General features: G+C 39.0%; 67 protein-coding genes (2 of these 67 cut by a window edge). 54 read left to right on the top strand and 13 right to left on the bottom strand.

Going from position 1 to position 53,883, the window contains the following annotated elements; translation table 11 throughout:
* From rpsJ to AC6JA8_RS18265, 34 genes are all read left to right on the top strand, one after another.
* On the top strand, positions 1-246 hold the 3' portion of the coding sequence (rpsJ, locus tag AC6JA8_RS18430) for a 30S ribosomal protein S10 (RefSeq protein WP_102245280.1). The gene continues 63 nt to the left of window position 1, outside the view; 246 of the gene's 309 nt are visible here — the last part of the coding sequence; its start codon lies beyond the left edge, outside the window; it ends in the stop codon at positions 244-246.
* Between the two features lie 85 nt (positions 247-331).
* Positions 332-985 (top strand): 50S ribosomal protein L3, encoded by a 654-nt coding sequence (gene rplC, locus AC6JA8_RS18425; RefSeq protein WP_102245279.1) that lies wholly within the window; start codon positions 332-334, stop codon positions 983-985.
* Between the two features lie 17 nt (positions 986-1,002).
* Positions 1,003-1,620: a 50S ribosomal protein L4 gene (rplD, locus tag AC6JA8_RS18420; RefSeq protein WP_102245278.1), complete on the top strand. Its 618-nt coding sequence runs from the start codon at positions 1,003-1,005 to the stop codon at positions 1,618-1,620.
* Positions 1,621-1,622: 2 nt separating this feature from the next.
* Positions 1,623-1,913, top strand: coding sequence for a 50S ribosomal protein L23 (gene rplW / locus AC6JA8_RS18415; RefSeq protein ID WP_102245277.1), 291 nt, complete (start codon positions 1,623-1,625; stop codon positions 1,911-1,913).
* 26 nt (positions 1,914-1,939) lie between these two features.
* Positions 1,940-2,764 carry a 50S ribosomal protein L2 gene (gene rplB / locus AC6JA8_RS18410; RefSeq protein ID WP_102245276.1) on the top strand — a complete coding sequence of 275 codons (825 nt, stop codon included), beginning with the start codon at positions 1,940-1,942 and terminating at the stop codon, positions 2,762-2,764.
* A gap of 13 nt (positions 2,765-2,777) precedes the next feature.
* On the top strand, positions 2,778-3,062 hold the full coding sequence (gene rpsS / locus AC6JA8_RS18405; RefSeq protein WP_102245275.1) for a 30S ribosomal protein S19: 285 nt from the start codon (positions 2,778-2,780) through the stop codon (positions 3,060-3,062).
* Between the two features lie 22 nt (positions 3,063-3,084).
* Positions 3,085-3,420: a 50S ribosomal protein L22 gene (gene rplV, locus AC6JA8_RS18400; protein WP_102245274.1), complete on the top strand. Its 336-nt coding sequence runs from the start codon at positions 3,085-3,087 to the stop codon at positions 3,418-3,420.
* A gap of 11 nt (positions 3,421-3,431) precedes the next feature.
* Complete coding sequence (gene rpsC / locus AC6JA8_RS18395; protein ID WP_102245273.1) at positions 3,432-4,058, top strand: 30S ribosomal protein S3; 627 nt, start codon at positions 3,432-3,434, stop codon at positions 4,056-4,058.
* A 35-nt stretch (positions 4,059-4,093) separates the two neighbouring features.
* Entirely contained in the window at positions 4,094-4,528 is a 435-nt protein-coding gene (gene rplP, locus AC6JA8_RS18390) for a 50S ribosomal protein L16 (RefSeq protein ID WP_102245272.1), read from the top strand.
* Between the two features lie 56 nt (positions 4,529-4,584).
* Complete coding sequence (gene rpmC / locus AC6JA8_RS18385) at positions 4,585-4,776, top strand: 50S ribosomal protein L29 (RefSeq protein ID WP_102245271.1); 192 nt, start codon at positions 4,585-4,587, stop codon at positions 4,774-4,776.
* An 8-nt stretch (positions 4,777-4,784) separates the two neighbouring features.
* Positions 4,785-5,036 carry a 30S ribosomal protein S17 gene (gene rpsQ, locus AC6JA8_RS18380; RefSeq protein WP_102245270.1) on the top strand — a complete coding sequence of 84 codons (252 nt, stop codon included), beginning with the start codon at positions 4,785-4,787 and terminating at the stop codon, positions 5,034-5,036.
* Positions 5,037-5,047: 11 nt separating this feature from the next.
* Entirely contained in the window at positions 5,048-5,416 is a 369-nt protein-coding gene (gene rplN / locus AC6JA8_RS18375) for a 50S ribosomal protein L14 (protein WP_102245269.1), read from the top strand.
* Between the two features lie 28 nt (positions 5,417-5,444).
* Entirely contained in the window at positions 5,445-5,756 is a 312-nt protein-coding gene (gene rplX / locus AC6JA8_RS18370; RefSeq protein WP_102245268.1) for a 50S ribosomal protein L24, read from the top strand.
* Positions 5,757-5,768: 12 nt separating this feature from the next.
* Positions 5,769-6,308: a 50S ribosomal protein L5 gene (gene rplE / locus AC6JA8_RS18365; RefSeq protein WP_102245267.1), complete on the top strand. Its 540-nt coding sequence runs from the start codon at positions 5,769-5,771 to the stop codon at positions 6,306-6,308.
* 11 nt (positions 6,309-6,319) lie between these two features.
* Entirely contained in the window at positions 6,320-6,505 is a 186-nt protein-coding gene (locus tag AC6JA8_RS18360) for a type Z 30S ribosomal protein S14 (RefSeq protein WP_102245266.1), read from the top strand.
* Between the two features lie 21 nt (positions 6,506-6,526).
* A complete protein-coding gene (rpsH, locus tag AC6JA8_RS18355; protein ID WP_102245265.1) occupies positions 6,527-6,910 on the top strand; it encodes a 30S ribosomal protein S8 in 384 nt (127 codons plus the stop codon).
* A gap of 11 nt (positions 6,911-6,921) precedes the next feature.
* Entirely contained in the window at positions 6,922-7,464 is a 543-nt protein-coding gene (gene rplF / locus AC6JA8_RS18350) for a 50S ribosomal protein L6 (RefSeq protein WP_497975097.1), read from the top strand.
* 24 nt (positions 7,465-7,488) lie between these two features.
* Positions 7,489-7,863, top strand: coding sequence for a 50S ribosomal protein L18 (gene rplR / locus AC6JA8_RS18345; protein ID WP_102245263.1), 375 nt, complete (start codon positions 7,489-7,491; stop codon positions 7,861-7,863).
* Positions 7,864-7,871: 8 nt separating this feature from the next.
* Positions 7,872-8,474 (top strand): 30S ribosomal protein S5, encoded by a 603-nt coding sequence (gene rpsE, locus AC6JA8_RS18340; protein WP_102245262.1) that lies wholly within the window; start codon positions 7,872-7,874, stop codon positions 8,472-8,474.
* A gap of 12 nt (positions 8,475-8,486) precedes the next feature.
* Entirely contained in the window at positions 8,487-8,675 is a 189-nt protein-coding gene (rpmD, locus tag AC6JA8_RS18335; RefSeq protein WP_102245261.1) for a 50S ribosomal protein L30, read from the top strand.
* 28 nt (positions 8,676-8,703) lie between these two features.
* A complete protein-coding gene (rplO, locus tag AC6JA8_RS18330) occupies positions 8,704-9,156 on the top strand; it encodes a 50S ribosomal protein L15 (RefSeq protein ID WP_102245260.1) in 453 nt (150 codons plus the stop codon).
* Between the two features lie 13 nt (positions 9,157-9,169).
* The gene (gene secY, locus AC6JA8_RS18325) at positions 9,170-10,480 is read left to right on the top strand and encodes a preprotein translocase subunit SecY (RefSeq protein ID WP_497975096.1); all 1,311 of its coding nucleotides are present in this window, start codon (positions 9,170-9,172) and stop codon (positions 10,478-10,480) included.
* A 2-nt stretch (positions 10,481-10,482) separates the two neighbouring features.
* On the top strand, positions 10,483-11,121 hold the full coding sequence (locus tag AC6JA8_RS18320; protein ID WP_497975095.1) for an adenylate kinase family protein: 639 nt from the start codon (positions 10,483-10,485) through the stop codon (positions 11,119-11,121).
* A gap of 74 nt (positions 11,122-11,195) precedes the next feature.
* On the top strand, positions 11,196-11,414 hold the full coding sequence (infA, locus tag AC6JA8_RS18315; RefSeq protein ID WP_102245257.1) for a translation initiation factor IF-1: 219 nt from the start codon (positions 11,196-11,198) through the stop codon (positions 11,412-11,414).
* 18 nt (positions 11,415-11,432) lie between these two features.
* Positions 11,433-11,549, top strand: a complete 117-nt coding sequence (rpmJ, locus tag AC6JA8_RS18310) for a 50S ribosomal protein L36 (protein WP_102245256.1) — start codon at positions 11,433-11,435, stop codon at positions 11,547-11,549.
* A gap of 13 nt (positions 11,550-11,562) precedes the next feature.
* Positions 11,563-11,946: a 30S ribosomal protein S13 gene (gene rpsM / locus AC6JA8_RS18305; RefSeq protein ID WP_102245255.1), complete on the top strand. Its 384-nt coding sequence runs from the start codon at positions 11,563-11,565 to the stop codon at positions 11,944-11,946.
* A 13-nt stretch (positions 11,947-11,959) separates the two neighbouring features.
* The gene (gene rpsK, locus AC6JA8_RS18300; RefSeq protein WP_102245254.1) at positions 11,960-12,343 is read left to right on the top strand and encodes a 30S ribosomal protein S11; all 384 of its coding nucleotides are present in this window, start codon (positions 11,960-11,962) and stop codon (positions 12,341-12,343) included.
* A gap of 25 nt (positions 12,344-12,368) precedes the next feature.
* On the top strand, positions 12,369-13,397 hold the full coding sequence (locus AC6JA8_RS18295; RefSeq protein ID WP_102245253.1) for a DNA-directed RNA polymerase subunit alpha: 1,029 nt from the start codon (positions 12,369-12,371) through the stop codon (positions 13,395-13,397).
* 15 nt (positions 13,398-13,412) lie between these two features.
* The gene (gene rplQ / locus AC6JA8_RS18290) at positions 13,413-13,769 is read left to right on the top strand and encodes a 50S ribosomal protein L17 (protein ID WP_102245252.1); all 357 of its coding nucleotides are present in this window, start codon (positions 13,413-13,415) and stop codon (positions 13,767-13,769) included.
* Between the two features lie 58 nt (positions 13,770-13,827).
* Positions 13,828-14,424: a TlpA family protein disulfide reductase gene (locus tag AC6JA8_RS18285; RefSeq protein WP_497975094.1), complete on the top strand. Its 597-nt coding sequence runs from the start codon at positions 13,828-13,830 to the stop codon at positions 14,422-14,424.
* Positions 14,425-14,611: 187 nt separating this feature from the next.
* A complete protein-coding gene (locus AC6JA8_RS18280) occupies positions 14,612-16,174 on the top strand; it encodes a sigma-54 interaction domain-containing protein (protein ID WP_497975093.1) in 1,563 nt (520 codons plus the stop codon).
* 59 nt (positions 16,175-16,233) lie between these two features.
* Entirely contained in the window at positions 16,234-16,812 is a 579-nt protein-coding gene (locus AC6JA8_RS18275) for a hypothetical protein (RefSeq protein ID WP_497975092.1), read from the top strand.
* Entirely contained in the window at positions 16,800-17,570 is a 771-nt protein-coding gene (locus AC6JA8_RS18270; RefSeq protein ID WP_497975091.1) for a hypothetical protein, read from the top strand. The genes AC6JA8_RS18275 and AC6JA8_RS18270 overlap by 13 nt, the downstream gene beginning before the upstream one ends.
* Positions 17,567-18,442 (top strand): hypothetical protein, encoded by an 876-nt coding sequence (locus AC6JA8_RS18265; RefSeq protein ID WP_497975090.1) that lies wholly within the window; start codon positions 17,567-17,569, stop codon positions 18,440-18,442. Before AC6JA8_RS18270 ends, AC6JA8_RS18265 begins: the two co-directional genes overlap by 4 nt.
* On the opposite strand, the gene AC6JA8_RS18260 is transcribed toward AC6JA8_RS18265, so the two are convergent.
* Positions 18,408-19,313: a hypothetical protein gene (locus tag AC6JA8_RS18260; protein WP_497975089.1), complete on the bottom strand. Its 906-nt coding sequence runs from the start codon at positions 19,311-19,313 to the stop codon at positions 18,408-18,410. The two genes, AC6JA8_RS18265 and AC6JA8_RS18260, sit on opposite strands and share 35 nt — an antisense overlap.
* Positions 19,314-19,326: 13 nt before the next feature.
* Between AC6JA8_RS18260 and AC6JA8_RS18255 the strand changes: the two genes are divergently transcribed.
* The 8 genes from AC6JA8_RS18255 to AC6JA8_RS18220 all read left to right on the top strand — a co-directional run bounded on the left by AC6JA8_RS18255 (position 19,327) and on the right by AC6JA8_RS18220 (position 28,216).
* Positions 19,327-21,348, top strand: coding sequence for an alkaline phosphatase family protein (locus AC6JA8_RS18255; protein ID WP_497975088.1), 2,022 nt, complete (start codon positions 19,327-19,329; stop codon positions 21,346-21,348).
* Positions 21,345-22,319, top strand: coding sequence for an ABC transporter substrate-binding protein (locus tag AC6JA8_RS18250; protein WP_497975087.1), 975 nt, complete (start codon positions 21,345-21,347; stop codon positions 22,317-22,319). Before AC6JA8_RS18255 ends, AC6JA8_RS18250 begins: the two co-directional genes overlap by 4 nt.
* On the top strand, positions 22,319-22,927 hold the full coding sequence (locus AC6JA8_RS18245) for an ABC transporter permease (protein WP_497975086.1): 609 nt from the start codon (positions 22,319-22,321) through the stop codon (positions 22,925-22,927). The genes AC6JA8_RS18250 and AC6JA8_RS18245 overlap by 1 nt, the downstream gene beginning before the upstream one ends.
* Positions 22,918-23,526, top strand: coding sequence for an ATP-binding cassette domain-containing protein (locus AC6JA8_RS18240; protein WP_497975085.1), 609 nt, complete (start codon positions 22,918-22,920; stop codon positions 23,524-23,526). The genes AC6JA8_RS18245 and AC6JA8_RS18240 overlap by 10 nt, the downstream gene beginning before the upstream one ends.
* Position 23,527: 1 nt before the next feature.
* Positions 23,528-24,574: a hypothetical protein gene (locus AC6JA8_RS18235; protein WP_497975084.1), complete on the top strand. Its 1,047-nt coding sequence runs from the start codon at positions 23,528-23,530 to the stop codon at positions 24,572-24,574.
* Positions 24,575-24,684: 110 nt separating this feature from the next.
* Complete coding sequence (locus AC6JA8_RS18230) at positions 24,685-26,250, top strand: acyl-CoA carboxylase subunit beta (RefSeq protein WP_497975083.1); 1,566 nt, start codon at positions 24,685-24,687, stop codon at positions 26,248-26,250.
* Positions 26,247-27,704, top strand: a complete 1,458-nt coding sequence (locus AC6JA8_RS18225; RefSeq protein ID WP_497975082.1) for an acetyl-CoA carboxylase biotin carboxylase subunit — start codon at positions 26,247-26,249, stop codon at positions 27,702-27,704. The genes AC6JA8_RS18230 and AC6JA8_RS18225 overlap by 4 nt, the downstream gene beginning before the upstream one ends.
* Positions 27,704-28,216, top strand: coding sequence for a biotin/lipoyl-containing protein (locus tag AC6JA8_RS18220; RefSeq protein ID WP_497975081.1), 513 nt, complete (start codon positions 27,704-27,706; stop codon positions 28,214-28,216). The genes AC6JA8_RS18225 and AC6JA8_RS18220 overlap by 1 nt, the downstream gene beginning before the upstream one ends.
* A gap of 49 nt (positions 28,217-28,265) precedes the next feature.
* On the opposite strand, the gene AC6JA8_RS18215 is transcribed toward AC6JA8_RS18220, so the two are convergent.
* The 4 genes from AC6JA8_RS18215 to AC6JA8_RS18200 all read right to left on the bottom strand — a co-directional run bounded on the left by AC6JA8_RS18215 (position 28,266) and on the right by AC6JA8_RS18200 (position 33,387).
* Positions 28,266-29,483 carry a twitch domain-containing radical SAM protein gene (locus AC6JA8_RS18215; RefSeq protein ID WP_497975080.1) on the bottom strand — a complete coding sequence of 406 codons (1,218 nt, stop codon included), beginning with the start codon at positions 29,481-29,483 and terminating at the stop codon, positions 28,266-28,268.
* A complete protein-coding gene (meaB, locus tag AC6JA8_RS18210; RefSeq protein WP_497975079.1) occupies positions 29,480-30,442 on the bottom strand; it encodes a methylmalonyl Co-A mutase-associated GTPase MeaB in 963 nt (320 codons plus the stop codon). The genes AC6JA8_RS18215 and meaB overlap by 4 nt, the downstream gene beginning before the upstream one ends.
* Entirely contained in the window at positions 30,442-32,568 is a 2,127-nt protein-coding gene (gene scpA / locus AC6JA8_RS18205; RefSeq protein ID WP_497975078.1) for a methylmalonyl-CoA mutase, read from the bottom strand. The genes meaB and scpA overlap by 1 nt, the downstream gene beginning before the upstream one ends.
* Before the next feature lie 84 nt (positions 32,569-32,652).
* Positions 32,653-33,387 carry a radical SAM/SPASM domain-containing protein gene (locus AC6JA8_RS18200; RefSeq protein WP_497975077.1) on the bottom strand — a complete coding sequence of 245 codons (735 nt, stop codon included), beginning with the start codon at positions 33,385-33,387 and terminating at the stop codon, positions 32,653-32,655.
* Between the two features lie 104 nt (positions 33,388-33,491).
* Here AC6JA8_RS18200 and AC6JA8_RS18195 point away from each other — a divergent pair, with 104 nt between their 5' ends.
* Positions 33,492-33,767 carry a PqqD family protein gene (locus tag AC6JA8_RS18195; protein WP_497975076.1) on the top strand — a complete coding sequence of 92 codons (276 nt, stop codon included), beginning with the start codon at positions 33,492-33,494 and terminating at the stop codon, positions 33,765-33,767.
* Here the strand turns inward: AC6JA8_RS18195 and AC6JA8_RS18190 are convergent.
* The 3 genes from AC6JA8_RS18190 to AC6JA8_RS18180 are packed head-to-tail and all read right to left on the bottom strand — an operon-like array spanning position 33,764 to position 37,741.
* Entirely contained in the window at positions 33,764-35,419 is a 1,656-nt protein-coding gene (locus tag AC6JA8_RS18190; RefSeq protein WP_497975075.1) for a carbamoyltransferase C-terminal domain-containing protein, read from the bottom strand. The genes AC6JA8_RS18195 and AC6JA8_RS18190 overlap by 4 nt on opposite strands.
* The gene (locus AC6JA8_RS18185; RefSeq protein ID WP_497975074.1) at positions 35,416-36,639 is read right to left on the bottom strand and encodes a glycosyltransferase; all 1,224 of its coding nucleotides are present in this window, start codon (positions 36,637-36,639) and stop codon (positions 35,416-35,418) included. Before AC6JA8_RS18185 ends, AC6JA8_RS18190 begins: the two co-directional genes overlap by 4 nt.
* Positions 36,632-37,741 (bottom strand): aminotransferase class I/II-fold pyridoxal phosphate-dependent enzyme, encoded by a 1,110-nt coding sequence (locus AC6JA8_RS18180; protein ID WP_497975073.1) that lies wholly within the window; start codon positions 37,739-37,741, stop codon positions 36,632-36,634. Before AC6JA8_RS18180 ends, AC6JA8_RS18185 begins: the two co-directional genes overlap by 8 nt.
* A 173-nt stretch (positions 37,742-37,914) precedes the next feature.
* On the opposite strand from AC6JA8_RS18180, the gene AC6JA8_RS18175 reads away from it, so the two are divergent.
* Genes AC6JA8_RS18175 through AC6JA8_RS18165 form a run of 3 tightly spaced genes read left to right on the top strand, consistent with a single transcriptional unit; the run spans position 37,915 to position 39,404 of the window.
* Positions 37,915-38,346: a tail fiber domain-containing protein gene (locus tag AC6JA8_RS18175; RefSeq protein WP_497975072.1), complete on the top strand. Its 432-nt coding sequence runs from the start codon at positions 37,915-37,917 to the stop codon at positions 38,344-38,346.
* A gap of 27 nt (positions 38,347-38,373) precedes the next feature.
* Entirely contained in the window at positions 38,374-38,571 is a 198-nt protein-coding gene (locus AC6JA8_RS18170; RefSeq protein WP_133566658.1) for a hypothetical protein, read from the top strand.
* The gene (locus AC6JA8_RS18165) at positions 38,568-39,404 is read left to right on the top strand and encodes a DUF7411 family protein (protein ID WP_497975071.1); all 837 of its coding nucleotides are present in this window, start codon (positions 38,568-38,570) and stop codon (positions 39,402-39,404) included. The genes AC6JA8_RS18170 and AC6JA8_RS18165 overlap by 4 nt, the downstream gene beginning before the upstream one ends.
* Here the strand turns inward: AC6JA8_RS18165 and AC6JA8_RS18160 are convergent.
* Positions 39,401-39,718: a hypothetical protein gene (locus AC6JA8_RS18160; protein WP_497975070.1), complete on the bottom strand. Its 318-nt coding sequence runs from the start codon at positions 39,716-39,718 to the stop codon at positions 39,401-39,403. The two genes, AC6JA8_RS18165 and AC6JA8_RS18160, sit on opposite strands and share 4 nt — an antisense overlap.
* Positions 39,719-39,772: 54 nt before the next feature.
* Between AC6JA8_RS18160 and AC6JA8_RS18155 the strand changes: the two genes are divergently transcribed.
* Genes AC6JA8_RS18155 through AC6JA8_RS18135 form a run of 5 tightly spaced genes read left to right on the top strand, consistent with a single transcriptional unit; the run spans position 39,773 to position 44,816 of the window.
* Positions 39,773-40,996 carry an aminotransferase class V-fold PLP-dependent enzyme gene (locus AC6JA8_RS18155; RefSeq protein WP_497975069.1) on the top strand — a complete coding sequence of 408 codons (1,224 nt, stop codon included), beginning with the start codon at positions 39,773-39,775 and terminating at the stop codon, positions 40,994-40,996.
* Between the two features lie 9 nt (positions 40,997-41,005).
* Positions 41,006-42,292: an SPL family radical SAM protein gene (locus AC6JA8_RS18150; RefSeq protein ID WP_497975068.1), complete on the top strand. Its 1,287-nt coding sequence runs from the start codon at positions 41,006-41,008 to the stop codon at positions 42,290-42,292.
* Entirely contained in the window at positions 42,283-43,260 is a 978-nt protein-coding gene (locus AC6JA8_RS18145; RefSeq protein WP_497975067.1) for an SxtJ family membrane protein, read from the top strand. The genes AC6JA8_RS18150 and AC6JA8_RS18145 overlap by 10 nt, the downstream gene beginning before the upstream one ends.
* Positions 43,261-43,299: 39 nt before the next feature.
* Complete coding sequence (locus tag AC6JA8_RS18140) at positions 43,300-43,722, top strand: sugar 3,4-ketoisomerase (protein ID WP_497975066.1); 423 nt, start codon at positions 43,300-43,302, stop codon at positions 43,720-43,722.
* Positions 43,719-44,816 (top strand): DegT/DnrJ/EryC1/StrS family aminotransferase, encoded by a 1,098-nt coding sequence (locus tag AC6JA8_RS18135; RefSeq protein ID WP_497975065.1) that lies wholly within the window; start codon positions 43,719-43,721, stop codon positions 44,814-44,816. The genes AC6JA8_RS18140 and AC6JA8_RS18135 overlap by 4 nt, the downstream gene beginning before the upstream one ends.
* Here the strand turns inward: AC6JA8_RS18135 and AC6JA8_RS18130 are convergent.
* A complete protein-coding gene (locus AC6JA8_RS18130) occupies positions 44,813-45,817 on the bottom strand; it encodes a radical SAM/SPASM domain-containing protein (RefSeq protein ID WP_497975064.1) in 1,005 nt (334 codons plus the stop codon). The genes AC6JA8_RS18135 and AC6JA8_RS18130 overlap by 4 nt on opposite strands.
* A gap of 296 nt (positions 45,818-46,113) precedes the next feature.
* Between AC6JA8_RS18130 and AC6JA8_RS18125 the strand changes: the two genes are divergently transcribed.
* The 3 genes from AC6JA8_RS18125 to AC6JA8_RS18115 are packed head-to-tail and all read left to right on the top strand — an operon-like array spanning position 46,114 to position 50,367.
* Positions 46,114-47,754 (top strand): hypothetical protein, encoded by a 1,641-nt coding sequence (locus AC6JA8_RS18125; RefSeq protein ID WP_497975063.1) that lies wholly within the window; start codon positions 46,114-46,116, stop codon positions 47,752-47,754.
* Positions 47,755-47,797: 43 nt separating this feature from the next.
* The gene (locus AC6JA8_RS18120) at positions 47,798-48,694 is read left to right on the top strand and encodes a glycosyltransferase family 2 protein (protein ID WP_497975062.1); all 897 of its coding nucleotides are present in this window, start codon (positions 47,798-47,800) and stop codon (positions 48,692-48,694) included.
* Between the two features lie 2 nt (positions 48,695-48,696).
* Positions 48,697-50,367: a protein O-mannosyl-transferase family gene (locus AC6JA8_RS18115; RefSeq protein ID WP_497975061.1), complete on the top strand. Its 1,671-nt coding sequence runs from the start codon at positions 48,697-48,699 to the stop codon at positions 50,365-50,367.
* Here the strand turns inward: AC6JA8_RS18115 and AC6JA8_RS18110 are convergent.
* The 3 genes in view from AC6JA8_RS18110 to AC6JA8_RS18100 are tightly spaced (each overlapping or abutting the next) and all read right to left on the bottom strand, a layout consistent with a single transcriptional unit that may run on beyond the window.
* The gene (locus AC6JA8_RS18110) at positions 50,364-51,689 is read right to left on the bottom strand and encodes a DegT/DnrJ/EryC1/StrS family aminotransferase (protein ID WP_497975060.1); all 1,326 of its coding nucleotides are present in this window, start codon (positions 51,687-51,689) and stop codon (positions 50,364-50,366) included. The genes AC6JA8_RS18115 and AC6JA8_RS18110 overlap by 4 nt on opposite strands.
* Positions 51,652-52,947: a DegT/DnrJ/EryC1/StrS family aminotransferase gene (locus tag AC6JA8_RS18105; RefSeq protein WP_497975059.1), complete on the bottom strand. Its 1,296-nt coding sequence runs from the start codon at positions 52,945-52,947 to the stop codon at positions 51,652-51,654. The genes AC6JA8_RS18110 and AC6JA8_RS18105 overlap by 38 nt, the downstream gene beginning before the upstream one ends.
* On the bottom strand, positions 52,947-53,883 hold the 3' portion of the coding sequence (locus AC6JA8_RS18100) for a radical SAM protein (protein WP_497975058.1). It continues 182 nt past the right edge of the window; the window shows 937 of its 1,119 coding nt (coding positions 183-1,119); its start codon lies beyond the right edge, outside the window; it ends in the stop codon at positions 52,947-52,949. The genes AC6JA8_RS18105 and AC6JA8_RS18100 overlap by 1 nt, the downstream gene beginning before the upstream one ends.

Here is a 53,883-nt window from a genome sequence, read left to right as displayed (position 1 = left end):
GTTAACGAAATCGTTCAAACTGCTAAAGAAACTGGTGCAAGAGTAGCGGGACCAATCCCTCTACCAACTGAAATCAACAAGTTTACTGTTCTTCGTTCACCTCACATCGACAAAAAGTCGCGCGAGCAGTTCGAAATGAGAACTCATAAGCGTCTAGTGGACATCATCGAACCAACTCAACAGACAATCGACCAACTAATGAAGTTGGACCTGTCTTCTGGGGTTGACGTAGAGATCAAGTACTAGTAAAACAATAAAACTTTTTTGAACTAACAATTAATAAAAACCATGAACGCATCCCTTAGACTAGGGTGATGCTGTGGAGGAAAAAATGTCTGACGCAAAGATCGCTTTAGACGCTTTTTATGGCGTTAAAGCAGGAATGACTAGAGTTTTCGATGAAAACGGGAACCACATTCCAGTTACAGTTATCAAACTTATCCCTAACCTAATCACACAAGTTAAAACTGCTGATAAAGACGGTTACACTGCTTACCAAATCGGTTACGGTGAAAAACGTGAAGCACTTCTTAACAAGCCTAATAAAGGAATCCTAGCGAAAGCTGGTGTTTCTCAAAACGTTACACGTTTTTCTGAAATTAAGGCAGATGCAGTAGATGCAGCTAACCTTGGTAAAGAAATCGAAACAACTGCTTTCGCAGCTGGTTCATACGTAGACGTTACAGGTGAATCTAAAGGTAAAGGTTTTGCCGGAGTTATGAAACGTTATAACTTCCGTGGTGGACCTGCATCTCACGGTTCTCACTTCCACAGAAGAGTGGGATCTATCGGTAACAGAGCAACTCCAGGACGTGTATTCCGCGGTAAAAAAATGCCAGGACACATGGGGACAGATACAAAGACAGTACAAAACATTGTAGTTGTCGAAGTAAATCCAGCAAAAGGTTACTTACTACTAAAGGGTTCAGTTCCAGGTGGTAAAGAAGGATTTATTAAAATCTCTAAAGCTCTTAAAAAAGCGTAATTAGGTAGAGGTCTAAAATGACAGAATTAAACGTATTAAACAATAAATTTGAAAGCAAAGAAAAAATCAAGGTAAACCTTGAGTTCACTCCAGATGCTATCAATGTTCCAGTTGTTCACCAAGTTGTTAAAGCTATCCTAGCTGGTAGAAGACAAGGTACAGCTAAGACAAAGGTAAAGTCTGAAGTATCTGGTGGTGGTAAGAAGCCATTCAAGCAAAAAGGTACAGGTAACGCTCGTCAAGGGTCTACTCGTTCACCTCTAATGCCTGGTGGGGGGACAGTTTTTGGACCAGTACCAAGATCATATGAGCAAAAAGTAAACAAAAAAGTTATGATTGGTGCTCTAAGATCAGTAATCGTAGATAAGCAATTGGCCGGAAAACTAATCATCGTAGACGCTCTTACTTCAACAGGTAAGACGAAAGAGATGGCTAAGCTTCTAGGGTCTAAGAACCTACTAAATGCTTTAGTGGTAACTACAGACTCAAACAGCCTTGCAATCAGAGCTACAAATAACCTTAAAACTGCTAAAGGCCTTGGTGTAGATAACCTAAGTGTTTACGAAGCAGTTAAATATGAAAATTTAATTATTGAAAAGCAAGCTTTCGAAAAGCTAGCTAACAAGTTGGTGTAATCATGGCTGCAATTAATGACGTAATCGTAAAACCTCTTATCACAGAAAAGATTTCAGCTGATTCTGAAGCGAACAATCGCTACGGATTCGTTGTAAACCTTAAAGCAAATAAAAACCAAATCAAGAATGCTGTAGAAGCTTTTTATGATGTAAAGGTAGTGGCAATCAGAACTGCTGTTATCCCAGGCAAAACAAAAAGAACTGCAAAAGCTTATAAGAAGACATCTTCTTACAAGAAAGCCCTTGTGCAATTAGCAGAAGGTCAGAAGATTGAGTTTTTTAAAGGAATCTAATTTTAAAGGATTGTTAAGGAATATTTATGGGAATTACAAAATTTAAGCCGGTCACACCGACACTTAGAAAAAAGCAAGTAATGAACAGCAAGGATCTTACAAAAGACGTTGTTGTTCCAAATAACCTTCTTGCTCCAAAAAAATCAAAAGCAGGTAGAAACAATGCCGGCCGTATTACAACTCGTCACCATGGTGGCGGTGTAAAACAAAAATACAGAATCATCGATTTCAAAAGAAATAAAATCGATGTTCCTGCAACTGTTAAAGCTATCGCGTACGATCCAAACCGTACATGTAACATCGCTTTAATCGTTTATGCTGACGGAGCTACAACTTTTATCCTTGCACCACTTGGATTAAACGTTGGTGACACTGTTGTGTCTTCTTCTGGCGCCGACATTAAAGTTGGAAATGCTAAGCTTCTAAGCGAAATGCCAATCGGTACTCTAGTTCACAACGTTGAGCTAAGCCCAGGAGCAGGCGGACAAATCGCACGTTCAGCTGGTTCTTACGTTCAAGTTATGGCGAAAGAAGAAGATTCAGTTCTTCTAAGAATGCCATCTGGCGAGTTAAGAAAAGTAAAAGCTAACTGTCGCGCTACAATCGGACAAGTTGGTAACCTTGACCATGAAAAAGTAAATCGCGGTAAAGCTGGTATCACAAGAAAACTTGGTATCAGACCAACTGTACGTGGTGTTTCTATGAACCCTGTCGACCACCCATTGGGAGGGGGAGAAGGTAGAACATCTGGTGGACGTCACCCAGTGACTCCATGGGGATTACCTACTCGTGGATACAAGACTCGTAAGAACAAGAGAACTGATAAATTTATCGTTAAGAGAAGAAAGTAATTAGGGAGAATATATGGCTCGTTCATTAAAGAAGGGACCTTTCGTTGATACACATTTGCTTAAAAAAGTTATCGCTATCGCTAACGATGCTAACAAAGCAAGTAAAGTTATTAAGACATGGTCACGTCGTTCAACAGTATTGCCTGAATTTATCGGGATCACATTTGCTGTACACAACGGGAAGAAATTCATTCCTGTTTACGTAACAGACAACATGATTGGCCATAAACTTGGAGAATTTTCTATTACTAGAACTTTCCACGGTCACGGCGCTGATAAAAAAGTAGTTAAGAAATAAAATTAATTAGAGAGAGGGGCTTATGGCCATTAAAGTAAAGTTAAGTAACGTAGGAATCGCACCAAGAAAAGTTAGACAGGTTTGCGACCTAGTAAGAAACAAGAAAGCTTCAGACGCAATCAAAATCTTAAGATTTTGTGAGAAGAAAGAAATCGCTATCGCTCTTACTAAGTTAATCAACAGTGGTCTAGCGATTGCTAACGAAGCAAATAAATACGATCTTGATAATCTTGTTGTAGGGACAATCTTCGCTGACGAAGGTGCTATGCAGAAGAGAATTATGCCAAGAGCACAAGGTCGCGCTTACAAAATCAGAAAAAGATCAAGCCACGTAACTGTGGTTTTAAAAGAAGCATAGGTAGGAAATAAATGGGACAAAAAGTACATCCTTACGGTTTTAGACTAGGGTATATCAAAGGTTGGCACTCAAGCTGGTATGCAAAAGATAGATATGCTGAGCTTCTTCATGAAGATATCAAGATGAGAGCTTATATCGAAAAAACTATGAAAGCTGCTGCTGTAGCAAGCATCGATATCTCTAGAACATCTGACCAAGTAAAAGTAACAGTAAATACTGCTAAGCCAGGAATTGCTATTGGTAAGAAAGGTACAGGAATCGAAAAGATCAGAAACGATCTTAAAAAGATGACTACTGGAACTTTAATTTTCAACATCGCTGAAGTTAAGAGACCAGATGCAGACGCGAAACTTATCGCTGAAAACATCGCTCAACAGCTTGAAAAACGCGTTGCTTTCAGAAGAGCAATGAAAAAAGTGATGCAATCTGCTTTCAGAGCAGGTGTTAAAGGGATCAAAGTAAGAACTGCTGGCCGTCTTGGTGGTGCTGAAATGGCAAGAACTGAAGGGTATGCTGAAAGAAAAGTTCCTCTTCATACTTTAAGAGCAGATATTGATTACAACACAGCTGAAGCTAGTACAACTTATGGAATCATTGGTGTAAAAGTTTGGGTTTATAAGGGCGAGATCTATAAATAGGATTTATAGATTTTTAAATAAGGTAGAGGTTTCTCATGTTAAGTCCTAAAAGAGTTAGATTTAGAAAACAACAGAAAGGTAGAATGGCCGGAGCTGCTAACCGTGGTAACACACTGGTTTTCGGTGAGTACGGTCTTCAAGCTACTGGATGTGGATATATTACAAACAGACAAATTGAAGCAGCTCGTATCGCGATCTCAAGAAAAATGAAACGCGGTGGAAATATGTGGATTAAGGTATTCCCAGACAAGTCTTTAACAAGAAAGCCTGCGGAAGTACGTATGGGTGGGGGTAAAGGTTCTCCAGAAACTTGGGTAGCAGTTATCAGACCAGGAAGAATCCTTTTTGAAGTTGGTGGCCTAGATGCAGAAACTAGCTTAGCAGCGCTAAAACTAGCTATGTATAAACTACCAATTAAAACAAAAGTTGTTAAAAAAGAAGTAGTGGCTGCGAAAGAAGCCTTGTCTTAATAAGAAAAAGATGCAATAAGGCGCAAGCCGATTAAATTAATTTTTGGATACAAAATATGATCACACTTGATGACGTAAAAAAACTAAGCGCAAAAGACGTTCAAAAGAAACTTTTTGAACTTAAAAAAGAGCTTCTAACTCTTAAAATTCAAGCATCTGTGTCTGGAGCTGAAAAGCCACACAGAAAGCAACTGATTAAGAAGGACGTTGCAAGACTTTTGACATTTAGCAAGCAGTTAAGCAAATAGGATTGACAATGACTACAGAAGTAAAAAAATTCAAAAAGACACTTGATGGAACTGTTGTAAGCAGCAAAAACGATAAAACTATCGTTGTTAAAGTTACAAGAAGATTCAAAGACAATGTTTACTCAAAATTCGTAAGCTCAAGCAAGAAGTACCATGCTCATGACGAAGCTAACAAAGCGAACGTTGGTGACACTGTTACTATTATTGAATCACGTCCATATTCTAAATTAAAGAAATGGGAATTATTTAAAGTTAACTAAGGGATAAGTATATGATCCAAATGCAAACAAACCTAGATGTTGCTGATAACTCTGGGGCAAAAATTGTTACATGTTTTAAAGTTCTAGGCGGTTCTAAAAGAGTATCTGCCGGACTAGGTGATGTTGTCGTAGTTGCAGTTCAACAAGCTGTTACTGGCGGGAAGATCAAAAAGGGTGACGTAAAAAAAGCAGTAATCGTAAGAACTGTTTACCCTGTTAGAAGAGAAGATGGATCATACATCCAATTCGACACTAACTCAGTTGTAATCATCAATAACGCTAATGAGCCTGTTGGAACTCGTATCTTTGGGCCAGTAGCGAGAGAGCTAAGAGCTAAGAACTTCACAAAGATCTGTTCACTAGCTCCAGAAGTTCTTTAATTAGTTAATAAGGTAATAAGAGAAGTTTATGAAAAAATTAAAAGTAAATGACGAAGTAATCGTAACAACTGGTAAGAGCGCTGGTAAGACTGGAAAAGTTCTTTCTGTTAACAGAAAAACTAACAAGGTTATTGTTGAAGGCGTGAACGAAGTAAAGAGATCGATGAAGCCAAGTCAACAAAACCCTGAAGGCGGATTTGCTATGAAGAATCTTCCTCTTCATGCAAGTAACGTTTCTTTGATCAGCCCAAAAACAAAGAAACCAACTAAAGTAAAGTTTGTTGTTGGTAAGGATAACAAAAAATCTAGAGTTTCTAAGGCTTGTGGCGCTGTAATTTAATAGGGAAAATTTATGAGTAGACTAAAAGACGTATATAAAAAAGAAGTTGTACCATCGCTAGTTAAGAAATTTAACTATTCTAACGTACACATGATTCCAAAGATTGAAAAAATCGTAGTTAACTGTGTTACTAAAGACGCAGTATCTAACTCTAAAGTAGTAGATACAATCGTTGCTGACCTTGGAGCAATCACAGGTCAAAAACCAGTTATCGCAAGAGCTAAAACTTCAATCGCTTCATTCAAAGTAAGAGAAGGAATGCCATTAGGTGCTTCAGTTACTCTTCGTGGTGAAAAAATGTATGAATTCCTTGATAGATTAATCTCAATCTCTCTACCACGCGTAAGAGACTTTAGAGGTGTATCTAATAAAGGATTTGATGGAAAAGGTAACTACACTCTTGGACTAAAAGAGCAGATTATCTTCCCAGAAATCAACTACGATAAAATTGACAAGATCAGAGGCTTAGGGATTTCAATCGTTACATCTGCAAAGACTAACGAAGAAGGAAGAGAGCTTTTAACATTGATTGGTATGCCTTTTAGAAAATAATGGAGTTATAAATGGCTAGATTAGCTAAAATTATTGCAAACGATAAAAAACCTAAGTTCCAAGTAAGACACAGAAATAGATGCGAACACTGTGGAAGACCAAGAGCTTTCATTAGAATGTTTAAACTATGCAGAGTGTGCTTCAGAAACCTATCTCTAAAAGGGATGGTTCCTGGTGTAACTAAGTCTAGCTGGTAATTAGAGGATATAGAGGAATATATGCAAACAGATCCAATTTCAAACATGCTTACAGTAATCAGAAATGGTAACAGCGCTGGCCACGAGAAAGTAGAATTTCCAGCTAGCAAAATTAAAGCTGCTATCTGTAAAGTTCTAAAAGACGAAGGATATATCAAGTCTTTTAAGATCGTTGCTAAGGCACCAAATGATATCAAAATTAAAGTTGCTCTTAAAGAAGGTGCAATTGTTGGTCTACAAAGAGTTTCTAGACCAGGTCTAAGAAGATATAACAGCTACGACTCTTTCACTCGCGTAATGAGTGGTCTAGGTGTTTCAATTATTTCTACTTCAAAGGGTGTTATGTCATCTAGAGAAGCTAAGAAAAATAAAGTTGGCGGAGAAGTTCTCTGCAACGTTTGGTAGGAGTTTAAGTCATGTCACGTATTGGTAAACATCCAGTAAATATTCCTGAGAAAGTTGAAGTTACTATCAAAGGTGACCTTGTAACTGTAAAAGGTGCAAAAGGTACTTTAACTCATAAATTAAACAGCAACGTAATCGCTACAGTTGAAGGGAAGACTATCGTAGTTAAGCCTAAAGACGAATCGACTACGGCAAGAGCTCAATGGGGAACTGCTCGCACTCTAGTAAACAATATGGTTACTGGTGTAAGTGCAGGTTTCGTTAAGTCTCTAGAGTTCACAGGGGTAGGTTATAAAGCGGCCGTAACTGGTAACGTTCTTAACCTAAGCTTAGGTTACTCACATGCAATCGATTTCCCGCTTCCAGCTGGAATCACTGCAAAGGTTACAAAAAACCAAATCGATATCGAAGGATCAAATAAGGAACTTGTTGGACAAGTTGCTGCTAAAGTTAGATCTTTCAGAGAGCCAGAGCCATATAAAGGGAAAGGTGTTAAATACACAACTGAAACTATTATTAGAAAAGCTGGTAAAGCTGGTGGTAAAGGTAAATAATTAATTACTTAATTGGGATCATATATGAGAAAGCAGTACGGTAAAGCAGGAACAAAAAAAGAGCAACAAAGACAGAAGAGACGTTTAACGATCAGAGCGAAAGTTATCGGTACTTCTGAAAGACCTCGTATTTGTGCAACTAAGTCAAACAAGCACATTACTGTTCAGGTTATTGATGATTCAAAATCAGTAAGCTTATTCACAGTAAGTACTTTTGGTAAGGCTGCTGCAGCTGATAGCTGCAACATCGAAGGCGCAAAGAAAGTTGGTGCTAAAGTTGCTGAAACAATGAAGTCAAAGAAGCTGAGCACAGCTGTATTCGATAGAGCTGGTTACAGATATACAGGCGTAATTGCAGCACTTGTACAGTCTATTAGAGAAAGCGGAATCCAGGTTTAGGAGATAATATGTCTGAAGAAATTTCTGTAATTGAAGAATTAGAAACTGAAGGTGGAAAGAAAGGTCCACGCGGTAAAAGAGGCGATGGCGCTGGTGCTCCTAAGAAAAAAGCCCCTGGTCCAGCAGGAACAGAACTTGAAGAAAGAGTTGTTGCTGTAAATCGCGTTGCTAAGGTTGTTAAGGGTGGTAGAAGATTCTCTTTCTCAGCTCTAATGATCGTTGGTGATAAAAAAGGTAAAGTTGGATACGGTTTAGGAAAGGCGAAAGAAGTTCCTGAAGCTATCAGAAAAGCAACTCAAGAAGCTTATAAGAACATGATTACTGTTCCTCTTGATAACGGAACTATTCCACACGAAATCTTAGGTGAGTTCGATGCAGGAAAGATCCTATTCAAGCCAGCTGCAAACGGTACTGGGGTAAAGGCGGCAGGTGCTTGTCGTTCAATTCTAGAGCTTGCAGGGGTACACAACATTTTAACTAAGTCTCTACGTGGAAATAACCCACATAACGTAGTTAAGGCAACTTTCAAGGCCCTTAAAGGTCTTAGATCAGTTGAATCAATTGCAAAAGCTAGAGATAAAGACGTTAAAGGTCTTAGAGCTAAAAACTAATTAGGAAATTTTATGGCTAAAACATCATCAACAATTAAAGTAAAACTTGTAAAAGGACTGCCTGGAACAACTAAAGGTGTTCAAGCGAACGTTCGTGGCCTTGGACTAAGAAAAGTTGGTCAGGTTTCTGAGCTTGAAAATACTCCAAGCGTAAGAGGGATGATCAAGAAAATTATCCACATGCTTAAAGTAGTAGAATAAGAAAAGATCGAATTATAGAGGAATTGTTATGTTAACTTTAAATAATCTACAAAGCCCAAAAGGTGCTAATAGAAACACAAAAAGAATTGGTCGTGGACAAGGTTCTGGTCAAGGTACTCAAGCTGGTAAAGGTCACAAAGGACAAAAAGCTAGAAAGTCTGGACACGTTAGAACTGGTTTCGAAGGTAACAACCTTCCTCTATACATGAGACTACCAAAACGTGGATTCAACAACGTTAGATTCGCGGATCCATTCGCAGTTGTAACGCTTGAGAACATCGAAGCGAAATACGCTAAGTCTGAAACTGTAAACAGAGAGACTCTAATTGCTAAAGGACTTCTGTCTGGAGCAAATAAATCTCTAAAAATTAAGGTTATCGGCAATATTGCATTGACGAAAGCGCTAAACTTTGAGGAAATTACTAAGTTTTCAAAGAAAGCACTTGAATCAATCCAAAACAGTTCTGGAACTGTTAAGTAGTTAAGGATAACTAATGTCGACATCTCAGGGAAAAATAGAGGAACTTAAGAAACGCATATTTTATACATTTCTTCTGCTGCTAGTTTACAGACTAGCAGCTCAAGTACCTGTAGCGGGTGTTAATGCTTCTGCTTTAGCATCGTACTTCTCTGAAGGCGGCGGCGGGATTTTCGATCTAGTTAACACATTCTCAGGTGGTGCTTTTAAGAGATTCTCAGTGCTTGCACTTGGAATTATGCCTTATATCACTACGTCAATCATCTTTTCTCTATTAGGGGAAGTTGTTCCACAAATCCAAGAAATGCAAGAAGACAGCGAAGGAAATAAGAAGATCCAGAAATGGACTCGCTATGCCTCAGTTATTCTTTGCTGTATTCAAGGTTACGGTATGGCCGCTGTGTTTGAAGGCTTCAGAAGCCCAACAGGTGTTCCACTTATCAATGAACCAGGAATGCTATTTAGACTTACAACTATGATCACTCTAGCGGGTGGAACAATGTTCCTTCTATGGCTAGGGGAAAGAATTACTGAATTCGGCCTTGAAAACGGTGTTTCTCTGATCATCTTCACAGGGATTGCAGTTGAGCTTCCGGCTGAATTCTTCCAAAAAGTAACTCTGTTTAGAAATGGAGAGCTTTCTGGATGGAACCTGGCTATCGGGGTAGCGATTATCGCTCTATCTCTTTACATTGTTTCTTATATTGAAAGCGCGTTTAGAAATATTCCGGTTCAATATGCTAAAAAAGTAGTTAATAACAAAGTGTACGGTGGAGCTCAGAATCTTCCATTAAGACTAGACACTGGTGGGGTAATGCCTCCAATTCTAGCTTCTTCACTTTTAGCTGCTCCAGCAACTCTTGCGAACTTTGTTCCTGCAACGAGCCCGCTGAAGCCATATGTAGACACGATTCACCAATCGCTAATGCCAGGTCAACTTCTGTTCAACCTAGTATTCGCGTTGTTAATTTTCTATATGTCATTTTTCTATGCTCCAATTCAGTTCAAAACTAAAAAAGTTTCTGAAATGCTGCAAAAGAACAATGCTTTCGTTCCAGGGATTAGACCAGGGGACAAAACGAAGGAATACCTAGATTTCGTTCTAAACAGAGTGACTTTCTTTGGTGCCCTTTTCCTGATCGTCGTGTGTATTCTTCCATCTGTTGTGACTGGAAGTCATTCACGCTTCGAAGGAACTTCGCTTCTGATCATGGTGTCTGTAGCGATGAGAGTAATGCTAAACGTTCAGACATTTATGTATTCTGATAAATACGAGACCGCCTTCAAGAGTAGAGGGAAGTACAACGGTCCAAATAGAAGATTTTAATAATGAAACCTCATTTGATCATCTTAGGGGCTCCTGGCTCTGGAAAGGGAACTCAGGCAGCGAAATTAGTTGAAAAAGGCTACAAGCATATTTCAACAGGTGATCTTCTAAGGGCGGAAATTGCAAAAGGTACTGAATTAGGCCAGAAAGTCGCAGGAATTATCTCAAGAGGCGACCTGGTAGACGATAGAACTGTTATGGCCCTCCTAAAAGCTAACTGCGACGTAGACAAAGTTAGTTATATTTTTGATGGGTTCCCACGTAACATTGCCCAAGCAGAAATGCTTGAGGCTGAGCTGCTTCAAGGGAAAAAGACCCTTGCAGTTTATTTTAAGATTGATTTGAGCATTCTCGTATCACGTGTAGTGAACAGAAGAACTTGTAGCAAGTGTGGAGAGATCTACAACATGGCTACTAAGCCTCCTCGTGTTGCTGATACATGTGACAAGTGTGGTGCCACTGGAAGTCTAACTCAGCGCAAGGATGACACTGAAGAAGTTGTCTCTAACCGCCTGCAGATTTTCAAGGACACCGTAGACCCTATGCTTGCCTTCTATAAATCGAAGGGAGTCTTGGTCGAGCTTGATGCTTCAAAACAAGAAAAAGATGTTTTCTCGGCACTAGAAAAAGTTATTGGTTAACAAATTAAATTGACCTAAACATAGCTCTTGCATAATGAGATTGTTTTAGGATATACAACCTGCTTTAGGGGAATATGAGCGATAAAGATATTATTGAAGTGGAAGGCGAAGTCACTGAACTTCTTCCTAACACAAAATTTCGTGTGAAATTACCGAATGGGCACATTATTATTGCTCATATTAGCGGAAAGATGCGCATGCACTTTATCAAAATTCTTCCTGGAGATAAGGTTCTTGTTGAAATTAGTAAATACGATTTAACTAAAGGTAGAATCACTTACAGAAGTAAGTAGTAGTTGTAGTGGGGATTTATGAAAGTTAGAGCTTCAGTAAAAGTAATCTGTAAAGATTGCAAAGTTATTAAAAGAAAAGGTGTTTTAAGAGTTGTTTGTAAAGCTTCTCCAAAACATAAACAGAGACAAGGGTAAGTAGGGGAAACATATGGCACGTATTTTAGGGGTAGATATTCCAAGAAATAAAGCAATGAAAATTGCACTTCAATCTCTTTACGGGGTTGGACCAAAAGTAGCAATGGACGTTTTAGCTGCATCAGCTATTGATCCAAACAAAAGCTCAAACGACATCACTGAAGAAGAAGTTCAGCTAATCAGAAAGCACCTTGAAGAAGGTCACGTAGTTGAAGGGGATCTTCGTCGTGAGATCGGTCTTAACATCAAAAGACTAAAAGATATGGCTTGTTACAGAGGTGTTCGTCATAGAAAATCACTTCCTGTAAGAGGACAAAGAACGCATACAAACGCTAGAACGAGAAAAGGTCCTGCGGTTGCAATTGCTGGTAAAAAATCAATTAAATCACTTAAATAATTAAGGTAATTTTATGGTAAAAAAAGTTGTTAAGAAAAAAGTAAAAAAGAACGTCTCGCACGGTATTTGTCATATCCAGGCGTCTTTCAATAATACAATTGTAACTTTCACTGATCCTCAGGGGAACGCACTTGCATGGGCATCTGCTGGCCAACTAGGATTCAGAGGTTCAAAAAAGTCTACTCCATTCGCTGCTCAAACTGCTTCTCTTGAAGCTGCAAAAAGAGCTGTTGAACATGGATTAAACTCAGTTGAAGTAAGAGTAAAAGGTCCAGGAGCTGGTCGCGAAAACGCAATCAGAGCACTTTTAGGCGCGGGAATCAGAATCGTATCTGTTTCAGATCGTTCTCCAATTCCTCACAACGGATGTAGAGCACCTAAGAGAAGAAGAGTCTAATTAAACTATTTAAGGAGTCTTTAAGATGGATAATTTTACAGCTAAAAACTGGAATAGCATGATTAGACCAGTAGCTTTAGAAGCTGAAAGCGAAAGCCTAAGAAGCGATTACGGAAAATTCGTAGCAAAGCCACTTGAAAGAGGATACGGACAAACACTTGGGAACTCACTAAGAAGAGTTCTTCTAAACTCTCTTCAGGGAGCAGGTATTGTTGCTATCAGAATCGAAGGTGTAGAACACGAATTCGGTACAATCAATAACGTAAAAGAAGAAGTTTCTGAAATCATTCTTAACTTAAAAGAAGTGCGTTTCAAAATTTCTGGAAAAGAAGACACTGTTCTTGTTCTTGAGAAATCAGGAGAAGGTCCAGTTAGAGCTTCTGATATCGTAACAAACGCTAACGTTGAAATTCTTAACCCAAATCACGTTATCGCTAACATTTCTTCTGGTGGATCTCTAAAGATCGAACTTAAAGTTGCTAGAGGAAAAGGTTACGTTACAGCTGTAGACAACAAAGATGAGTACGATCTTCCAGTTGGATGGATCTATCTTGATACACTTTTCTCGCCTGTTTACCGTGTTAACTATTCTGTTACAAACACTCGTGTTGGTAAGAGAACTGACTTCGATAAACTTACGCTTGAAGTGTGGACGAACTCTGGAATTGTTCCAGCTGACTCAATTGCTTACGCAGCTAAGATTTTAAGAGACCAATTAGCGGTATTCTTAACTTTCGAAGATGAAGAGCAAGTTGTAAAACACGATTCTAAGCCAATCGCAGTTTCATCACCTACAAACAATGCGCTTCTTAAGCCAGTTTCTGAACTTGAACTTTCAGTTCGTTCAGCTAACTGTTTACAGAATGCTAACATTAAGTATATCTACGAACTAGTTTCGAAGACTGAAGGTGAAATGCTAAGAACTAAGAACTTCGGTAGAAAGTCTCTGAATGAAATCAAAGAAATTCTAACGAGCATGGGTCTTGGTCTTGGAATGAAAGTTGATAGCTTAATGAAAGATATGCAAGACGGAAAAACTGTAGGTAAAAACTAATTATTAGGTGGAATTATGAGACACGGGAATCACAAATATACTTTAGGCGTAAAGCCAGCTCACAGACAAGCAATCATCAGAAACCTGGCGATTGAAGTAATTGAGCACGGAAAAATTAAAACTACTCACGCTCGTTGTATGGCCCTAAGAGGATACGTTGAAAAACTAATCACTCTTGCAAAGGAAGATACTGTACACAACAGAAGATTAGCTTACTCAAAACTTAACAACGACAACGCTGTAAAAGAACTTTTCACAAACGTTGCTCCGAAGTTTAAGACTAGAAATGGTGGATACACTAGAGTAATCAAAATCGCTGAAGGCCGTGTTGGCGATAGCGCTAAAATGAGCTACTTCGCTTTAGTAGAATAGTCCTTAGATTAAATATTAAAGCCTCCGGAAACGGAGGCTTTTTTTTGCCCAATTTCTTATGAAACTAAATTTTTTTCAAAAAATTCTCCTTATCGTGGCCCTTCTCGGTTTAACTTTCCTTTATGCTCAGTATGAAAGAAAGAAATTCTATGGAAAGAATGATGGTGCGATCGATGCTCCCGTTTTAAAAGAGCTTCCAGACTTCCAGGTTAATGACATTGCAACGGGTGCGACGATTAAGTCTAAAGACTTCGCGAGCACTTCTAAAGGAGCATTTGTGCATATCTGGGGGACGTGGTGTGCGCCTTGTGAAAAGGAGATGCCAGAGTTTCTTTCTTACGCAGCTAAGGTAGAGCCTTTAGGGGTGAAGTTCCTTTTAGTTGCGGTTAATGATGAAGAGATGAAGATTAAGAAGTTTCTTACTCGTTTCCCGAACATTCCAAAAAACGTCACATTCGCTATTGATGTAGAAAACAGAGTAATGGACCAATTAGGTACATTAAAGGTGCCGGAGACATTCTTGTTTTCGAGCACAGGAAAGCACATCAATAAGTTCATTGGTCCTCAGGATTGGATGGCAGAGTCTTATGTAACTCGCCTGAATTTCTGGTTAAATGGTGAAAATCTCGAGCAACGTGCGGTAGAGACTCACTAGGACTTCGTAACTTTTTTAATCATTTAAACTTGAGTGAATTAGTTTTTTGTCTCTTTTTAAGAGATTAGGGCATCCTTGCCTGTTAAAAATTTTATCAATTCTTTTAAGATTTTCCTGAAACTGCCGAAAAGTTTTACAACTTAGCTGCCTTTACTACCACGGGCACAGACTCAAGCAGGAGAGTTGTATGATTAATTGGCAAGATATGGGGAAACTTCACGTTATCTCTAAACTAGAAGGGATTCTAGGTAAATGGTTTGATGTTGAGATGTTCTATACGGATGCTCACGGAAAACTTTGGTCTGATCATGCAAGCAAAACATATTCATTTAAATCTCACTTCATGAAAGTGCAAATGCAATCAGCTTATGGACATGACTTCCTGGCGGAAGACATTGAGAAGATGGTTGAAAAGATGGCCTCTACTAATGAAGTAGTGGTTTATGAATCATTTTTTAAACACGTAAAAGGTGTGGCGTTCCCGGTTAAAGTTGACGGGGAATTTGCTGGGGCGGTTTTCGTTTATCCATTCGTACTTGATACTGCAACAAGTGCTGATGTTGAAATGCTAAAAGCTCAAATGATTGAATGTGGATCAACGCCAGCTGACGCTGCTGTTGCTTGTGAAAAAATTAAGAAAATGTGGCCGCGTGAACTTGAATACGTAAAAGAGCTTACATCATTAGTAGCGGAAGAGATGGTTTCTTTCCACGATGAGATCACTAAGCGCGAAGATCAAATCCAGGCACTTTCATCTGAAGTAGGTGAAAAATACCGTTACCACGCAATGATTGGTAAATCGAAGAAGATGCAAGCGATCTACTCTCTACTTGAGAAGATCTCTAACTCTGAATCTTCAGTTCTAATCAACGGGGAAAACGGAACAGGTAAGGAACTTGTAGCTAAGGCGATTCACTTCTATTCTCCAAGAAAAGATAAGATGTTCTTAGCGGTTAACTGTTCAGCGTTTAACGACAACCTTCTAGATTCGGAATTATTCGGACACGTAAAAGGATCGTTTACTGGAGCAGTAAAAGATAAAAAAGGTCTATTTGAAACAGCTAACGGTGGAACACTGTTCCTGGATGAAATCGGGGATACAACTCTATCGATGCAGGTAAAGCTTCTTCGCGTACTACAAGAAGGAACATACCTACCAGTTGGGGCTACGGCTCCGAAAAAAGTTGACGTGAGAATTGTAGCGGCGACAAACAAGAACCTTAAAGAAATGATGGCAAAAGGTGAGTTCAGAGAAGACTTATATTACAGAATTAACGTAATCAACGTTGCTCTTCCACCTCTTCGTGAGCGCCATGACGATATCCCTGTTCTGATGGATTACTTCCTGAAGAAGAGATGTGATGAAGCTGGTAAGGCACTTAAGACTTTTGCGAAAAAGTGTATGGAAAAGATGCTTGATTACCCATGGCCAGGTAACGTTCGTGAGCTAGAGAACGAAGTTGAAAGACTTGTTGTTCTTGCTGGTGACGAAAAAATGATTGGGCCGGAAAATCTTTCGCCAAGAATTATTGATTGGGGAGCCTCAGCAGAACCAGCTTTCAAAGGTGTTAATACAGAGGGAACTCTGAGAGACGCTCTTGAGCAACTGGAAATCATGATGATCCGTGAAGGATTGAAGCGCTGCAATTTCAATAAGTCTAAACTTGCTAAGGAATTAGATATTTCAAGAGCGAGTTTAATTATGAAAGTAGAAAAATACGGACTTGATAAACGCGCTAAAGCTGCTTAATTAAATCTTACGAAAGCAGTTAGTTGAAGTTATTTTGAGCCTGCTATATCATTGGATAAATGACTATAGCTCTTAAAATTAAAAACTTCATACTAACTGCTTTTTTAGTTTTATCTCCTGCTATTGCCTTTTCTTCAATCACTTATCAGTCAATTCAATTAGAGCATTCAAAAGATTTAAAAAGCTTTAAAAGAGTTAAAGAAGGGCCTTTTGATCCAGCTGGCTCATATGTGCTGGAGTCTGGTGATGGTCAAATTATAAAGATTACATACGAAGATTTAAAAAACAAAAATGCTAAAGAGATGAAAAATAGCTTTCAACGAAAGATTCTTCAGTTTTCACTCTTATTTGAGCAAAGATCTTCACCCTATCAAGGGGCGATTACAGTTAATACCGAATGCTTTGAGAAAGAAGCCTTAAAGAAAAAAGTGATTTCTAAAGAAGGAACTCTCAGTGTTGTCTTTGATACAAAAGCTACCCGCAATTTTGCCTATGGAAAATGCGATGGTGAGAGTGTGACTTACTTTTCAAAATACTTTGTCGTTTTATGTGAAAAACAGGCGCAATTGTTTGATGTAAAGTATTTCGCTAAAAATAAAAAAGACCTTGAGGGGGCTGAAGTTAAATGCTTAAAATAATCCTCTCGTTTATTCTCTCTTTTTCAGCATCAGCTGTGGAAATTACTGTTGGTGTTCCCCCGGTCTATAAGAAACTAACGGATCATCAAGAAGATAAAATAAAAATTAAATTTGAATATGATAGGTTTAGCCAGAGAACAATGAATCGAACAATTGGTGGAGAGTTGTCGATGTCTATTCTTTCTCCACAAAATACCATTCAGTCGATGTGGTATGGTGAAATTCTAGTGAAAAGAGTTGTTGATGACTTCTATGCTTACATTCTCTTGTCGCCAAAATTAGGAAAGGTAGACAAAGAAAAACTAGAAAACAAAGTAATTGGCGTCATCCCTAATTCCACTAATGAATACTTTTTGAGCAAATATCTTGGGAAGATTCAATACCGTAAAATGGCCGTGAATTCGCGGGAACTTGAAGCCTTGATAAAGTCAGGGTTTATTTTAAATGGACAGAGTGTGGATGCAGTTGTCGTTGATCCCGAATTATATCATCAATACCAAAAGCTCCCCTCTATTAAGTTCAATGCGGGCCTATATTTTTTAGTGTTAGGGGCAAAGTCTGAAACGTTTGTGAGTGAGCCTGCTTTTGTAAATGCACTTAAAAAAAATGGGATTCGGCCAAGAAATGTCACTCCGCTTGATTTCGGGGCGATTAAAGAACTCAATGAATCTTTATTAAAGGATAGAAAAGACAGGGAGCAGTTTGAAGTTAATTTTCAGCAAATGACCAAAATATATGCATCTGAAGGTGCTAAGTGATTTCATTTTTTCTTCATTTTTTAATCTCTAGTGCGATGGCGGTTTCGCTCGAAAGCAATTGTCAGAAAGTCGTGATTTCAGAGAAGGAAATTAAGCTTGTAGAGACAAAAGAATGCAAAGAAAAGGATCTTCTTCAGAAAAGCAACTTGAGCAGAGATGTACAAAATAAGTTTTTTGTTGAAGGACAAAAAAAGAATGAATTTTATATTTTTTATCAAAAAATTGAAGACACAATGTTTTGTAAGTTTCCAACTGACTATATAAAAGTGGTTGGGGGAAATCGCAAGTGGAGTGGATTAGATCAACTTGGACAGGTTGTCGGATTAATTAATCAGCAAAGAGTTTTACGTCTTAATGTCAGTGAATCCACCAATACCCAAAAACTATGCTACCCGTTTCCTGGATTTACCCGTGCAAGGAAAATTAAAAAAGGGTTATTGCCAGAAAAAATGGCAGCTAAAAATGATCTTTATATGATTTTCTCTAAAAGAATGGGGTCTCTCTTTTTTATAAATCCTCGCTTGGATCGGTTTGAGTTTGTGATGAATACGACAAGAGAAATAACCATAATGGATGCAATACTAAGGAAAAATGGTGACCTGGTGATGCTTACCAAAAACAAAACAGATGCTAAGTTTTGTATGGAACAATGGGATTTTGAATCGGGTATAAAAATGAAAGAGATTTGCGATTTGGAGCCAACAGAAGGACAAATCTTGATCGATTTTGATAGCAAGTTTTTACGAGCATACAAAAAGAATGAAGAAATTGTTTTTGAGGAAAGAAGTTTTTCAGGAACTCCTAAAATGGTGAAGGCACTTAAAGTAGGTAAGGAGTTTAATTTGTTGACGGCGATTGAGACTTTTGATTAAGCGAGTGAAAGAAAATAAGAAAGATATGCACGACAAGAATGGAAATAATAGCAATAAGCGCCTGAGGAAAAAATAACAAAGCAAAGATACCAACAAAAGGCACATTTTTCATAGAAACAGTAACTGCATAGGTCTTCGGGAATCCAAAGAGTTTAGCTAAAAAGAAGACACCAAAATCCTGAAAAACAGCAAAACAAATAATGGCAATCCAGTCCTGTGTCATGAAGTGATGCAAGTCATTCTTCAAGTAAGAACTTCCAACAAAAATAAAACTTAAAATACCGATTAGGAGCATGTTTATTAAAGGCAGGCCCTGGCCCACTTTTTTAATTAACTGCTCTGATGACTGTTTGAAAAATTTTTTAAAAGAAAAAACGAGCAAAATAGGAAAAATCGTCAGCAGTAACGAATCAAGAATAATGGATAAAATATCCACTTTGATCATTTGATTAAAAAAGCAATAGATCATGATTGAGAAATAAAGAGGAAAAAGGAAGGTCGAGCTTAAGATGTGCTTAAGTGCGAGTTGCTTTTTATCCTGCTCATTTAAGAATTGAGGTGTAATAATCGCCAGAGGTGCAAGTCCTGTAATGAAGAATCCTAGCTTCAATGTGTGTGCGACATTCAGAAAGTGAGCTGAGGTGAAAACCAAGGCCGGAATAAAGAAATAAGAGAAGAAGATAAAATAAAAGTCCGTGCTATTATAATTAAAAATTGATTTAATTTTAAGATCAACAGAGATCATATTAATAGATAATAAAATAAATAAGACAACGAAGGCCCACTTGCTAAAGGCCAATGCATAGAATGGAAATGACCATCCAAGCAAAATTCCAATAAGTACGAATGTGGGATAAAAAAGTTGTCGCATACTTTAATGATGAATGAAAAATAGAATTTTGTCTAAACATTCAGTGCCGCTGATAATACAGATTACTTCAGTAATCTTTTTTCTCTTTGCTGTTTTTATTGCCAACAAACAAGCACCGACTTCATTGGAAAACAAGATCAAAGTTTATTGGTTCATTCCTGATGGGCTTCGAGCTGACCGCGAGCAATTTAATATTTTTGACTGGGCCAATAATGGAGAGCTTCCCAATTTAAGGCTTCTAATGGCCAGGGGAAGTTATGGTTACTCTCGTCCTGTTTTCCCAGGGCACACACCAACAAATTTTGCGACTCTTTTAACGGGAGTCAATCCTGATAAACATGGGGTTGCTGATGGGGCGATGAGAACTTTTGGTTACCCTCTCAGTATGGTGAGTAAAGGGGGGTTTAGTTCTTTAGCGAAGCTCGTTGCCCCAATTTGGACAGAATTAGAAGATAAGAGTTACATCGTTTCTTTGCAGTCAGTACCAGGATCAACGCCTCCTGAAATTTTTAAAGGAAACGTCATCAAAGGTCGCTGGGGGGGATGGGGAGTTGAGTTTCCCTCGATGGTCGTTGAGCCTGAGCAAAAAGATGAGAAGTTATATAAAAGCCTCGGGCACAATAGATTGGTGTTTGCTAGTGGACCAGAGCTTCTGACATTTGCTCAGGAGAAAAAAGCAAGTTTTTATGAATTCAATACATGGGGACAGCGTTTTAATGTTCAAGTATTAAAAGATGCTGTAGTTGTGTCCGTGAATGGTGTCGAATTTCGTCTAAAAGAAGGGCAGTGGACAAATTGGTTTACGCTGCCACTTACCTATGAGTTAAAAAATGATTATCAGATTCATTCGCCTAAAAAAACAGATTGGGAAAATCAGCTTTCATCTGTAGAAGTGAATGTGCATGCTAAAGTGAAACTTATCGCATTGGCCGAAGGAAAGTTTCGCTTAAGGATTTTATTTGATTCTTTAAATGAATACTTAACTTATCCGGCAGCTCTCGCAGAAGATATGACAAAAAAACTTGGGCCAATGGTTGATTTTGTTGATAATTATCCACCTCAGTTGATTTACCACCAGAACGACAAACAGACTTTTTTAGAAGAATCAAAAATAAGTTGGGATTGGCATCAAAGAGTTGTTCCTTATTTGATGAAAGACTTAAAGTCCGATTTCATTATCCATAGTGTTTATAATCCAAATCAAATGCTCACAAGTCGATGGTGGCTTCCTTATATTGATAATGATGGCCATCTCTATCAAACGATTTCAGCAGAAGAGAAAAATATGCTTTGGACAGAAGTTAAAGAGATGTACCGTGAAATGGATCGCGTTTTAGGCGAGATCATGAAAAATGCGGATGAAAACACCTATATCATTCTGAGTTCTGATCATGGTGCTATTCCACTTAATAATGAAGTTCGATTGAATAATCTTTTTGCCCAAAAAGGATGGCTGAAATTTCATTATAGTGAGCGAACAAAAAGTTATGAAATTGACTGGAAAGAAACACAGGTTGTTTTCTTGCAGATGAATAATATCTACATTAACCCTAAAGGATTGGGCGATCCTTATAATCCAGTTCATACGCAAGAATCAGAGAAACTTAAAGAAGAAGTGATTAAGGCCATCAATGAATTAAAAGATGACAAAACAGGAAAGAGGATTTTGGCCGGAGTCTGGCGCCGTGAAGCCGTTGAAGAAATTCATATGCCTAAAGAGCGCGTTGGCGATTTGGTCGTTTCACCATTGCCAGGTTTTAGTTGGGTAGAAGATGTGAGCGAAGATGGGGAAGTTGTCACTGGCTCATTAAAAGGTGGTTACAAACAGGCATTAAACCCTGAGCATATTGAAGGACTCTTAACTCCTTTTGTGATTGCTGGCCCTGGGATAAAAACCAATTTCAAAATTGAGCGAGTTTTACAACATGTAGACCAATATGCAACAATCGCTAAAATAACAAAGATAAATCATCTGACCAAGCCTGTGCTTGATGGCAAAGTTATAAGTGAAATTTTTTATATAGGTGAGAAATGAAAAAGTTAATGGCAATTTTGTTTTTGGTTTCTAGCTTAGCAATGGCCGATGAGCCCATTAAGCTTCGTATTGGATGGCAGGTTCCCTGGGCGCTTCAAGGCCAGCTGGTTCAGGTATTAAAGCACACTGATATTCTTAAAAAAAATGGAATTGAGGCAGAGTTTGTAGGAAGAAACTTTGGTCCGGAGTTAAATGAGTTAGCAATGGGATCACAAATTGATGTGGTTTTGACTGCAGATCAGCCGGCAGCACAGCTTTTTTCAAAAGATAAAGGCTGGGTAGGGATTTCTCGCATGATGTACAACAGGACATCAACATACGTTCCAGTGAAGTCACCGATTAAAGATTTAAAAGAATTAAAGGGAAAGACAGTTGGTGTGCCGTTTGGTGCAGCAGCAGAAAGAATTGTTGTCGATGGGCTAACACAAGCAGGATTGAATGCCAGAGAAGATGTAAAGTTCATCAATCTGGGAATTCAAGAGCACATTCCGTTAGTGTTAAAAAGCGGAGCAGAGTCTTTGATGTGGGATCAGTTTGATGCTTTAAGTGGATTTGATCCAGTTCCGGCCATCTTAAAGTCTAGAGGACTAGTAAGAGAGATCCATGTTGGCAAAGTATGTTCAATGATTCTTATGAATAAAGAATTTTTGGCAAAAAACCCTAAGGCCGCAGTCGCGATGATTACGTCTTTCCGCGATGCTTATGCTTATTACAATAAAAATAGAGCGCAAGTTGATAAATGGTTTATGGAAGAAGCTAAGTTTGATTTAAAAGACAGTGGTGCTTTAACTATCGCTTCATCGCTTGAGCCGAACTTAAATGCTAAGAAAAATGCAGATATCCGCATGCAGTTTAATGAAGATGATTTCTTGATTATGCAAAAGGGAGCTGACTTCATTAAGAAAAACATTAATAAAGACATCAATATGAAAGACTTTGTTAATAACGATTACGCAAAACTTGTAAAATAATGTACGACCTTCTTTTAAATTCCTGGAGCAGTTTTTCTCGCGTTCTTATTGGAGGTGCGATGGCGGTTGTTCTGGGAATTCTTTTGGGCTTTTTGCGCTATTCTTTACCGCGATTTCTAAAAAGAAATTTCATTATCAATTTAATTTTAGATGCACCTAAGTTCCCACCACCGATCGCCTGGATCCCATTTGTTATTTTGTTTTTCGGGATTGGGAATATGGCCTCTTTTGTTATTGTGTTTATCGGGGTCTTACCTTCAATTGCAACTCAGGTTTATGATGGGCTGGAGAGTATTAAACTCGAAGTGCTTCAGACGGCGAGATCAATGCAGTTAAGTAAAATGAAAATGCTGAGGTTTATTCTTATCCCCGCTATTTTACCTCAACTCATGACCGGAATTCGCGTAGGCTTTTCTATGGGGTGGATGTCGATTATTGCGGCCGAAATGATCAGTGGTCAATCGGGGCTAGGGTATTCGATTCAGATCAATCGAATCAACTTACAATATGCAAACATGATTTACGATATGATCGCCATTGGTGTCATTGGATATTTAATGACAAGGCTCCTTTATTTGCTGGAAGCGAGGATGGCCCCATGGAAGTAGTTAAAGTTCAAAATCTTTATTTTGCTTACTCTGAGGATAAAGCGATTTTTTCAGGAATCGATTTCACTGCTAAAGCAGGAGAGGTCATTTTGCTCAAAGGGACTTCTGGGTGTGGAAAAAGCACTTTCGCCTCATTGGTTGCAGGTCATTTGAAGCCTCAGGGCGGGAGTATTGAAGTCAATAAAAAGAAGATGGTTTCTCCTTGCCGCGATGTCATCGTAGTCCATCAGGAAAATGACTTGTTTCCATGGTTGAGCGTCAGAGAGCATTTGCTTTTTTTAAAGGAAGCAGGGCTGGAGACGGAAGTGATAGATGTCGATGGTTATCTACAAAAATTTGGGCTGGCAAAGTCTGAAGGCCTATTTCCAAGAGAGATTTCTGGGGGAATGAAGCGAAGACTGGCCATCTTACGTGGGATGCTTCTTAGGCCAAAAGTTCTGATTTTGGATGAATCACTAAGCTCCTTAGATGATAAATGGAAAAATGACATTTTGATTGAAGTTAAAAGCTTCACCGAAAAAAATAATATTCTCCTAATTCTCATTGATCACAACACTGAAAGTATTGGCCATCTCATCTCCAGAGTGGTGGAGCTTTAGTATGTTAAAGTTTCTGATTTTATTTTTACTGTTTATTTCATCGGCCTGGGCCATGCCGGTCATTCAGATCGGTTGCGAACTTTATGATGAAAACGGTGGACTGATTAAAAGATTCCCGGGATCAATGTGCCATTTTGAAGAAAGTGGAGATAGGGTTCAGGTCAATTATCAAGATATTCAATATATCAATGCCAACGAAAAAGTAGTCTGGTCAGCAGCGGGAGTTCATCACCATCAGCTTAAAGTCGATAGTGAAAGAAACGAGCTGGCGATTCTGGGCGAGATATCTCATAAGGTTTTTGGCTGTGCCACGAGATTCGATACAATTGAAATCTATGACATGAAAACAGGACGACTAAAACACTTAGTCGATTTTAAGGATGTTTTTGAAAAAAAGATTATTCAAATCTCCAGAGAGTATGCTTTCTTAAAAAAACTCAATATGAGAAATAGCAAAAATTATTTATGCGATACAACTCATGTAAACTCTTTCTTTCAGATTACCAAGAACCCAATTTCTAAAAAGATCCCGGCATTTGCCGAAGGAAACTGGCTGGTGAATTTTTCTTTTACTGGATATGTGCTCATTTTTGACCGCGATTTTAAAGAAGTCCTGTGGCATCGAAATATTGAACTTCCAGGGATTAACTTTCATGACATTCAATCTACGGCCGAAGGAAAAATTCTTCTTTATGTGAATAACCACTTCAATGCCTCTGAACCAAAAAGACCTTATTCTGCGATTGCAGAAATTGATCCACTGGTAAACGGTAAAGGAGCTATTAAGGTTTATGATATGAAATATCAGGGGAAGAAATTCTATCAAGCACTCGCCGGAGGAATGCAGCTTCTGCCAAATCAAAGGAAACTCGCGTCAGTGTACACTCCACAAGAAGGCCACATGGCCGCTTACTTTGATAAAAATTGGAACGTAGAGAAAAAATTCACACCCAAGCCCGCGCCCTTTGGTAGCGGAGGCCAAGTCTTTCAAGAGGCACGCTTAATCAATCTAAATACCTTCTTCAAAAACTACCGTGGCCCTTTCTAGCCTGTGCCTTGCGTTGTTTAGTCGCATTTTTTCACTCTTATTTGACGCACTATAAGTAGCCTCCTAAAGAATGACAGTATAAAATGCCTCCTTCTTTAGGAGGTTTTTTTATGTCTCAAACCCAGACACTGGAAGGGAAGCGTGAGCTATTGCTAAAATTAAGACAAGAGTCTGAACTTGGCGGCGGCGAAGCCCGTATTAAAAAACAACACGAACAAGGTAAATATACAGCGAGAGAAAGAATTGAGCGCCTGGTAGATCCGGGATCATTTCTTGAATTCGATCGTTTTATTATTAGTAAAAAAGCGGTTATGGGAAAAGGAGAGTCTTTTCTTGGTGACGGTGTAGTTACAGGTATTGCAACTATCAACGGACAAAAGATCGCTCTATACTCTCAAGACTTTACTTGCTTTGGTGGATCTCTAGGATCTGCTCACGCAAAGAAAATCTGTAAGATCATGGACTTCGCTCTTGAAAACAGAATTCCAATCATCGGTATGAACGATTCAGGTGGAGCTCGTATTCAAGAAGGTGTTGAAGGTCTAGCTGGATACGGTGAAATTTTCTACAGAAACGTAAAGTGTTCTGGTGTAATTCCACAAATCTCTCTTATCCTTGGACCATGTGCTGGTGGAGCGGTTTATTCTCCTGCTCTAACAGACTTCATTTTCATGGTGGATAAATCTTCATACATGTTTGTTACTGGTCCAGATGTTATCAAGACTGTAACTCACGAAGAAGTAACAAAAGATCAGCTTGGTGGAGCTGGAACACACGCTGAGAAATCAGGTGTAGCTCAGTTTAAAGTTGGATCGGAAGATGAGTGTTTCGAAAGAGTTCGCGAACTTCTTTCATACATTCCACCGGCGAACTTCACAAAAGCGACTCCAAAATACACGTCGGATACAATTTATCGCGACAACGTAAAAATTAAAGAAACTGTTCCAGCTAACCCGAAAAAACCATACGACATGAAAGAAATCATCTTTGATGTTGTCGATGACTCTCAGTTCTTAGAAGTTCATAAAGACTACGCTAAAAACATCATCGTTGGTTTTGCTTCAGTGGGTGGAATCAAGATCGGTATCGTAGCAAACCAACCAGCAGTACTTGCCGGAGTTCTTGATATCGCTTCATCTGAAAAAGCAGCACGTTTCGTAAGATTCTGTGACGCTTTCGATATTCCTATCCTAACTCTAGTAGACGTTCCAGGATTCCTTCCGGGAACTAACCAAGAGTACGGCGGGATCATTAAGCACGGATCAAAACTTCTATACGCTTACTCTGAAGCAACTGTACCTCTAATCTCGATCATCACTCGTAAGTCTTACGGTGGTGCTTACCTGGTTATGGCGTCTAAGCACATCAGAACAGACGTTAACCTTGCTTACCCAACTGCGGAAATCGCGGTAATGGGAGCTGAAGGTGCGGTAAACATTATTCACAGAGGTGAAATGGAAGGATTAACTGGAAAAGCTTTCGACGATAAGAAAGCACAGTTAATTGCAGACTATGAAGAGCAATTCGCAAATCCTTACAGAGCTGCGGAACTTGGATTCATGGACGCGATCATTCTTCCGGAAGAAACTCGTAAGAGAGTTTATGAATACCTTGTTGCTCTTAAGAATAAGAAGCAAGAGAAGCCTAAACGTAAACACGGGAACATCCAACTATGAGCCAAGGTACAACAAAGACGACTGCATCTAATAAAAGGATTCTCATCATTAACCGTGGAGAAATTGCCTCTCGTATCGCTAAAGCGTGTCGCGAGTTAGGTCACACTGCTGTTGGTGTTTGGACTGATAACGAAGTTCAAGCAAAGCACCTTGAAATGTGTGATGAATGGGTAAGACTTCCAGGGTCTACAAATGCCGAGACTTACTTAAACATTCCAAACATCCTTGATGTTTGTAAAAAGTATAAAATTGATGGTGTTCACCCAGGATACGGGTTCCTGTCTGAAAACACAGAGTTTTCTCAAGCTCTAGTTGATAATGGAATCACTTGGATTGGACCACACCCAGAAGCTGTAAGAGTTATGGGTGATAAAGCGGTTTCAAAAGAATTTGCTCAAAAAGTTGGTATGCCAGTAGTTCCTGGATCAACTGGACCGGTAAAATCTATTGAAGAAGCTATCAAGATTGGTAATCAGATTAAATATCCTATCCTTCTTAAAGCTGTTGCCGGTGGTGGTGGACGTGGTATGCGCGTTTGTCACAACGAGGAAGACGTTAGAAATAACTTCGAAGCAGTAGGAAGAGAAGCAGCAGCTGCTTTCAAGAATGGTGACTTACTTGTAGAAAAATACATCGTAAATCCACACCACATTGAAGTTCAGATTCTAGCTGATAGAAAAGGAAACGTTTTCCATTTCTTCGAAAGAGAATGTTCAATTCAACGTCGTCACCAAAAGATCGTTGAAGAAGCTCCATCTCCATTTATTGGTGATGATGAAGATCTTCGTCAGCGCGTTTGTATGTCAGCGGTTAACCTTGCTAAGGCCATCAAGTATGACTCTGCAGGAACTGTTGAATTAATCATGGGTGAAGACAGAGAGTTCTACTTCCTTGAAATGAACACACGTATCCAGGTAGAGCACCCGATTACTGAAGAAATCACAGGAATCGACTTGATCGTATGTATGATCCAGTCTGCTTTCGGTGACGATCTTGGGATTCCTTCACAGGAATGGATTAAGAGAACAGGTCACGCTATTGAATGCCGTATCTGTGCTGAAGATCCAATCACAATGCTTCCAGCTCCAGGAACAGTAACAGGTTGTGAAACGAACTTCCCTCAAGGAACTCGTTTTGATAACTGTCTTTATAAAGGACTTCAAGTAACTCCAGATTTCGACCCGATGGTAGGAAAGCTGGTTGTTAAAGGGATTCTAAGAGAAGTAGCGATCAGAAAAATGAAAGCTGCTCTTGATGGTCTTTTAATCGAAGGATTAAAGACGAATATCCCTCTTCATAAAGTGATTATGAAGAACGAAGTTTTCGTTAAAGGTAAATATTCAACTAACTTCATTGGTACTGAAAAACCTCAAGAACAGGTGAGTACAGACATGAACTTCACGCACATCTACAAGCAGATTGCGGGAATTGAAGCAAGAAGAATGGGGTTATAATGAGAACGTATTTAATTGATAACGATAAAAACGAATACATTATCGACCTGACAAAAACGATCACTCACTCAGCAGAGATGGTGGAGTTTGAGTTCAGAACGATTAAAGATCAAAAAGAAGTTAACAAAGAAACAATCTTTGTTAGAAAACTTGCTGATCAGTACTTTGCTTCAACTGACGGTGTGAGATGGAACAAGCTTGCTCGCCAGGATTCTCCAGGGATCATGCTGAACGTGGATAAAGTTTTCAAGCTTTACCGCGGATACAAGCCATCTTCACTTGGTGGTGGAGACGAAGGCGGACTATTCACGCAAATGCCAGGTAAAGTTGTTAAGATCAACTGTAAAGTTGGCGACAAAGTTACTAAAGGTCAGACACTTTTAATTCTTGAAGCTATGAAAATGGAAAACGAGATTAAGTGTGGAACAGACGGTGTTGTTAAAGCTATCCACGTTAAACCGGGTGATGCTCTTGATAACGGCGTTCTAATGATCGAAGTAGAAGCGGAATAAGATTCTTTTTAAAAGCTTTATACGAAGGCCCCAGCTTGTCTGGGGCTTTTTATTGGTAAAACCCAATGAGTTCAGGGAAAAGGGCCAGCATCTTTTCCTGTCTGATTTTATCCAGAGACACCGTTTGCATTAAGAACATCTTTCTATCAGAAGGAGAGTCTTCTTTTTTCTCTTCAGCATAATTGAGCACCATGTGCAGCTGTTGAATCAGGTGCTCGATGTTGGCGATCTTATAGGTCTTAAGTTTTTTTTCAATGAAATTTAAATACAAGTCTCTTAGGGCCTTCTTTTCGGCCAAAGAGAAGATTGTCACATTATAGAAAGTTGGGTGATGGACAATGTTGAGTCCGATCTGGCTTCCGTCGGTAATGAGCTCTTCTTCTATCAGGTGCGAGAAGAATTCGGGCAAATGAAATGCGTTGAGCACACTCACTGTCGGGGTGATGTAGTATTTGATATGTGAGTGAGACTGCATTTGGCGGTGGTTTTCCTGGATTTTTTTCCAGTCCATACCACTTCTAATGTATTCACCTTTTTTTCCGAATCCATCGTAGCTTAAGAAAAGACTTACGTTGCTAAAGTGTTTCCAGTAATCAAAAGTGATTTTATTTCCCAGCTTAATGGCCGAGAAGTTTGTGTTGTAGTGAAGAGTGAGATCAGTGTTTTTTAAGGCCAGGAGTTTTTCCAGCATTAGGTAGTGATCTGGCTCAAGAAGAGGCTCTCCTCCGGCAAAATAGACCTTTTTAAGTGTCGGCAGCATTGGGTCTATCATGCTCCAGAATTCTTCTTTGGTTTTAGTAGGCCTTAGGATTTTAGTGAATTTCTCCGAAGGAGTGAGAGCATTAAAATCTTCATACCAAGACGAGCTTGAGTTCGGTCCACAGGTGCGGCACTTGAAGTTGCAGGCATTGGAAAAGCGCAGATCAAGGGATGTAATATTTAGTTCAGGGAGAGTTCCATCTGGAGCCGTCTCGGCAATTCTCTTTTCAATCTCATTTTGAAAATCTCTATTAGAGTCTTGTCTTAGGCTCGTTCCACCGCATTTTTCAATATCGTAGCAGTGAGTGCATGAAGCCACTTTTTTGCCTTCGAGCATGTCTTTGCGAATTTTTTTATAAGCGGGAGAGTTGTAGATTTCGGCCAGTGAGTTCTGGTGAAGGTGACCAATCGCCTTTTCTCTCGTCGACAGACAGCATGGAAATGCTCGTCCATCTGCCTCGATTGCTGAGTGCAACCAAGGGAGAATGCAAAAGGTCGACGAGGTCATTTAAGGACCTCGTTAATGTAGTCTTGAGCAGCGCTCAGTGGAGACTTTTTCTCTGTAATCACTTCGCTTTCAAGGCTTGCGCGTTTGTCTTTATATTCTTTTTTTGAATTAAGTCTTAGTTCTATTAATTCGTGAACAAGTTTATGAAACCAGTTTTTGTTTTGTTCAGCTCTTTTGGTTTTAAAAGCGCCAGCAATCGCTGGAGTTGTTCTGTATTCACTGATGATATCGTAGACGTTATCAATCCCTGTTTTTTCCAGAGATGAAGTCGCAACAACTTTTGGCTTCCAAAGAGAGACAGAAGTTAAAAGTTCAACAGCGCCAGTGTATTGTTGAACAGCTGCTTTTGCCAGTTGGACGGTTTGTCCATCGGCCTTATTTACGACGATGAGATCAGCGAGTTCAAGAATTCCTCGTTTGATCCCTTGAAGTTCGTCTCCGGCATTTGGAAGCATAAGGATGGCGAAAAAATCCACCATACTATGAACTTCGTATTCAGATTGCCCGACACCAACAGTTTCAACGATGATGAAATCAAAACCGGCAGCTTCGCAAAGAACGATGGCCTCTCTGGTTTTAAAGGCCACACCGCCTAATGAACCTGATGTTGGAGATGGGCGGATAAACGCTTCATCCATTGATGAAAGTTTTTCCATTCTCGTTTTATCACCCATGATACTTCCGCCATTAATGGGAGAGCTCGGGTCAACAGCGAGAACGGCAACTTTATGTCCTTTAGAAATCAGGTGCTGGCCGAAAGCTTCAATGAAGCTCGATTTTCCTACACCGGGAACACCGGTAATACCGATGCGAAAACTTTTTCCAGAGTGAGGAAGAGCTTTATCTAAAAGATCTTCTGCAAGAGCGCGGTCAGAATCTTTTGTTGATTCTAAAAGGGTGATGGCCCTTGCCAGGGTTCTTCTATCGCCACTTATAAGTTTATTAAAATCAATCATCATTAGCCTTTAAGGTTTTCTTCGATTGCTTTTAGAACATCGCGAGCAGCAACTGGAATAACAGTTCCTGGTCCGAAAATTCCTTTCACTCCGGCCTTCCATAAGAAGTCGTAGTCAGTTTTTGGAATAACTCCGCCGGCAACAACGATAATATCGTCAGCGCCAAGTTTTTTAAGTTCAGCAATTAAATCCGGGATAAGTGTTTTGTGTCCGGCCGCTTGAGAAGAAACACCTACAACGTGAACGTCGTTTTCTACAGCTTGTTTTGCCACTTCAGCAGGAGTTGAGAAAAGAGGAGCTAGGTCGATATCAAAACCAACGTCAGCAAAAGCGGTAGCAATAACTTTAGCTCCGCGGTCGTGACCGTCTTGACCCATTTTAGCAACGAGCATTCTCGGACGGCGTCCGTATTTTTCTACGAAAGCTTTAATGTCCTCAGCGATTTTCATCCAGTTTTCATCCTTTTCAAAAGATTTACCGTAAACACCGGTTACAGTTTGTGTATTGGCATTGTAGCGTCCCCAAACTCTTTCAAGGGCGTAAGTGATTTCTCCAACGCTGGCGCGAAGGCGAGCGGCCTTAACCGCAAGGTCAAGTCCGTTTCCTTTTCCTGAGCGAGCGTATTCTGTCAGTTCTTCAAGAGCTTGCATTACAGCTTCGTCATCGCGGTTGTTTCTTAGTTTTTCCAAGCGGACAATTTGCGAGTCGCGAACTTTATGGTTATCGATTTCCAGTGTCTCAATCGCGTCTTCTTCTTTCAGACGGTATTTGTTCACACCAACGATAACATCTTGTCCTTTATCAATGCGGGCCTGTTTAATGGCCGCTGATTTTTCAATGTTTAGTTTTGGAATTCCGGTTTCGATAGCTTTTGCCATTCCACCAGCTTGCTCGACTTCATCCAGGATGGCCTGAGCTTTATCGATCATCTCTTGAGTCAGGGCTTCCATCATGTACGAGCCACCCCAAGGGTCAACGACATTTGTGATGTGAGTTTCTTCCTGGATAATGATCTGAGTGTTTCTGGCGATTCTCGCCGAGAATTCAGTTGGAAGAGCGATCGCTTCATCAAAAGCATTTGTATGCAGTGATTGAGTTCCACCGAAAACAGCGGCCATAGCTTCAATCGTCGTTCTGATAACGTTGTTGTATGGATCTTGCTCAGTCAGTGACCAACCAGAAGTCTGGCAATGTGTACGAAGCATTTTCGAGTCTTCTTTTTTCGGGTTGTATTTAGAGACAACTTTATTCCATAGGAAACGAGCTGCTCTAAGTTTTGCAATCTCCATATAGAAGTTCATTCCGATACCAAAGAAGAATGAAAGTCTCGGAGCAAAGTCATCGATATTCATTCCAGCAGCAAGTGCTGTATCGATGTATTCTTTTCCGTCAGCGATGGTGTAAGCAAGCTCTAAAACGGCATCCGCTCCAGCTTCTTGCATGTGATACCCAGAGATAGAGATTGAGTTGAACTTTGGCATATTCTTCGCTGTGTAAGCGAAGATATCAGCGATAGCTCTCATAGAAGGAGCTGGTGGGAAGATATAAGTGTTTCTCACCATGAATTCTTTTAAGATATCGTTTTGGATGGTTCCAGAAAGTTTATCTTGAGAGACACCTTGTTCTTCAGCGGCAACGATGTAGTTTGCTAAAATAGGAAGAACGGCTCCGTTCATTGTCATTGAAACAGAAACTTTATCTAGTGGGATTCCATCAAAAAGAATTTTCATGTCTTCAACAGAGTCAATCGCTACACCAGCTTTTCCAACGTCACCAGAAACGCGCGGGTGATCTGAATCGTATCCGCGGTGAGTGGCAAGGTCGAAGGCAACTGAAACCCCTTGGGCTCCAGCAGCGAGTGCTTTTCTATAGAATGCATTTGATTCTTCAGCAGTAGAAAATCCGGCATACTGACGAATTGTCCATGGACGTCCAGCGTACATAGTCGCTTTTGGCCCTCTGATGAAAGGCTCAATTCCTGGCATCGTATCAGTGAATTTTAATTTTTCTGTATCAGCTTTAGAGTAGAAGGCCTTAACAGGAATTCCTTCAGGTGAGTTCCATGTAAGGTCACTTGGTTTTTTGCCTTTAGTTTCTTTTTCGACGAGTTTTTCCCAATCGTTTAACATACATTTTCCTTTAGATAAGAGATGGTCTTACTCTAGCAAAGAGTTAGTGAAGTGGGAAATTTGATGCGTGGCTCAGGGCAGGTTTTAGACGACAACTTTGAGGTTGTTACAGGTTTTGCATACTTCGTGTTTGTAGCGGAATCCTTGTTTTAAATCCTCTCGAAAGGACTGGTACTCTGGCTTGATCCAGATGTCTTTAATATGTTCGTTAAAGACGTTGCCCATGACGGTTTTTTCCTGGTAGTCCTCGTAACAAGTCACGACGTTTCCATTGACTGTGACAACCAGAGCGCAAGTGGGAATCAGGCACATTTTTTTTGAAGGTTGATCGAGTTTTTTTCCGTAATCAACCAGGTTGCCGCGATTGGTGTAAACGAGTTTAGAGTAATCAAAAAATTGGTTGCGGGCCTTTTCTTCAGAAGAGAGATTGTTATAAGTTTCTTCAAAGGCGATTTTAGTCAGACCTTTGTGTTTAGTGACAGTGAAGCGGTCAACGCCAGCTTTTCTTAGTGCTTCATAGCGCTCGGGATTTAAATACACACCATTAGTAAAAATTTCGGACTGACTTTTAGGCAGAATTTCTTTGCTGAGTTTAACGAAAGATTCGAGCTCCGGGTGAAGCATCGGTTCGTTGTAAAAGTGGTAACTGATTTTTCCTTCGTAATCGATGTCTTTTAATTGATTCATGATCACGCGGAAATTTTCCAGCGACATAAGGCCTTTGTTAATTCTTTCGGTATTTGAATTAGGACAATAAGTACAAGCTAAGTTGCAATGATGATTGATTTCAATTTCAATGCCTAAAAAATACTTAGTCATGTCTTGGGTGCCGCGTAGATTTTCCCAATGGGAAATGCTTTATTATTGACATTAATTCGTTAACTGTAGAATACTTTTGGAAAGAAGGCAAAAGGGGTTTATTCATGTTTGAGAGCAATTATTCGATTCCAGACGACATCGTTTCTAGATCTAATCAAGACGGAACAGTGATCCTGATGAAAATGGATGAAGGTAGTACGTTCTTTAAAATTAATGGAGCTGCTGCGGAAATCTGGAAAGAGATGGTGGCAAAAAAAGATCTTAACCAAATCGCTGAAGAAATGTTCTCTACTTACAATGCACCAAAAGAGCAAATTCAGTCTGATATCACGAATTTCGTTGAAACTTTGGTATCGAAAAACCTTCTGGTAAAAGCTTAATTATTTATTTTCTTGATAACAAAATCCCCAATGACGAGATACTCAATGGGGGTTTTTTCCATAAAACGTCTAGCATCTGCCACAGTTTCTAAAATCGGTTCATCCATGACATTGAGTGAGGTATTTAACAGGCAGTAAAGTCCGCTTTTTTGACCGAACTCGTTAATTAATTTGTAGAATCTGTCGTTTTGACCTGCTCTCACTGTTTGCATACGGGATGTTTCATCTACATGGCTCACTTCTTTTAAAGTGGTCTTGAATTCAGGACGAACTTTGATCGCATAAGACATATAAGGGTTGTTAAAGCCTTCTTCCACATCAAAGTAGAGATGGGCCTTCTCGTAGAGGGCCGAGCAGCCATAAGGGCGGAAACTCTCTCTAAATTTGACATAAGAATTGAGTCTATCTTTGAGGCCGGGGATGTCAGGTCGAGAAAGGATGCTGCGGTTTCCAAGAGCGCGAGGACCCGATTCACTTCTTCCTTGAAACCAGGCGATCGTTTGCCCCTCGTAAAGAAGTTGGGCAGCAGCTGTTATAATATTTTGATGTTTTTCTAATTTAAATTCACTTGGAGTGAAATGTTTTTCGATTTCATGATCAGTCGGCACTGAACTTTGAGCACCAAAATAGGCCGATTGGTTTTCAAATAAAAGAGGCTGCCATGATTCTGGTTGTTCTTTGAATTTTAGAGCGTGGGCCAGACCAAAACCAATACACTCATCACCGGGGAACGGAGGGATGAAAATTCTTCTAAAAAGATTTTGGTAGAGGATTTTGGCATTGTTGGTGCAATTAAGAGCGCACCCACCAGTGAGGATGAGGTTTTCATACTCAGGGTGAAGTTCTTTTACTTTAGCGATGATTCTCGCGTAATCATCTTCCAAAGCTTGTTGCACTGTTGCTGCAACATTTTTAAAAAAAGTATGGTCTGTATTTTCCCAATCTTGCTTGGATTTCTTTTTAAAGCTTAAATCCCATGGAAGATTTTCCATGAAATCGTAATAGTCTTTTAAAGGGAGTGCTTTTCCAAATGAGGCCAGTCCCATAACTTTTCCCGAAGAGTTGGGAGAGTTGAAAATAAACTCAGAGGCTTTTTCGTAAGCAGAACCGATACGGTTTCCGAAACTGTGCTCAGAGTGTTTGTGAGATTTAGAAAAGCGAATTGTTTGCCTGAATGAAGGGGTGAGTTTGACTCCGTCTTGCAAAAAGACTGAACACTCTTCATATTCTTCTGCATCCACTTCCGTTCCAGCTCCATCCATGACAACGATCACCGCTTTTTCAAAAGGTGAAATGGCCAGTGCAGCAGAGGCATGACAAAAATGGTGAGAGATAAAAGCGATGTGTGGGTTAAATCTGCTGGTGAAAAAATCCAGGTTCTCTTTTTTTAGATAATCATAAAAAGGGAAGATTCCATTTTGGATGTCTTCAATTTGCATCGGGTGATGAACGTCGCGATTTTCCGCTATTGTCAAATTTGAGCGATCAAGTTTTGTGCTAATAGATTTAAGTGGAAGCTCTGGCCAGGCACCGGAGTTTTTTTTGCGGTTTAATCTTTCAGTCAAGAGCATTTCGACAGACTGATCAAGATCGATTAAGCAAATGGACGAGCTGTATTTTGTTTTTCCCAGGCCTAAGTATTGTTTTTTCATTTGGCGTAGGCCTTGAAAAAAGAAATAAAAGCAGGATCAGAAAATGAATAAAAGCAGCGTTGGATATCATCTTGTGATTCAAATTCTTTCTGTTGAGAAAATAAAATTTGAGCAAGAGATTTAGGTTTTAGGCTTTCATTTTGAAGAGGAAGGCGGCCCATTTCATTCTTTAAAATTGAGTGAATTGTTTCCATTGAAAAAGCTTCAGGAAAACCAGGGTGTCCTTGTTGTCTTTCTCGCACGGCCTGCAATAACGTTTCGGTAAATTGCTTAAGAGGTATGATTGGACCGACATCTGTTAAAAGAGCCGTGACGTAATAAATATGATTAGGATAATGGTTTTTATACTCTTTGTGTCCGCCCCAGTCTGATAAGACACAAGTGGCACCAGAAAGAAGGGCCCTAAAAGCGGCCATACCAAAATTTTCATCAGAGTGAGTGGAAGGACTGACAAAAATATAATTTGAGCCAAGCTCTTTTTGAATATCTAGTCGATTCACAAAACCTTTAAAAGTCACCTGGTCTTTTAGGCTTAAGGTCTCAACTAGTTTTTTTAGTTTTTCCAGATAGGTATTTTCTTTCTGGCCAATATTGGGATAACCCAAGTGATCTTCGTTCCCATATAAATAAAGAGGATGATTCTCTCTGATACTCAAGGGGAGATCTGAATAAGCAGTGATTAATTGGTCCAGATTTTTTTGTGGAGAAATTCTTCCAATGTAAACAAAAGGAGCACTCGCACTTAAGTGATCATGGGTCATTGGAGAATCGGAAATAGTGAAAGGGATCTTTTTAGTTCTAGCGTTTTCAAAAGAGATCTTCATTGATTCTAAATCACCTTCACATGTACCAATGAAAAGATCATTGGAAGTAAAAAGAGAAAGAACTCCAAAACGCTCAAGTGGCCAGAGTCCAATAGTTGCCAGGCCGTGAAGATAGAAGAAAAAGGGAGTGTCGATCTTATAACTCTCTCTGATTATTTTAATAAAGCGGGCAATTTTTGTATTAAAACATGAAATCACAATCAGGTCTGAAGAAATAAGTTCCGGCATAAATTGTGCGGAGGTTGATTCTTCTACATTGATTATTGTGAGTATGTAATTTTCTTTTTGGGCCAGTTCAGACCATGATTTCTCAATCATGGGAATAATTTCCTGCATACTTGTCCAAACAAAATTATCTTTGCTGGTCAGAAGGACAATGCGCTTTTGATTAGGCATGAATCCTCTTTAATTTTTCCTGCCACTCTTCAATTGTTTCATCCAGAGTCACGTGGACGAGCAGGACGCGGGAAAGAATATCAATCGTTGGAAGAAAATCAAATTTATGTTGAGTCTTTGGAAGAAGTGCATGCCACTGCCAAATGTGATGGGCCGGCCTTAACATGGGAGAATTGGTTTTGATCCCAAGGTTATTAAGAGAGATCACCATAGCGTTAACGGCAGCTGCATCTTTGCATAAAAGGCGAGTTGTCGTGAAACATTCTCCATTTTTATCATAGACAGGAATGTGTTCGAACCCTAATTCTGAAAAACGATGATCTAAAAAATCTTTTCTTATTTTTAAATCCGCGATGATTGTATCTAGTCGATCTAGCTGAACATTCATCATGGCGCCTTGAATTTCAGAGGCGCGCATAGATTTTCCGGAAAATTTGGCAATAGAGTAGAGGTCCTTATGAGTGGCACCAAACTGGTTGCAAGTATCGTGATAAAGAAATGCTTTTTGATAAAGTTCTTCATCGTTTACACTTAAAGCTCCGCCTTCTCCGCACGAGATGATTTTATCAACGTTAAAAGAAAAACAACCAAAAGCTCCAAAACTTCCGAGTTTTTTATTCTGGTACTGACCACCAACTGCTTGAGCACAGTCTTCAATGAGAGCAATATTGTGAGTCTGACAAAAATCAGTCAATGAATTTATATTGCAAGCGTAACCATCCATGTGAACGGCGATAAGGGCCTTGGTCTTGTCAGAGATTTTATGTTGTAAATCTTGAGAGTCAAAACTCAGGTATTGATCAATGTTTACGACAACAGGAGTGGCGTTAAGTTCTAAAACAGCAGCTGCCGTTGCAAAAAAAGTGTATGCGGGAATGAGAACTTCATCACCTTTAGTGATTCCGAGTGAAAAGAGAGCATTTACCAGAGCGTTGGTACCGCTTGAGAGAAGAATGGAATGTTTAGAATTAAGATAACGAGCGAATGATTTTTCAAATTGTGAACATTCTGTCTCGACATCCTTGCCTTGGTATCTGAAGAGTTTCTTGGTTTTCAAGACTCTTTCGATTGCCTTGATTTCCAGGTCGTCACAGTAATACATAGGGCCTTTTCCTCGATTTTCACTCTTAGAGATACACCATCTTATTGGCAATTTACCGACTATGTAAATACGAAGGGGAATGCTAAGCTATTGTCGCGCAGTGTAGTTTTTTTAAATTTTGTTAATTTAGAATATTGGTTTATAGTATTAGCTATACAAAAATGAGGTTTAGCATGGAAGATAACAAAAATAAGACGCTTAAAGACTACGTTTTTGGAGAGATCAAGGAATACGATCTTGAAAAAATCGAAGCAGAAGTCCTAAAAGACAGCGTTTACCTAGACGTTTTTGCAGGCTCTGATGTCGCATTTAAAAACGATATCTCAGCTCTAAATGCACAAGACGCTCTTTCAAAGCTAAGCCAACTTCAAGCCTATAACTTCACATACAAAACTTCTGAATTCCCGGAACATAACTTCCCACAAGGTGAGCAGTTTGGTTTCATGGCCCAAGAAGTGGAAAAAGAATTCCCTCAACTTGTAAAAAAAGATCCGCAAGGACACAGCTTCGTGAACTATCAGCAAATGATTCCGATCATGGCCGAGACGATCAAGAACCTGAACGAAAGAATTCTTAGCTTGGAAGAGCAGCTAAAGAACAAGTAATGCATCTCTCTTCTTTTACGTGGTAAAATGATAAGTAGAGCAATTGGTTACTTCATTTGTCTTCTCGCTCTTATTCTCCCATGGAGATTGCGTGTAATATTAAGTGAAATCCTGGGCTGGATCACTCAGTTCGTCTATTTCACTTATTTTGGAATCCTAAACTACATTCTGGGCGAAATTAGAAAGGCCAAGGAACTCGAAGAAGAAAAGAGGAAGCAGTCATGAATCCATCGGGAAAAGCTGTCGCCATTTTGTTCTCTGGGGGAACAGACTCAACATTGACTGCGGCCATGTTGCAGGAGAATTTTGAAAAAGTTCACCTGGTCACCTATGACCGTTTCGGATTTCACGCCACAGACAATACCGCTATTCAAACTCAAGCTTTAAAAGAGAAGTACGGTGAAGAGCGATTTGTTCATACGTTTTTAAACGTTGATAAACTTTTCCAACATGTCTCTTATGAAAACTATTTTGAGAACATCAAGAAACATGGGCTCTTTAATCTTTCAACGTGCGGGCTTTGCAAGCTCTCTATGCACGTCAGGACAATCAAGTATTGTATTGATAACGAAGTTTATTTCGTTGCCGATGGGGCGAACCAGGCCATGACGATGGAGCCGGCGCAGATGAAGCCGGTAATCGACGAGATGAAAAGAATGTATGCTCATTTCGGGATTACTTATTTTAATCCAGTTTTTGAAATGGATGGGCCGGAAGATAAAGACTTTATTAATAAATCCAACGCTAAGCTTTTGGCCCGCGAATCAGATTACAGTGTGGCAAGTTTTGAAAACGAAAAGACACCGGGGTTCAAGCTTTATAAAATGGGGCTAGCACCTTCTCCGAACGTTAAGGGATCGGACTATGATAAAAAGAGGCAGCCTAGATGTTTTCAGTTTATCATCTTCAATATTTTCGCTCTGAAATACTTCATGGCCAACAAAACCTATGAAGAATACACTGATCTAACGACGAAGTTTTATTCGGATAAAATCAAGTCGATGATTAAGTTGATAGAAAATCGCAATGACAAAAAAGTAAAAGAGATGCTGGATTAAATCATGAGTTTTTTTGACCAGGATTTAGGATGTTGTGGAGCTAGTTTTGAAAAGAATAATATTTCTTTTTTAGGACTACTTACACTTTCAACGACTGCGCTTCTTTTATTGTCAATTCTTTGGGTTTTAACCTGGCCGTTATCGCTAGTCTTTAAATCATGGCACAATGTTTTGGGGGTTGTGATTAAGGCCAATGCTGACTTGATTAAAAACAGCTCACTTTTACGAAAAACAAAATGTGAGATAGCGGGGAAGATTCTAAGATATTCCCCGAGAGCTTCAGGTCTTTTTTTTAAATCCTTTAATTTTGTCATACTCTTCTCTTGCTGGGGGCTTTGTTTCGCAGGCCTTTCATGGTGGATCTTGAAATGATTCTCGAGACTAAAAAAATCCGTGCAGACTATGAAGTATTAAGTAAAAAAGTAGGTGGGCAGCTTCCTATATATTTTGATAATGCCTGTACAACACTAAGGCCTGCAAGTGTCATTAAGGCCTCTCAAGCTTATTACACAGATCATCCAGCTTGCCATAATCGTGCTGTTCATAAGTTTGGAAAACAAACGACAAAAGAGTATGAAGCAGCAAGAAGTACTGTCGCACGTTTTTTAGGGGCAGATAAAGCTCAGGAAATTGTCTTTACAAGAAATACGACTGAAGGAATCAATCTGATTGCTAATGGATTAGATTTCAAAAAAGGTGACATCGTCCTGACGACAAATATGGAGCACAATTCAAATTTAATTCCTTGGCAAATGCTAGCGATGGAAAAAGGAATTATGCACAAGTTGGTCGACATAAAAAAAGATGATCAGGCCTTTGATTTGGAATCTTATAAGAAGATATTTACTGAAGGTAAAGTCAGACTGGTATCTGTTTTTCATACCTCGAATGTTACGGGAATGAGTCTTCCGATTAAAGAGATGGTGCAAATCGCCCATGAAAATGGAGCTCTCTTTTTACTTGATGCTGCTCAAGCGATTGCTCATCAGAAAATTAATGTTAAAGAGCTGGATGTTGATTTCCTGGCCTTTTCATTTCATAAGGCCTTTGGCCCTTCTGGGTTTGGCTCTCTTTATGGGAAGTTTGAACTTCTTCAAAAATTAAAACCTCTTCTTTATGGAGGAGAGACTGTTTTAGATGCAGACTATACTTCATTCACCTTTGCAGAGACTCCTTATCGTTTAGAAGCAGGACTTCAAAATTATGCAGGAGCGATTGGAGGGGCCGAAGCCCTTCGTTATATTGAAAAGCTTGGCATTGAAAATTTTCATCAACATGAAGTAAAAATTAATCAATTCATCACGAAAGAGCTTTTAAAGCATTCAAATATTGAAATCCTGGGGCCAAAAGAAGCAGAGCTTCGTTCTGGGATTTTAAATTTCTCTTTGAAGAATAAAGATATGGGGGAGCTTTCGATTCTCCTGGATGAATCAAAGAATATTATGACCAGAAGTGGTTTTCACTGTGCTCATGCCTGGTTTCATAAAGAAAATCTTCCTCCGACATTAAGACTTTCATTTTCTGTTTATAATACTCAGGAAGAAGCAGAGACATTTGTTTCAGTCATGAATCAGATTATTCAGTTCTATTAACAGGTAACAATGTACGATAAATCGACTTATACCAGCCTGAATGCCATCAATGAGAAAATCTCTTTTCTTAAAGAGCGCTCTGGTTTTAAGTACGATTTTGACATCTCCCCCTTCCAGCATTTTGCCTCAATGAGGAATCAGGCCGGAAAAGGGGCAGAGCTCTTTCCTCAGGGAATTCCTCATTTAATTGGGGCCACCTCAGACTGCCTGCAATGTTATTACGGTTTTCAGCTCGATACCTATATGAATGGGTGCACTCATGAGTGTGTTTATTGCTGGGCCAAAGCGGAGCTTTCTAAGATTGATCAATGGAACAGTCCTGTGCCGGTTCCCATTGATATTTCCTCATTGTGGGAGCTTTTTTATAAAGCTTTTGAGACGGATGAAGATTTTCCCTTACGAGAAGTCTTTTTAAAGCGTGTTCCTTTAAGGATTGGTTCGATGTCGGACCCTTTTCTTTCCATGGAAAGGAAGTATAAAAACACGCTTGAGACACTAAAAATTCTCAAGGCCTATAATTATCCTTTTTTGTTTTTAACCCGCTCGCCAATGGTCGCAGAAGATGAGTACCTAAAGTACATGGACCCGGAAAAGGCGACAGTGCAATTTTCTATTCCTACTTTAAATGAGCAAATGGTTAAGCTTATTGAGCCTGGGACAGAATCGCCATATGCAAGATTAGAGGCCTTGAGGAAGTTAAACCAGGCCCAAATTTTTACCTCGGTAAGACTCAACCCACTTTTTCCTAATTTTTCTGATGGGCATTTGAGTGGAAAGAATGGAAGTTTTGGCGACAAAGCTGCTTTTGATTTTTTTAATCCTTCAATGATTGAAGAGATCAGAAGTTATGGCTGTAAAAACCTGCTTGCTGGTTTTGTTCATATGGATGGCAAGACAACTCAGGCCGTGAGCCAGAAAATTGGTTTTGATCTTCGCTCACTTATGAAAGAGGAAATCAAGCAAACGACAGAAGGTTTTAAGTATAGTGCACCGGAGATAAGGTCTTATTACGAAGCTATTTCTCAAAAATGCAAGGAAGTCGGAATGGACTTTTCGACTTGTTATCTTGGTCTGGGAGAAAGTTACTTCTGGAAAGATCAGGATCTTTGGGCCGACAAAAAAGACTGCTGTAACCTAAAAAAGAATGTCCCGGCTTTTAAGAGTGATACGAGAGAACTTGCCTTCACAAAAAAAATGAAAATTCTCTACCCTGAAATGAATTCACTGCAATTAATCTTTAACTCTGGCTGGTTATATCGCATGAGAAGTTATTTGCTTAAGAACCTGTGGGATTAGTGTTGGAAACTCCAGTTTATATTTTAGGACTGGCCTACGGCTGGGAAAAATCTGGAGCTGTTTTATTAAAAGACGGCAGAGTTGTCGTTAATTTTTCAGAATCTCATTTTAGCCATCTAAAAGATGATTATTCATTTCCCAAAGAATCAGTGCGGGCATGTTTAAAAAAAGAAGCAATTACCCTTAAAGATGTAAGTTATATTGGCTTTTATGATAAACCTCTTCTTAAGTTTGAGCGAGTCATGAAGGATATCATATTCAAAGTGCCTTTCTCCTTCCTACGTTTTATGAAGACGACAAAAGAGTGGATTTCAGAAGGAAAGATGCTCTTTAAAAATCAGATGAACGAAGAGCTTATAAAACTTTATCCCAATGAGAAAGTTCCAGAAATTCTTTTTAGTGAAATGCCGGTGACTAAAGAGCTTTTGCATATACATTTGTCAAAGCACTTAAATGCTTACGATTTCGGTGCCGCTTGCGCTGTTTGGGAATTACATTTAAAACACTCTGTTCCCGCAGATAACTTTCAGGCCTATGAGCATTTTGAAGATCAGCATTTTGAACCGATAAAAAAACTAAGCCTCGATCCTTTTTTGCCAGACCAAGATCAATTGGAAAAAGGGGAGTTAAGAAAGTTTGGCATAGTTATGGGATTGTTGATTCTTGGGCTTTTTGGTTTTGCTATACCTTATTTAAAACACACACCTCATTCATACTGGCCGATGATTTTAGGGCCATTATTGATAATCTTGGGACTTCTTATCCCAGAGTGGCTTAAGCGACCTTATATCGTTTGGATGGTTATTGCTAAGATTGTAGGGAAACTAAAATCCTGGGGATTTTACACCGTGCTTTATTTTCTTATTTTATGTCCTTACGCTATTGTTGCCAGAGTCTTTTTTAGAAAAAATCTGAGTGAAGAAAAAGTTGTTGATAAACATACGCTCAATATGAAGAGCGTCTTCTAGAAAATTGCCTTACATTTCGTTTTCGTTTAGACTTTATGCATGGATAGAGTCAAGGAATTATTAGTCACTACAATTGAAGACGGAAGGGGTGAACTTTCTGTTTTTGAGAGTATGAAAAGTGTTCCTTTTGATATCAAACGTGTCTATTACATCAAAGGCATGCAAGCAGGCATTTCCAGAGGGTTTCATGCTCACCGCAAACTTTCTCAAATGCTTATTTGTATTCAAGGTTCATGTCGAATTTTAACTGATGATGGTTTCACTAAAAAAGAAGTCATCCTGTCTTCAAGTTTTAAAGGACTTCTTATTAAGAATATGGTCTGGAGAGAAATGCATGATTTTAGCCAGGATTGCATTCTCATGGTTCTTGCAAGTGAACTGTATGATTCAGAAGACTATATTTGCGATTACGATGACTTTTTAAATGAAGTTTCACCTGGATTTTTGACGACATCGTTATGATCGAATTTTTAAATCTTAAAAATGCAACTTCTCCTTTAAGGCAAGAGCTTATCGAAGCCTGCACTCGTGTCATTGATTCAGGTCGATTTATCGCCGGAAATGAACTGAAATCTTTTGAAGAGGCCTTTGCTGCGTTTTGCGGGACAAAGTACGCAGTTGGTGTAGGCAATGGCCTGGATGCTTTAACTTTGGTCTTAAGGGCATGGAAAGAGCAGGGAAAGCTTCAGTCTGGTGATGAGGTCATTATTCCGGCCAATACCTATATTGCATCGATGTTGGCAATCACTGAAAATAATCTTGTTATTAAAATTGTCGAACCAAATCCAGAAACATTTAATATCTCTCCTTTGGAAATAAAAAAAGCTATTACTAAAAAAACGAAAGCAATTATTCCAGTGCATCTTTATGGGCAGCTTGCACCGATGGTAGAGATCATGGCAATCGCTAAAGATCATCAGCTTTTAGTGCTCGAGGACGCGGCCCAATCACATGGCTCGGCCTTGGCAGGGAAAATGGCCGGAGGTTTTGGAGATGCGGCAGCTTTTAGTTTTTATCCTAGTAAAAACCTGGGAGCTTTAGGAGATGCTGGGGCCATTACAACCAATGATCAAAGCCTTTACGAGCTTCTTTTATCTCTTAGAAACTATGGTTCAAGAGAAAAATATCAGCATGATTACCAAGGGGTAAATAGTAGGTTGGATGAGATCCAGGCGGCGATTCTTCAGGTAAAAATGAAGTATTTCAAAGAAGACCTGGACGGGAGAAGAAAAGTGGCCATGTCTTACCTTTCCCAGATCAAGAATCCTAAGATTCAACTTCCAGTCTATAGCGATGATGAAAGTCATTCGTGGCATTTATTTGTTATTCGTTCACATGAGCGAGATGCTTTAAAAAAGTACTTAGAAGATAATGGGATTGAAACTCAAATTCATTACCCAAAAGCGGCCCATGAACAAAAAGCTTATCATGGATATGATTTAGGAACGTTTCCGGTCGCGGAGAAGCTGCAATCTGAAATCTTAAGTCTTCCTCTGAGCTCTTATCTCAGTGAAGAAGACATTCAAAAAATTTGCAATGTTCTTAATCGTTTTTAAATGAAATTAATGTGCTGAGGCGGCTGTGCAGAACTTTCTAAAAGAGGGCCATTGTTTTCTTTTAGGTCGTAAAGATAAGTGTTTACTAAATGCTGAAGACATAATGTACCACATTGAGTTTGCGGGTTGAATTCATCAGAGCCGATATACTCCATGACTTCGCGAAATTTCTCTCCATGCCAAATTTCTTTAAAAGACTGCTCACAAATGTTTCCAATGTGGAAGCGTTTTTTATCAGTCGCAAAAAGGTCTCCACAAGGGGCCACAAGTCCTGTTCCTGAAATTTGGAGCATAAGAGTCGGGCCAAAACATTTTGTGTATTCGCGTTTTCCCTGACTCATTATTTTAGACATTTTTGCAGTGATTTGAGTGACAGAATTTGAGCGTCTCTGGGCCGCTTCTAGAACATCTTTTAACTCAAAATATTTACTATAGTCGATTCCGAGAGTGCGGTCTTTGTCATCAGAGCAGTGTTTGATAACCAGGTAATCGACTCCCATTTCGACAGCAAAATCGGCAAGAGGAATAATGTCTTCGCCATTTTCTGGCATAAGCACCATCTGCAGACCAATAGTTGTTGAAAGGTTATTTTCTCTTTTTATGCGCACAAGCTCTTCAATATTCTTTTTCACTCTAAAGAAAGCTTGTTGGCTAGTCCCGTGAATTTTAGCGTATCGCTCAGGAGTGGCAGCGGAGATATTAATGCGCAAATAAGTGAGCGCAGGAAGAATTTTTTCTAAATCCAGAGGTCCAAATTTTTCGCCATGAGAAGCTGCGGCCATATCCAGACCAAGTCTTTTTCCTTCAAGAACGGCATCGCTAAAAACAGGTGAGAGCGTACTTTCCCCATCTCCGGTAAATGTGATGGCCTTTACACCTAAGTCGGCGCAATCAGCAAGAAAACGAAAAACAACATCTTTAGTCATGCGATGACCTTCATTTCGTTGAAAGAAGGCGTAGCAGTAGGTACAGCGGTAATTGCAGTCTTGAGTAAGCGCCATATCGATAGTGATTGGCGGAACTCTTTTGCCAGCAATCCAATCCTTGATTCGGTCAGAATGCCAGCTCAGTTTATGTCCATCTAAAATAATATCGCTTTTAATAATAAAACCGCTGTCAGAGGGGACTTTTAATTAATAAAATCATATTTCTGGTATAAAGTTAATATAATTTCTTTTCTTGCCTCGGAGTTCGTTTGGGTTTTTTTGAGCGTTTTAAAAAAGCAGGGAGCACCCTTCAATTTATAGCTTTTGCTTTGTTATTCACCATACTTTTTCTGCGTGTTAATCACCAGAATATGTCCGTTGAGAAGAACATCTACGACTATTACTCGGAAAGTATTGTTAACGACTTAGACCTCAATGTGATCAATCAAGTGCCAGATAAAGAGCGCTGGCAAATTACAAGAAGTGGAAATTGGCCTGATGTCCATTCAAATGGCATTGTGAATATGTGGGCCCCTTTTTTTGTCTATAAGAAGGCGATGCAGTCTTTTGTTTCAGCAGATAATAGAGACCTGATTTTTTTAACCCGCTCATTGGCCACTGTCTTTTTTAGTGTTGTGACAGTTATGCTGACATCTTTTCTTCTGGCTGAGATTTTTCCCGGCAAGAAGCGTTTGTGGGTCTTTGCCACTCTTTCTCTGACAACTTCTTTCTGGTGGTTCACCTTAATACAACCTGGAAATGCAGATATAACTTCCAGCGCACTTGTCACATTAGAAATTGGGATGTTTTTCTATCTTTTAAAAAATTGGTCGACGCGTTCATTGTTTTTCTTCGGACTTCTACTTGGAGCAGGCTTAGCACTTAAGATTGATCATATCTTCTACTTTATTTTACCAGTTTATTTGCTAGTTCATTATTTCATAAATACAAAATCTCTTAAGGCGACAATTAAGAACGGGCTCATTTTCAGCTCAGGTGTCTTGATTAATCTCATTCCGATGTTGATTAATGACTCTATTAAATTCGGTTTTGTGAATTATGGTTATGCTGATGTAGTGAATTTTGATTATTATGTTCTTTGGCCAAATCTCGTTTATCCCTCGGGGTTTTTCACGAACTGTCCAATTTATATTGCCTGCTTTCTTGGATTAGTTTTTCTTTTTCTTAAAAAGAAAAAAGACCTGCCTTTAATTATCGTAGGGGTCATTCCTTTTTTCGCTTTGATGATTGAGTCTTTTGCCCGCATTCATCAAGAAAGTTATGGCGCCCGACACTGGGTTCCTCATTTTGCTGTTTTTGCGATTCTTCTGATGAGTCTTTACGAAAATGTAAAAGAGACTAAGTGGAAGAAGATTGTTTTTTGGGTTTTTGTCGTTGTGGCGGCTGGTCAGAATATGATGAAAGCTTTTAGTTATACCCTAAATTATGAACACTATTTTTTCGGTCAAAACCAGTGGCCGGAAATGAAAGGATGGTTTATCCACCATGGTTTCTCGGGGGTTTTGAGTCATATTTTTTACTTACCGGAGATTGGGCTGAAATTCAATTTTATGATTCCATTAGTTCTGATCTGCTCTTTTCTGGCCATGAAATTATATCGCTTTTTTGCTATTGAGAAGAAGAGTCTCCTTACTTTTGTGAGTGCTTTTGCCATCTATCTTTCATGCTTTTATCTGCTTACGACAGGCTTAAATCTTAAGTACAATCAACAAAATTATCTGGCCTATCAGTCTACTGGAAAGCTGGATCAGGCCATTGTCGGCGCTGGACCTAACATCCAGTCTCTATTTGAAAACCTGGGGACCTACGAGAAACTTTTAAGTTTTTATCGCTATCGCGGGGATCAAAAGCATATTCAGGTCATTGAACAAAGCCGCCAAATTTATATTCAAAAGGCTGCCTCTGAGATCATTTATGATCCAGTCGGATTTAAGGAAAAGCTCCTGCAAAGCAACGGCAGTTTCATTCCCGATGACATCAGGGAAGATTAAATTTTAATAGAATTTATAGAGAAGTTTAGATACCGTTTAATACATGACATACGATCTTTCAGTCTGTATTCCGGCCTATAATAGCGCTAAGACCATCGGTCTTTTAGTAGAGGCTATTTTTAAGGAATTGAACTCGCTCAAGGTTGAAATCGTGATCGTCAACGATTCTAGCCAGGATCAGACTGAATCTGTTTGCCAGGAAATCGCTAAAAAATATGAAAATGTTAAGTTCTATTCGTTAAGAAAGAACTTTGGTGAAAACAATGCGGTTATGTGCGCTCTTAATCATGTTACGGGGCCGTACGCTGTGATTATTGACGATGATTTTCAAAATCCACCTCATGAAATTATTAAACTCTATCAAACCATTCAAAAAGGCTACGATGTCGTCTTTTCAGATTTTATTAAAAAGAATCACGGGTGGTTTAGAAATTCAGCGAGCTGGTTAAATAATCTGGTTTTGACTTATTTAATTAACAAACCTTATGACTTGTATTTTTCAACGTTCATTATCATGAACAGAGAAACAATTACTGAAGTCATTAAGTATAAAGGAGCCTTTCCCTATATTCAGGGACTGGTGCTAAGATCGACTAATAATTATGGGCAGGTGCTTGTTGAGCATAAAACAAGACAAGAAGGTCGTAGCAATTACACGGTTAGAAAACTTCTAAACTTGTGGCTCAATATCCTGATTAATTTTTCATCAAAGCCTCTTAGACTAATGACCTTATTTGGTGGCTTTACTTTTTTCGTGTCGGCCTTAGTGTTAATTGTTTTTACTGTTTTAGGAATTGGCGGGTGGGCGAGTTTTATTTGCGCACTCTTTTTGCTCTTTTCTATTCAGTCTATTTTTCTGGGAATCATTGGCGAATACCTGGGGAAACTTTATATGGATCACAATGGAACGCCTCAATACGTTCTTAAGTCACAAAGATAATTATGCTTAAACAGGATCTTTTTCAAACAGAACAATCGCAAAGAAGAGCTTTTTACTGCTTGTGGGGATTCGTCATTTTTGTTTATCTTTTTTTTAATATCAAAATCCACATGCATGAGTCCTATGTTTACTCGGGGGCAATGGAAGGATTTTTTGATGTGACTCATGGACATTATGGAGTGAGTCCCTGGCTGCTTAATTACAATGCCTTTGGAAATTACCATCCAGATCATCCTCTTTTGCATTTATTGGGCAAAATCTTAAAAGATTTCTTGGCGCTCTTTTCTGTTGAGCTGCCTGGGATTAAAGCCGTTTCATCAATTAATACAGTCACTGGGCTTTTGGGTGGAGTCTTCTTTTATAAAATCATGAAGAGATTCACTAAGGATCAAATCTTTGCCACGCTAATGACTGTTATTTTAATGTTCTCGGATATCTTTTGGTTTGGAGCAAAATCCGGAGAAGGTTATACATCGGGACAATGTTTTAATTTATTATCAATGTACTTAATCTTTAAGTATCTTGAGGAAAAAAAGATTTCTTATATTGTTTACCAGGCCTTAAGTCTTGGAGTGGCAATGGCCTTTCACTCCTTATTTGTTTTCATGATCATTCCGCAATTTTTCCTTTTTTGGCGAGCAGATAGGAAAAATATCCTTAAAGTAGGAAGTATTATTTTTGTTATTATTCTTCTTTTTGGAATGTCATTTTATGTTCTCCCGCTTTATTTCTACATTGGCGCTAAAAGTTTAGGTGAAATGATAAAGGTCTTCCTGTTTTATAGTGATGAAATGGGAGTCTGGACTAAAGAAGCTTACAGTCTTTATAGTATTGTATGGGGACTTATTCTGTACCCATTCGTGACAGGTGTTTACCATTTAATTTACACAGTACTAGAAGGTTATCATGTTATTTGGCTTTTCTTTAGGCTAGTCCTGATTGTTATTGGATACAATGCTATAAAAATGGCAATGAAAGATAAGGCCCATGAAACCCGATTTATGCTTTGGTGGTTTGCTACTTATTTTATTTTTACCAGTTATATTCTTTTTTTACCTTACGATATCACTTACTGGCTCTTTTTAATGCCGGCCTTTATTTTTATCCTGAGTTACTACTTTAAAAATCTTAAATACCGCAACGCCTGGGCATTGGGATTGGCCGTGGTTCTTTTTACCGGTAATTTTATCAATGATATTTACCCTAAAATGACGGTCAATGAAGATAAATATTTTTTCGTAGATCGAATTGCTGAAGAAATAAAGGACGAATCGCAAATGGCGATTGTTATCTTTGATAGTTTTGCAGAGACTAGTTACTTGAATTATTTTGGCATTGTATGGGCCATTAAGCATCATCCAGCTTTTGCCAATAAGCAGATCGAAATTATTGTTGATAATGTAGAGCTGGATAATAAATTAAAAGACCTGACTAAAGATGGTAAAAAACTTTATGTGTTAAGAAACACTCCTGGAGATCACGAAAAAGTTGAACCTCTTAAGGCCGCCATTGCCAATATTGGCTATCACTTTGTTAAAAACACAGAACTTCGCCACCACTTTAATGAAAAGCTTGATAAAACTTCAGAGTTTCAGCATGTTGAATACTGGTATGATTTAGGACCTGTGGGGCATAGTTGGTTAATGCACTTAAGTCTTTACGAAAAAAACTAGTGTGCTATTTCATTTAATGTCATAGCGATATGGCGCATATGATTTTCAGAGTATTTCTCATTCAGCGGAATAAAGACAGTATCATACTTAATAGTGCGAGCATTTTCTAAGATCTTGGTGTGTGGGGAAAAGACAGTTTCTTCCGAGCAAAGATTAAGTCCATAACTTCCATTATCAATCCCATTTTTAAAGAGCTTCTTGCGCATTTCTTCTCTGTGCCCAAAGCAGTTGATAGGGAAGTGATAGTAAGAGTTTCTTTGGTAATCAAAAAGATTCTGAGGAATAAATTTTCTAGCTTCTGGGCTTAAGTTTTCAAAGAGTATTTTTGCCAAATGCCGTCTTTTGTCTGTATTGGTTTTCATCTCTTCCAAGAGACCAAGGGCCATGTCGGCCTGCCAGTTACATAACCACGTATAGTAGCTTTTAGGGAATTCCGTGCGAAGCTTTGGCCTTGAACAGAAAAAAATATTATGACGGTGATCAGGATCGTGCTCAAAGTCGACGATGCCTTTGCCGTTGAGAATAGACATGATTTTTAAATAGGTATGGGTAAAGAAAATATAAATAGGTCTTAGAGTTGCTGTTTCAACAACAATACAATTTTTTAAATAATAGCCCAGGACATTTCTCGTTGGAGCACTGATAAGAGCTTCGATTTCTTTTTTGATTTTAGCTGCATATTCATCAGATTGCGTGAGAATGATTCCTCCTACGGCGGATGAAAGAATTTTTCCGCTCGAGAGTGAGCCGATACTGATATCGCCCCAAGTTCCCAGGTATTTGTCATTAAAATGGGCTTCATAATTTTGAGAGAAATCCTCAATGAAAAGAAGGTTATGTTTTTGGGCAAACTCTTTAATTTTTTGCATATCAGGGACAATACCTGAAAGATAAGTAGCCAGGAGCACGCGTGTTTTCGGATTTAATTGTTTTTCAGCTAAAGTTAGATCAAGGCAGTGATCATCCAAAGACATATCGACAAAAACGGGCTTCAGCTTCAGAAGAAGAATGGCATTAATCGTATCGGGAATGGTAATAGGAGAAAGGAGAATTTCATCTCCCTCTTTAAGGTTTAAGGATTTAAGAGTGAAATAAAGTCCCATGCGAAAAGAGGATGTCGTTAGACAATGTCGGGACTGAAAATGCTTACAAATAGCTTTTTCAAATTCTTCTGTTTTTGTTGAACGCTCCAGAGCATCTTTGGACTGAAGCTTAAAAAGAGAAAGATAAAGTCTTGGAGTTCTGTAAAAGAACTGAAAACGCGGCAAGCGATTAGAAAAATACTCATAGAGCGAAGTATTGGTTAATGGTGCTGGCAACATGCTTTATCTCTCGTTCGTTTAAATAGTGAAAGTTGGGAAGAAAGTACGAATGATTTCCCATTTTTAGGGCAACCGGCGCACTTTGTTTTAAGTCTTTAAAAATATCCATATCTGGCAGGCAAGGCAAGGTTGTTTTCCCCGGATCAATACCATGATCAAAGAGGAAATGCTCAAAGTGTTTTTGATCATCAACATAAATAGGAATTCGCCAAAAAGAATGATTGGCCTTCTCTTCTAAGTGAGGAAGCCTCGCCTTTGCTTTATCTGAGAGATGCTCAATAAGAAGCAAGGTGTTTTGTCTTCTTCTGCGCTCAAAATCGTCCATGTCTTTTAGACCCTGAAGGCCAACTTCGGCCTGCAGATCATTAAAGTGATAGAGCATATCATGAGGGATTTTCGTCCTTCTTTCATCTCCAGAGCCACCAAATAATCCTTTAAAGAAAATCCATGGGCCTAGTTTAAGTCCTCTGCCATCAATTAAATCTTCAATGAGTTTAGCGTCGATCGCAAAGAGGATTTTAAAAATGTAGTAAGTAAAAAAAGAGAAGAGATAAGGATTTAGCGCTAAAGAAGCAACTATATCTTCTTTTAAAAATTTCCAAAAATATTTTTTACTCAAAGGGTGAAAATCTCTCACCGTGTTTTTTCTAATGGCCCTCATTTGGTCTGCTGATTTTACACAAAGAAGTGACCCCATGTGGGTGTGTAGATCCTTGAGAGAGCATGTAGAATAAAACGTAGCATTGGCAAACTCAGTGACAGGTTTTCCTTCAAAAGATGTCCCATAAGACTGAGTGCAATCTTGTATGAAGATAAGATTGTTCTTTTGAGTAAAGGCCAGGATCTCATTCATATCTGGAAGAATCCCATACAAATGTGTGAGATAAAGAACTTTGCTTTTTGATGTTAAAAGCTTCTCGGCCTTAGAAATATCTGCTGTATGAGTGTTTTCTTTGAAATCGACAAAAACGGGTTTTAATCCAAGGAGTAAAACCATGTTAACCATATCAGGAAGTGTGGTTGGTGACATTAAGACTTCACTTCCAGCATCAAGGCGATAGTACTTAAGTAAATAATATAAACTTATGCGAGCATGTGGCATGGCCAGAGCATAAGGAGAGTTAAGTTTTAAAGCAGCTTCTTTTTCAAATTCTTCAACCTTGTTTTGGCTTGAAAAATTTTTAAATGGATAAGTCACCAGCGTTTGCAGGATTCTTCCAAAGGAAAGGTAATAGACACCGCGAGGAATCTTTCTCATCAGGCCTCTGCCCGCTTGTCTTCAAAAGTAGCTTCCAGGCACGTATGGCAGTAGTCCACTTTTTTCCCTTTATCTTGAAAAGCTTTAAGGAGTTCACGGTAGCGAGGAAGAGTAAAAATATTTCTGATGTCGTAATTGATGTCTTTAATGTTAGTCACTTTGTATTTTAAACAGAAAATGACATCGCCATTTGGCTGGATATAAAGCTCGTGAAAAGGCTTGTTGCAAGCTGTGACATCAAACTGCCCGGGATTTTCAATATAGTCTTTTAATTTCTGCTTATTTTTAAAGACATTCGTAAAACCAATATTCATACGAGATGTTTTTTTATAATCAAAAATATGATCAATGAGAGCATGGATTTTTGGGATTTTAATTTTTTCATACATATGAATGGGAGCTTGTGCTTTAAAAGCATCATTCACATTCTCAAATAGTTCAAAAGGTTCATTAGAAAGTAGATTGAAGTAAAGGTGGGAGGCCTTGAGTTCTTTTTCAGAATAGTCCATGAGCTCTGGGATATCCTGGTAATTTTCGTTAGTGATGACAACCTTGATTCCCACAATAGGATAGTTACTTCCTCTTTTCTTTTTTAATTCTTCAAGTTTTTTAATTGTTGCCGTGGTCTTTTCAAAATAATTGATATGACCGCCAAGGATACGATTATGAGTGCGCTCCATACCGTGAAGTGAAAACATTAGGTAGTGAAGTTTAGAATCAATAAGTTTATTGAGCTGCTCTTCGTTTAATGTGGTTCCATTACTAACGATAGAGGCCTTGCGTTTTTTTTGCCCGATAAATTCTAAAAGATCAAATAAGTGGGGATAAAGAAAAGCTTCTCCTCCAGTAAAGGAGATGGCGGTATAAAAAGGAGCATTGCTCACAAGCTTTTTCCAGCTTTCCAGATCAATTTCAGACTTTCTTTCGACCTGAGTG

Source organism: Bacteriovorax sp. HI3, from assembly GCF_059738875.1.
The sequence above is the reverse complement of the archived record's forward strand: the minus strand, read 5'-3'. Positions and strand labels throughout refer to the sequence as shown.

Excerpts from the sequence above, each read along its gene's own strand:
- rplC (WP_102245279.1), top strand. The coding sequence starts at position 332 with ATGTCTGACGCAAAGATCGCTTTAGACGCTTTTTATGGCGTTAAAGCA.
- rplD (WP_102245278.1), top strand. The coding sequence starts at position 1,003 with ATGACAGAATTAAACGTATTAAACAATAAATTTGAAAGCAAAGAAAAA.
- rplW (WP_102245277.1), top strand. The coding sequence starts at position 1,623 with ATGGCTGCAATTAATGACGTAATCGTAAAACCTCTTATCACAGAAAAG.
- rplB (WP_102245276.1), top strand. The coding sequence starts at position 1,940 with ATGGGAATTACAAAATTTAAGCCGGTCACACCGACACTTAGAAAAAAG.
- rpsS (WP_102245275.1), top strand. The coding sequence starts at position 2,778 with ATGGCTCGTTCATTAAAGAAGGGACCTTTCGTTGATACACATTTGCTT.
- rplV (WP_102245274.1), top strand. The coding sequence starts at position 3,085 with ATGGCCATTAAAGTAAAGTTAAGTAACGTAGGAATCGCACCAAGAAAA.
- rpsC (WP_102245273.1), top strand. The coding sequence starts at position 3,432 with ATGGGACAAAAAGTACATCCTTACGGTTTTAGACTAGGGTATATCAAA.
- rplP (WP_102245272.1), top strand. The coding sequence starts at position 4,094 with ATGTTAAGTCCTAAAAGAGTTAGATTTAGAAAACAACAGAAAGGTAGA.
- rpmC (WP_102245271.1), top strand. The coding sequence starts at position 4,585 with ATGATCACACTTGATGACGTAAAAAAACTAAGCGCAAAAGACGTTCAA.
- rpsQ (WP_102245270.1), top strand. The coding sequence starts at position 4,785 with ATGACTACAGAAGTAAAAAAATTCAAAAAGACACTTGATGGAACTGTT.
- rplN (WP_102245269.1), top strand. The coding sequence starts at position 5,048 with ATGATCCAAATGCAAACAAACCTAGATGTTGCTGATAACTCTGGGGCA.
- rplX (WP_102245268.1), top strand. The coding sequence starts at position 5,445 with ATGAAAAAATTAAAAGTAAATGACGAAGTAATCGTAACAACTGGTAAG.
- rplE (WP_102245267.1), top strand. The coding sequence starts at position 5,769 with ATGAGTAGACTAAAAGACGTATATAAAAAAGAAGTTGTACCATCGCTA.
- AC6JA8_RS18360 (WP_102245266.1), top strand. The coding sequence starts at position 6,320 with ATGGCTAGATTAGCTAAAATTATTGCAAACGATAAAAAACCTAAGTTC.
- rpsH (WP_102245265.1), top strand. The coding sequence starts at position 6,527 with ATGCAAACAGATCCAATTTCAAACATGCTTACAGTAATCAGAAATGGT.
- rplF (WP_497975097.1), top strand. The coding sequence starts at position 6,922 with ATGTCACGTATTGGTAAACATCCAGTAAATATTCCTGAGAAAGTTGAA.
- rplR (WP_102245263.1), top strand. The coding sequence starts at position 7,489 with ATGAGAAAGCAGTACGGTAAAGCAGGAACAAAAAAAGAGCAACAAAGA.
- rpsE (WP_102245262.1), top strand. The coding sequence starts at position 7,872 with ATGTCTGAAGAAATTTCTGTAATTGAAGAATTAGAAACTGAAGGTGGA.
- rpmD (WP_102245261.1), top strand. The coding sequence starts at position 8,487 with ATGGCTAAAACATCATCAACAATTAAAGTAAAACTTGTAAAAGGACTG.
- rplO (WP_102245260.1), top strand. The coding sequence starts at position 8,704 with ATGTTAACTTTAAATAATCTACAAAGCCCAAAAGGTGCTAATAGAAAC.
- secY (WP_497975096.1), top strand. The coding sequence starts at position 9,170 with ATGTCGACATCTCAGGGAAAAATAGAGGAACTTAAGAAACGCATATTT.
- AC6JA8_RS18320 (WP_497975095.1), top strand. The coding sequence starts at position 10,483 with ATGAAACCTCATTTGATCATCTTAGGGGCTCCTGGCTCTGGAAAGGGA.
- infA (WP_102245257.1), top strand. The coding sequence starts at position 11,196 with ATGAGCGATAAAGATATTATTGAAGTGGAAGGCGAAGTCACTGAACTT.
- rpmJ (WP_102245256.1), top strand. The coding sequence starts at position 11,433 with ATGAAAGTTAGAGCTTCAGTAAAAGTAATCTGTAAAGATTGCAAAGTT.
- rpsM (WP_102245255.1), top strand. The coding sequence starts at position 11,563 with ATGGCACGTATTTTAGGGGTAGATATTCCAAGAAATAAAGCAATGAAA.
- rpsK (WP_102245254.1), top strand. The coding sequence starts at position 11,960 with ATGGTAAAAAAAGTTGTTAAGAAAAAAGTAAAAAAGAACGTCTCGCAC.
- AC6JA8_RS18295 (WP_102245253.1), top strand. The coding sequence starts at position 12,369 with ATGGATAATTTTACAGCTAAAAACTGGAATAGCATGATTAGACCAGTA.
- rplQ (WP_102245252.1), top strand. The coding sequence starts at position 13,413 with ATGAGACACGGGAATCACAAATATACTTTAGGCGTAAAGCCAGCTCAC.
- AC6JA8_RS18285 (WP_497975094.1), top strand. The coding sequence starts at position 13,828 with ATGAAACTAAATTTTTTTCAAAAAATTCTCCTTATCGTGGCCCTTCTC.
- AC6JA8_RS18280 (WP_497975093.1), top strand. The coding sequence starts at position 14,612 with ATGATTAATTGGCAAGATATGGGGAAACTTCACGTTATCTCTAAACTA.
- AC6JA8_RS18275 (WP_497975092.1), top strand. The coding sequence starts at position 16,234 with ATGACTATAGCTCTTAAAATTAAAAACTTCATACTAACTGCTTTTTTA.
- AC6JA8_RS18270 (WP_497975091.1), top strand. The coding sequence starts at position 16,800 with ATGCTTAAAATAATCCTCTCGTTTATTCTCTCTTTTTCAGCATCAGCT.
- AC6JA8_RS18260 (WP_497975089.1), bottom strand. The coding sequence starts at position 19,313 with ATGCGACAACTTTTTTATCCCACATTCGTACTTATTGGAATTTTGCTT.
- AC6JA8_RS18255 (WP_497975088.1), top strand. The coding sequence starts at position 19,327 with ATGAAAAATAGAATTTTGTCTAAACATTCAGTGCCGCTGATAATACAG.
- AC6JA8_RS18250 (WP_497975087.1), top strand. The coding sequence starts at position 21,345 with ATGAAAAAGTTAATGGCAATTTTGTTTTTGGTTTCTAGCTTAGCAATG.
- AC6JA8_RS18245 (WP_497975086.1), top strand. The coding sequence starts at position 22,319 with ATGTACGACCTTCTTTTAAATTCCTGGAGCAGTTTTTCTCGCGTTCTT.
- AC6JA8_RS18240 (WP_497975085.1), top strand. The coding sequence starts at position 22,918 with ATGGAAGTAGTTAAAGTTCAAAATCTTTATTTTGCTTACTCTGAGGAT.
- AC6JA8_RS18235 (WP_497975084.1), top strand. The coding sequence starts at position 23,528 with ATGTTAAAGTTTCTGATTTTATTTTTACTGTTTATTTCATCGGCCTGG.
- AC6JA8_RS18230 (WP_497975083.1), top strand. The coding sequence starts at position 24,685 with ATGTCTCAAACCCAGACACTGGAAGGGAAGCGTGAGCTATTGCTAAAA.
- AC6JA8_RS18225 (WP_497975082.1), top strand. The coding sequence starts at position 26,247 with ATGAGCCAAGGTACAACAAAGACGACTGCATCTAATAAAAGGATTCTC.
- AC6JA8_RS18220 (WP_497975081.1), top strand. The coding sequence starts at position 27,704 with ATGAGAACGTATTTAATTGATAACGATAAAAACGAATACATTATCGAC.
- AC6JA8_RS18215 (WP_497975080.1), bottom strand. The coding sequence starts at position 29,483 with ATGACCTCGTCGACCTTTTGCATTCTCCCTTGGTTGCACTCAGCAATC.
- meaB (WP_497975079.1), bottom strand. The coding sequence starts at position 30,442 with ATGATGATTGATTTTAATAAACTTATAAGTGGCGATAGAAGAACCCTG.
- scpA (WP_497975078.1), bottom strand. The coding sequence starts at position 32,568 with ATGTTAAACGATTGGGAAAAACTCGTCGAAAAAGAAACTAAAGGCAAA.
- AC6JA8_RS18200 (WP_497975077.1), bottom strand. The coding sequence starts at position 33,387 with ATGACTAAGTATTTTTTAGGCATTGAAATTGAAATCAATCATCATTGC.
- AC6JA8_RS18195 (WP_497975076.1), top strand. The coding sequence starts at position 33,492 with ATGTTTGAGAGCAATTATTCGATTCCAGACGACATCGTTTCTAGATCT.
- AC6JA8_RS18190 (WP_497975075.1), bottom strand. The coding sequence starts at position 35,419 with ATGAAAAAACAATACTTAGGCCTGGGAAAAACAAAATACAGCTCGTCC.
- AC6JA8_RS18185 (WP_497975074.1), bottom strand. The coding sequence starts at position 36,639 with ATGCCTAATCAAAAGCGCATTGTCCTTCTGACCAGCAAAGATAATTTT.
- AC6JA8_RS18180 (WP_497975073.1), bottom strand. The coding sequence starts at position 37,741 with ATGTATTACTGTGACGACCTGGAAATCAAGGCAATCGAAAGAGTCTTG.
- AC6JA8_RS18175 (WP_497975072.1), top strand. The coding sequence starts at position 37,915 with ATGGAAGATAACAAAAATAAGACGCTTAAAGACTACGTTTTTGGAGAG.
- AC6JA8_RS18170 (WP_133566658.1), top strand. The coding sequence starts at position 38,374 with ATGATAAGTAGAGCAATTGGTTACTTCATTTGTCTTCTCGCTCTTATT.
- AC6JA8_RS18165 (WP_497975071.1), top strand. The coding sequence starts at position 38,568 with ATGAATCCATCGGGAAAAGCTGTCGCCATTTTGTTCTCTGGGGGAACA.
- AC6JA8_RS18160 (WP_497975070.1), bottom strand. The coding sequence starts at position 39,718 with ATGACAAAATTAAAGGATTTAAAAAAAAGACCTGAAGCTCTCGGGGAA.
- AC6JA8_RS18155 (WP_497975069.1), top strand. The coding sequence starts at position 39,773 with ATGATTCTCGAGACTAAAAAAATCCGTGCAGACTATGAAGTATTAAGT.
- AC6JA8_RS18150 (WP_497975068.1), top strand. The coding sequence starts at position 41,006 with ATGTACGATAAATCGACTTATACCAGCCTGAATGCCATCAATGAGAAA.
- AC6JA8_RS18140 (WP_497975066.1), top strand. The coding sequence starts at position 43,300 with ATGGATAGAGTCAAGGAATTATTAGTCACTACAATTGAAGACGGAAGG.
- AC6JA8_RS18135 (WP_497975065.1), top strand. The coding sequence starts at position 43,719 with ATGATCGAATTTTTAAATCTTAAAAATGCAACTTCTCCTTTAAGGCAA.
- AC6JA8_RS18130 (WP_497975064.1), bottom strand. The coding sequence starts at position 45,817 with ATGGCGCTTACTCAAGACTGCAATTACCGCTGTACCTACTGCTACGCC.
- AC6JA8_RS18125 (WP_497975063.1), top strand. The coding sequence starts at position 46,114 with ATGTCCGTTGAGAAGAACATCTACGACTATTACTCGGAAAGTATTGTT.
- AC6JA8_RS18120 (WP_497975062.1), top strand. The coding sequence starts at position 47,798 with ATGACATACGATCTTTCAGTCTGTATTCCGGCCTATAATAGCGCTAAG.
- AC6JA8_RS18115 (WP_497975061.1), top strand. The coding sequence starts at position 48,697 with ATGCTTAAACAGGATCTTTTTCAAACAGAACAATCGCAAAGAAGAGCT.
- AC6JA8_RS18110 (WP_497975060.1), bottom strand. The coding sequence starts at position 51,689 with ATGTTGCCAGCACCATTAACCAATACTTCGCTCTATGAGTATTTTTCT.
- AC6JA8_RS18105 (WP_497975059.1), bottom strand. The coding sequence starts at position 52,947 with ATGAGAAAGATTCCTCGCGGTGTCTATTACCTTTCCTTTGGAAGAATC.